We start from the raw sequence: 55,030 nt of genomic DNA, 5'->3' as shown, positions 1-55,030 counted from the left end.
CGACCTCGCCGCCGTCGTCGTGGATGCGGACCGACTCCGACTCGTCGTCAGCGTCAACGGTCACATCCACGGGGTCGCTCATAGCAACCTGTCGGCGATTGACACACATATCGATGTCGAAGTCGTCCGCAGGGTGCCGATTGCAAAACGGAGTTATGTCAGCCCCTCAGAATATGAGTATGGACCGAGACGACGTTTCTGTCGAAGTGGAAGTCGAAGTAGAGATAGACACAGCGGAACTGGAAGCCGAAGTCGAAGACATGGCTGAGTTCGAGGCAGAACTAGAGGGCAAAGGCGTCGAAATCGAACTGGAAGCCGAAGTCGAGTTCGCTGAACACGACGAACACGAGGAGATGGATGAGACGGAGGAGGCCGAACACGAGGAGATGGACGAGGCAGACGCAGAAACTGAGACGGCGGAGTCCGAAGCCGGCGGCGAGACGGACGAGACAGCGGGCGACGACGAAGACCAGGCGTAGTCACAGACAACGATAGCCGGGGTTGGCAGGGTATTCCGCAGTGAACGCGGGTGAAAATCGCAATGTCACAACGGACCGTCTAGCGACGTAGCCACCTATCAGAATACGTACTGAAATCTATTTCTCAGAATACTTACTGATAGGCGGCAGCTACGAACAGGCACACAATGCCCGACACGCCACACGTTATCGGTGTCAGCGGCAGCCTTCGTGACGAGAGCGGAACCAGAATCGCCGTCCAGCACGCCCTCGATGCAGCAGCGGGGGCTGGCGCGACGGTTGCACACATCGACCTTCGAGAGTGGGACCTCCCGCTGTTCGACCCTGACGCGAGTGCGGCAGACTCCGGTGACGGCCCGGAACTCGCTGCCCGTGTCCGCGAGGCCGACGCGATGGTCCTCGGAACGCCCGTGTATCATGGCACAATCGCCTCACCGCTGAAGACGGCGCTCGACTACTGCAGTATCGAGGATGTCGAGGGGACGACCGTCGGCATCCTTGCAGTGGCCGGCGGCGGGTTCCCCACGCCGACGCTACAGCATCTTCGGGCCTCCGTCCTGGAGTTGAAGGGCTGGCCGCTCCCGCAAGATGTCGCCATCCCCGACTCGTGGGCCGCCTTCGAGGACGGCACCATCGCCGACGGAGACATCATAGAGCGTGTCGAAGAACTGGGCGCAAGCGTCGTCGCGTGCGCAGGGATTGCGGACCAACGCGAGGAAGCGGAACAGTCGGAACTAGCGACCGGAGACTGAGGTTACTCGAACCAATCGACGAAACTCCCCTCCAGCAGGTTCCCCTCCTGATGGCGGATGTAGGTGGCCTGCATCCCCCAGATGGCTTCGGCCAGCGGGACGTTCTCCTCGACGCGGCGGCGGACGTAGTCGTGTTTCCAGCGTGCGGGCGTGAGCCGGCGGTCGACGCGCTCGCGCAACGGCCGGATGTATCCATGGGCCTCCTCCGCCGAGAGGCCGCGCTGTTCGAGGCCCTCGCGTGCGTGCTCGAACAGTTCACCGTATATCTCTTCGGTGCTGGTCGTCGTTGCTCCATCAGCGGTGATCCACTCGATTTTCGCCCGGAGGCCGTTCCGAGCGGCGGTGTAGAAGTTCTGCTTTGCCGTCTCCCAGTCCAGTGACTGGATTGGGTGTTCGAGTCGCGGTAGGCTCTCCATCAGGCCGGCAAAGACGGCTGCAAAACCAATCGCGTCGTCGACGGTCGGCTGTGCGGCCAGCGGGCGGAACTCGATGCGGGCGTTAGCCGCCGACCGGGTGGCTCCCTCAAACACCGGCCTGACCCACCGCCAGTAGGAGCCATGCTTGTGCCGGAGGTGAACGAAGTCGTCGTCGAAGCGGGTGCCCGACGGCAGGTCGACCGGGACGATGGTGTCGTCCGCGACGATGTCGTCGATGGCATCCTCAACGGTGTCGAAATCCGGGGGGAAACAGACCTTCGGTGGCGTCGAATCGCCATCGGGCGGATTGAGGACTGACTCGAAGACGCCGATGCGGTTCTCCATGTTCGCCCCCGCAACGATCTCCGGGTCGGGCGCGTCGTCGTACAGGTCCGGCGGGAAAAACGGCGAATTGACGCCAAGCGCCAGCAGCGGCGCAGCAATTCGGAGCGCGTAGCTGAAATACTCCGGCAGGTCCGGGGCGTGGGGAATCTGGTAGTGGGGTTGAATCGAAGTGATAAGTGATTCCGGCATCACCGTCTCGGCCTGCAGGGAGACGTGGGGTGCGTCAATTTCGAACGCCGAGGGGTAGTCCGTATTGGCCATCGTGTGATAGCGGACGGAGTCCGACATGTTCGTCCCAATGCGGACACCGCTCTGTTCGACACAGTCACAGAGATACGTCTCGGCTGTCTCGCCGGCGGGCGGAACAGTCCACATACCGTCGGAGACGAGGCGGATGCCCTCGTTGCGTACCCGTTGCTGGGCCGGCATCAGCGACGCCTTCAGTTCGTTTCGCTGGGCCGCCAGTCCGTGGGTGTTCAGCGGCTGTGGGCTCGTCTGCATCTCGGCGTTGTGCAGGCCAAGCTCCTTCTCGAACCCGATGAGTTCAAGCAACTGGCGGGGAACCCGCTGGAGCGCGTCGGTTTGCTCATCAACAGCATACAGCTCCAGTTCCATACCAACGATCGCTTCCGTGTTGTCAAACGTCCCGTCACGAACAGCGGATTTGAGCGCCTGCGCCTCCTCGCGAGCGCGCTCATTGAACGCCTCGCTGTCCGTCGCAAGCACCTCTGCCACCCGGTCCGCCAGTTCCGAAGCCGACATATCTCCGGGTTTGCAGCCATGGGTGTTAAGCATGCCCCAGACAGGAGGCGAGAGCGAGAGAGCAGTTGCGACACCGTCACAGCATGTCGCCGACATCGCTCACTCCCGACCTCGCCGAGAAAGCTATTCACACACGCTCACAGCAGCTCGCCGACGTCGCTCATCGTCTCTCCTAACGGGTCCCGGTCCTCAGTTGTAAGCGCTCCCTCGACGGCGTCACGGGCCGCGGGCAGCGGGTCGTGCGTCTCGATGTACACAGCCAGGGCAAACTCCTGTTCAGTCACGTCAGCGAGTGCGATGGCGTCGCTGCGGGAGAGGTCTCCGGCAAGCCAATCGGCGATTATCTCACGGCCCTGTGGGCCGACCGGTGAGACTTGCTCACCGACGAGATGGAGCGTCTTTGCGGCCAGCACGGGCGCAACACCGGCGGCGCGGCCTGCATCGCCCACACTCCGACCGGCTGCGTAGGCCTCAACGACAGTTGCCGCTGCCGCCGCCGAACACGGGAGGTCGTCGGCAAACGGGGCCAGCCGCTCCGGGAGGGGCGCGTCCGTCTCGTCGACAGCAGCGACGCCGCGGTCACGCTGGCGGGTCGTGACCTCGACACCAGCGGCGATATCCGACAATGCCATTAAAAATTTCCTTCTCTACATTGGAATTTAATGCTGTCGGTATCTCGATAGGCGCTGGTGTCAATCCCAGTGCCTACCTACCGGTTACCGGTAGGCAGTTTCGCCGAAAAGCGCCCGGAAACCCGCCGTTGCATCGGTTTTTTAACCCTCCATCCAGCCGTAGGTGGAAACATGAGTACGACGGTAACGCAATGTCCGGAGTGTAACGGGTCAGTCAAACAACAGGGCGTCGAATCGGTCTGTGGCAGCTGTGGGCTGGTCGTCGGCGAGGACGCCATCGACCCCGGCCCGGAGTGGCGGTCATTCGAGGATGACGACACCGACCGGGCACGCACGGGCGCGCCGCTGACGCGGTCGCGTCACGACCGCGGGCTCTCGACGAAGATCGGCCGGTCGACACGGCTGAAAGGGCGCAAGCGGCGGCAGTTCGCCCGCCTCCGGCGCGAGCACAACCGCGCCCAGATCAGCTCGAAACGCGAGCGAAACAAGGTGTACGCCTTCACCGAGATCCGACGTATCATCAGCTCAATGGCGCTTTCAGACGCGATTCGGGACCGGGCCTGTGTGCTGTTCGAATCCGCACAGAACGAGGATCTGCTGCAGGGACGGACGCTGGAAGGGTTTGCGGCCGCGGCCATCTACGCCACCTGCCGGACCGAAGGTGTTGCCCGGACCGTCGACGAACTCTGTACCGTCGCCAAGGCGACACAGGCGGAACTCCGCGCGGCCTACGACGCTCTGAACAGGGAGCTCGGGCTGCCGACCGGTCCGATTGACCCACGCGAGTACGTCCCTCGGTTCGCGACGACGCTGGACCTGCCGACGGCGGTCCGCCAGCGCGCGGAACAGCTCGTCGACGAGGCACAGGACCGCGGGCTGGTCAGCGGGCGCAATCCGGCCGGCGTCGCAGCGGCGTGTCTCTATACTGCGGCTCAGGAGCAGGACGTGGCACTTACGCAGGCCAAAGCGGCAGAGACAGCGGACGTAACGCCGGTCACGCTACGTGGGACCTACACCGAGCTACAGGAATAGACGGCGTCAGCGAGCGATTCAATCGAGCGCCGAGCCGACGTGTCCGGCGCTGTTTCTCGGAGCGGCTGTCCATGTGCCTGTGCCGTCGCTAGCGGCTCACTTTTCGGGATAGCGACAGCTGGCGCACCGAACCGGTCCGCGACAGCCCCGATCGCGGGGTTCGGACCGGCACGGTTGAGGACGACCCGACAGAGTCCGGCGTCGAGTTCGCGGGCCAGCGCCCGGACCCGAAGCGCATCAGCGAGCGCCGCGTCCTCCGGCGTCGTGACGAGTACCGCAGCGTCGGCAGCAGCAAGGGGTAACCCCACGTCGGCGTGCATCCCCGCCGGCGAGTCCACAATGACCCAGCGATAGGTCCGCTCCAGCGCGGCGAATACATCTGTGAGCCCCCGCAAGTCGGCACTCCGAGCACCGGCCAGCGTTCGTCCGCATGGGACGAGAGTCACTGGACCGTCCTCCCGGACAGCTTCGTGCGGGTCGGCGCGGTCGGCAAGAACGTCGTGCAGGTCGGGACCACGACTGGACGGGAGGTCCGCCATCCCGAGGTCGCCGTCAACGACGACGCTCCCGGCGTTCGCGGTCGAGTGCGAATCCCTGCTGTCGGTCCGTTCGAGCGCGTCGAGTTCTGCCGCGAGATTGTACGCGACAGTCGACTTGCCGACACCGCCTTTCCCGCCGGTGACTGCCAGAATCATGCCAGGCGGGACAGGGTCTCAGTCGGCACCGTGGCAGCCGCTCGTCGGTCGGCGAGCCGCTCGGCCCGTCGGGCCAGCGCCCGGAGCATTTGCTCGTCGGTCTCGCCCCGTGCCGCGACCGTCCGGACGCCAGACAGGCCGTCTGCCGTGCGAACCGCAGCCGTCGCTGCTGACAGCGAATCCGCCTCGGCTAGCCGCTCAGCACGGTCGACCCGCCCAGCAACGGTTTCGAGCCACTGCGAAACTGCATCGGGGAGTTGCTGGTCCGGCTGGTGCCCGGCCGCAGTCCTCGGTTCGGCTGACGGTTGGCGTCCCGCTGGCTGCGGTTCGATGTCTTGTTCCGGCGTTGGACCGGGCGGCCCAGCGCTCGCGGCTTCGGCTACGTGCATTGACTCAGCTGTTGGGACGGCAGCAGCAGGCGGCGACGGGTCACCCAGTTCTCTGAGAACGGCGTCCGCGGAGTCGAGTCGGTCGTCCGCTATCGTCGTATCAGGTGCCGGCTCGGTACTCACCAGCTCCGCCGGCTGTGCAGACGGTGGGGCTGGCGTCGCGTACCCGAGCGCCTGCGTTTCCGGTCTGAGGACCCCTTCGAACCCGTCCTCGGACCAACCGGCTGCAGGAACGCCCTGCGTTCTCGGCGGCCAGAGAGGGCCATCGAGACGGTTCTGGACAGTAATTCGAGTCGGTTCGGCGATGTTGCCGACAGTCGCTGTGACGAGCGTCACGCCGTCGACTCGCTCGGCGCGACAGTCGAAGGTAACCATAGGAACGGTGGCCCGGCCTTCCGATTTAAAACTCAGCAACGGACGACGGGGGCGTCAAGACAGTCCGACGCAGCCGCTGGGGTCCTGAACCGGTCCGTTTCGAGGACGACCGGTGCAGGCGTTTTGGCGACCCGGAGTACGGCCAGGGCAGCCGTTACTGGGTCGGCATCGAACGGGTCGTCCGGAACTGGCCCGGGAACGGCTTCGATGGCCCGAGCGAACGTATCAGCGCACCGGTCAACGAGGGTCGCTCGGGCGCTCCGCCGGAGGTTGGCCAGTTCGTCGGTAAGCCGACGCTGTTCCTCCAGCGTGTCCCGATAGGCGCGTGCCCGCTCCCGACGGAGTTCGCGTGTCTCTCTGGCGGCAGCCTGTCGAGTTTCCCGTTCGCTCAGTTCCGTCGCCGCGTCCCGGAGAGCGGCCTGTACCGCCCCGTCGTCCGCACCGACCGCCTGCCGAGCGGTAAGGCGACCGCGGTGGGTAGCGACCGCTTCCTGCAGGCCGTCGATGGTCGACTCCGGGACTGGGTCGATGGGGTCCGGCAGCTCCGGCGGCGAGCACTCAAGTTCGGCCAGCTGGGCGTGGCACTCTGTGACGGCGTCGTCCTGTGGCGTCTCGTATCCCCGTGACCGAGCGGCAGCCGCGAGCGCAGTCCGCGTTCGCAGTCCCATCGATGGATGGACGTGCCCTGCGTAGGCGTACACGGACGGTGGTTCCGGACAGGAAACGACCGGAACGGACTGCTGCCCGCGGATGCTTGCGGCGATGGTCCGACCGTCGACGTTTCGGGTGCGAAGGTCGACGACGGCGCCCGTGTACGTGGTTCCAGCGACGTGGAGCTTCACAGGTCAACGCCTCGGAGTTGGTCCGGGTCCGGGAGGTCACGCCCCGACGCGAACCGCTCGTATGGCGTCGCCGGTTCCTCGCGTGCCTCATACCGTTTGGCCGCCTCACGGATATGCTCCGGAGCATCTGTCGGCTCGAACGGTTCGACGTGCTCGATCTGCACGTCAAGGTCGTGTTTCTCGTGGAGCCGAAGCGCCTGAAAGGCCCCGAACTCTGTTCCGGCGAACAACGCTGCTCTCCCGAACTGCCGAACGACACAGTCTTCATGGGCACGACAGGCGTTTCGCAGGTCTCTGCGTGCCGCCCGGGAGTACGTGACGACGAGTAGCACTGGGTAGACATTGCTATTATTACTATAAAATTTTACTGAATTGAATGAGCCGTAGACTGAATATATATGCTAGTCGCCAAGAAAGATAGGGGCAGGCGGACTCGGGAGTCAGTACTGTAGGGGAGGTGTGGAGTGTGCCGACAGTACTTACGCTGCTCGAAAAGGTCTACTCGACGACTGTGACGGTGAATTCGCCGGCATCTGAGACGAGGTCCTGAACCCGCTCGCGGGCCGCTGTCTCAGACGGTGCGAGGACGACGAGACCATCCACGGTGGCTCCACCGTTTGCCCGATAGGCCTGCAGGTCGCCCTCGAACTCAGTCGCATAGGTCCGGAGCGTCCCACGAACGTCCCGTTCGAGGTCACTGAGCGACCGTGACCCTGCCTCGAACTCGGCCAGCGCCTCCTCGATGTTGCGGAGTGCGGAGATACGGTCCATATCAGGTTGTCCGAAGGTGATCCGTCCGAGGTTCGTACACCTCGCCTTTCTGTTTCAGCTTGTCAATCTCGTGTTCGGCCTTCGACTCGTCGATGCCGACCTCCTCAGCGCGTTCGATGACTACGTCGGCGGGTGCGCCCTCATCGTACTCGTCCTCGATGTCGGAAATGATGCCTTTGATGTTCTGGATGCGGTCGCGCTGAGTCTTCGACTGGCCGGTTTCGACCACGTCGGCGTCGAACTCGCCGGTTTCGGGGTCGACGCCGATCTCCTTCAGGCAGTAGTGGGCGATGTCGACCGCCCGGTCGGCGTCAGCTTCGTCGACGGTATCAGACAGCCGAATTCGAGCGGACGCCTCGGCAAGCCGGACCAGCGCCTCCAGTTTCCGGGCGGTGACCGGCACCGGTGCGTCCTCGTCCTGCCCCTTGAGCCGCAGGTCGACGTAGAAGTCCTCGATGCGCGATTTCGCCTCCTCGGTCATCGTCGGGAAGCAGTTGCGCTTCGCGTAGGCGACGTACTTCCGGAGAAGGTCCGGCTCGATAGTCGGCGCAACCTCTTCGGTGACGGTCCCAACCTCCTCCTCACTGAAATTCGACGTGGGATTTTCCGTCCGATGCGTGTGGAGTTCACCGGCGTAGTTGGTCTGGATAATGTGCTCGGCGAGGTTCCGGTCTTTTTCCTCGTCAGGCTTGTCCGTCACGGTGAAAATGAGGTCGAACCGGGAGATGAGTGCCGGTTCGAGGTCGATCTGCTCGCCGATAGGCTCGTACTGGTCGAAACGACCGTACTTCGGGTTAGCCGCGCCCAGCAGCGAACAGCGGGATTTGAGTGTCGCGTTGATTCCAGCCTTCGAGACGCTGATACGCTGCTGTTCCAGCGCTTCGTGCATTGCCGAACGGTCTTCCGGAGACATCTTATCGAGTTCGTCGATGGCGGCGATGCCCTGATCTGCGAGCACGAGCGCGCCGGCCTCTAGCGTCCACTGCTGGCCGTCGCCGAAGTCGTCGCGGACGGCGGCCGCGGTGAGCCCCGCGCTCGACGACCCTTTGCCGGAGGTGTAGACTGAGCGCGGCGCGATGTTCTCGATATATGACAGCATCTGTGAGTTATGCGAGACAACTCCGTTAGTGAGATAGTTGTGTGTCCCCTCGATTTCGAGGTCGTAGACCCACTTTTCATCGTGTTCGATGGGTTCTATCGATTCGATCCGGTCCCACGCGATGTCACCTTCGACGAGTGCAGCGAGTCCGTTCAGGTCTTGACGGAGTGACCCCGTTCCGCCGCCGTCGCTACGCGCAGTGTCGCTGATAGGTGTGTCATTGTTCATCTCAGCCAACCGCGTCTCGAAGGCATCGAGAACCGATTCGAGACTGTCACGGCTTGGGTTTCGGCGTCCCCGCTCGTAGTGTTGATACGTCGAACGCGGAAGGCCGCACTCGGATTGGGTCAGTCCAAGTGCTTCCCGGATGCGACGGAGTTCCGGACCCAGATTGGGGACAATATCAAGATTCGTATTTCCGTGGGTTCCCTCGAATTGCCGGCACGCTTCGGTCTTTCGCGCTGTGATGAATCCGATTTGTTCGGCGTAGTCGTGGAAAGACTGCCCGGAGATTCGAAGCCGGTAGCTGCCGTTGTTCCGGGGTTGGAGTTGTGCCGTGATTCCCTGTGTGACGAGCAAGGTTCGAACGTCTTCCAGCAGCGGTTTACTCATCGAAGCAACAGTAATCTCTCTCTGTGATGTCGAAACGTGTCCCTCTCCCTCGATATAGCCTCGAATAAATCCGGTGACAACGTTGTCGCTGGCTCGCATGATATCTTGCGGAACGCGTCTCTCCGCCGAGGACTGGAGCAACGTTTCGTCCAGAGATGCGAGGAAGCTCACGAACTCGCCGGCAGAACACAACAGTTCGCGGGCGGTCTTCCCCTCGTGTGAACTCCGTTCCGTAACGTTGAGGTTCAGTGTCTCCAGAACAGATTTCGCGTCATCGAGAACTTCGCGGTCGTTATTGGTTATCGAAACATACCCCGTGTTATCCGGACGTTGCTCGACGTACCCCTCGGCAACAATATAACCGATCAGACGGGCCAGTTCGGGTGTCCACTGCGGTGGAAGGTCAAGATCGATTCTGTTGTGGGCCTGTGATTGTCGGAACGTGACATCCAGTTCGTTACAGGCATTTGTGGAAACCTTCCGTGGAACGGCAACGTGTGTCCCGCTCTCTAATTCCTCGGCTTTCCTGGCCTGGAACCGGCCGTCAGATTGGACGAACAGTGGATGGGACGGGGTTACATCGAGTTCACGACCAGTCGCGGTTCGTATCCGATACAGTGTTTCCGGTGCCTTGCGCTTCCAAACCTTGGTCGCGTTTTGCGTGGCTACTGTTCCATCGGATTGGAGTGAGGGGACATCGAAATCAACAGTGTCCCACACGCCGTCGTCGACTGGTTTGGGATCATCTAAGTTCGATTCAACGACCTCTCGTATCGGCCGTTCGTGGCCGTCTGCGAGAGTTACCCGCGTGTCACCGTGGACGCATTTCCCCGTCCCCGGATCGCCTATCAGCAACATATGGAGGTCCCCACGTATTCGAGATCCGTCAGGTAGCTCCTTCGTTACGCCGGAGAAGAGCTGGAGCATCATCGCGAGCTTCTCTTTTTCGTAGCCGTAGATAGAGGGGGCGATGGCCCCGACCATCTTGTCGTAGATGTCGGGTTCGCTGGAGAGTTCGACGATTTCCGTCTTGTCAGCGTCGGTGATCTCCATGTCCTCGAACTGCTCGTCCTCGATTTCAACGCTGACGCCTTCCATGTAGATATCGAACATCGGGGACTTTTCGTTGTCGTTGCCCCGCTGGTCGAGTTTGAGGATGCCGGTCACGCGGACGTGGTCACCGGCGGTGACGTGGCCCGTGATGTCGTCCTCGATGTTGATGTCGATTGACTGGGGCGTCTCCCCACCACGCAGTCCCTCGGGAGATTCCTGCACACGGAGCTTCTGGGCGTCGATGAACTGGGACTGGTCGGTGTTGAGCCGGAACGGCCCCTGTCGTTCACAGCCCTGGCAGTCGTGCGGTTCCTGAAAGTCACCGGCGGTCTGGGGGATACGCGTGAGCGTGCCACAGCGCTGGCACTCGAAGGCCGCCTCGATAACCTTCGGGCGCACGTCGGTCGCCTTCCGGATGATACCTCTGACGGCAACGAGGTTCCCGTGGTGTTCGTGGCGCAGGTCGCGGATGTCCTCGGATTCGGGGAGGTTCCGGACGCGGACGTGGGCCTGCCCGAGCGAGACATCAACCGGGAGGTCGTACAGTCGAAGGGCCTCCTCGGCGTACTCCTGTATCTGCTCGGGCTTTGTCCGGTAGTCGTCGGCTAGATCCGGGTCGAAACGATAGAGGTCGTCCCAGTCGATATACAGCGATTTCTGGTCGTTCGGATATTTCTGGGCGAGCTCACCGATCTCGTTGCGGTAGTAGTTGCGGTAGAACTCCTCGAAGCGGTCGATGAGTTCGGTGTTCTCGGCGGTCGCCATTTGAGTGGACAGTGGTTATGCCCACTGGCCTAAGAAGGTTCGCAAACCGGGGTGGAACTGAAATAAGGCGGCACGAGGGCGGTATCAGTATCACTGTCGAGAATTGGGCCCCGTGGTTTTTGCTGGTATAGTTGATTCACTCAGAGTAGAATAATCGTGCGCAATCACAATATTACAAGACGTCAGCTCCTCGCCAGCGGCGGCGCGGCCGCGACCGCAGCACTCGCCGGCTGTGCGGGCGGCTTCGGAGGGAGCGGACAGGGAGACGAGGGGGCCAGCGACAGCCAAGAAGCAACTGCCAGTGGCATCGACGAGAGCGATGCGGCGGCGACTGTCGGAATGGTGTACGCGCTGGGTGGGCTCGATGACCGCTCGTTCAATGATGCTGCGAACCGCGGCATTCAGCGCGCACGCCTCGATGACGGGGTCGAGTACACGAACCACGAGCCAACCAGTGTCGCCGGGTTCGGCGAAATACAGGCCGAGCTGGCGAGTTCGACGAGTCCGTCATACGACCTTATCTGTTGTATCGGATTTCTGCAGGCTGAAGGGCTATCTGAGGCTGCATCGGAGTACACGGACCAGCAGTTCATGATCGTCGACTCTGTCGTGGAGGCAGACAACGTGGCGAGTTACGTGTTCCGCGAACACGAGGGGTCGTTTCAGGCCGGGAACCTCGCTGGGCTGCTCACAACCAGAGATGTCGACCTCGGGGCAGGCTCGACGAACCCGGACGAGACGACCGTCGGATTCGTCGGCGGCCTCGACCAGCCGCTCATCCACAAGTTCGAGGCCGGCTTCAGAGCCGGCGTCGAGTACGCTAACACAGACGTTGATGTCCTCACCGAGTACCTCGGGAACTTCGACGACGTGCAGGGCGCTCGGGACATCGCAGCCAAGATGTACGACGATGGGGCGGACATCGTCTACCACGCGGCGGGTGGCGCAGGTGTTGGTATCTTCCAGGCCGCACAGGCTCATGGCCGGTACGCAATCGGGGTGGACTCAGACCAGTCCCGGAGTAACCCTCGGTACGCGGATGTCGTACTCGCGAGCATGGTCAAGCGAGTGAACGTTGCGGTCTACGACGCGGCGACGGCGACGGTCGCGGACAACCTCCCCGCTGGTGAGGTTGTCTCGCTCGGGCTTGATAGTGACGGCGTCGGCGTCGTCTATGGCACCTCCCTCGAGCCGGCAATTCCCGACGATATCAGGGAGGCGCTGTCGACATCGCGGGAGCAAATCGCCGCCGGCGACATCGTCGTGCCCACTGAGCGCTCCAACACGGGTGGTGCCTGATGGCGGGCGGTCCGCTCGACGGACTGGCGAGTGCGCTTGATCGAGTCGCTCCCGAATTCATACGGCAACGGTTCGCTGCGAAGTTTGCTGTTGCGTTCCTCGCCGTGTTGCTCGTCATCGCGGGCGCCGGCGCGTTCACGTTTCAGGCGACATCCACAGCAGTCGAGCAACAGACAACCGAACAGCTCGCCGAGACCAGCCAGCTGGAGGGGGACTCTATCGGCTCGTGGGTCGAACAGCAACGCACGCACACCCGGTCCATTTCGCAGGGTGAACCACTCCGGAGCGACCGGCGCGCTGCGGCGTACATCCTGCTGCAGGACCAGTTACTGCCTGACGACGTTGTCAGTATGCACCTCGTAAACGAATCCCGTGGCGAGGTAGTCGCCAGCACGGAACTCCCGCTAGAGGGACGGTCGCTGTCCGAACTTGACGCGCCGTGGACGGCCGCCGAAGTGCCGGAGGGGCCCGGCAACAACACACAGGTCTGGTCGAGTAGTCGGTCGTACCGCTCGCCGGTCCTCAACGACGAGCCCGTGATGGCGTTCGCGAGCTCGGTCCCGAAGCGTGACGGCTCGCACCTCGTCGTCGTCACGCGTATCCAGAGTCAGGTCGACCGGCTCAGCGATACGAATTCGACGAAGGAAACCACGATTCTGAACACCAACGACGAGACGGTACTGAACATCGACCGCGAGTTCGATGCTGCCACCCACAGTGAGAGCCTCGCGGCAATCCGCGACGCGAACGGCACTGCAGCCCCGGTGACAGCGGTGTCCGATGGTCGCGTGTACGCGTTCGCGCCCGTCCCGACCACGAACTGGGTCACAGTGACCAGTCTAGACACGGCACAGGCGTTCAGTGTCCGGGATACGGTCGGGCAGACGGTCGGACTGCTTGTCCTGCTGGCACTCGTTTCGTTGTCGGCTGTCGGCCTCGTACTCGGAAAACGCACGGTTGACCCCCTGAAGCAGCTACGAGACCGTGCTGAACGCATCGAGGCCGGCAACTTCGATGTCGACCTCTCGACGAACCGTGCCGATGAAATCGGCCGGCTCTACGGGACGTTTGACGATATGCGGATCTCTCTGCAGAACCGCATTCAGGAAGCGGAGGATGCAGTTGAGGAAGCGAAGACGGCGCGGTCGGAGGCCGAGGAGCTCCGCACGGAAGCGGAGGACGCACGGGCTGAGGCGGAGGAAGCCAGCCAGCGGCTTCAGGAGCGCGCTACCGAGTACAGCGCGGTGATGCAGGAGATCGCTGACGGTGATCTCACGAAGCGACTCGACGAAGACGCGGAGGAGACGGCAATGCGAGAAGTCGCAGTGGAGTTCAACGCAATGCTCGACGGGCTCGAAGCCACCGTCAGTGAGGTCGCGGCGTTCGCCGACGAGGTCGCGGATGCCACAATCGAGGTCGCAACTGGGGCCGAAGAAATCGAGACGACGAGCCAGACCGTCAGTGACCGCATACAGGAGATCGCCGACGGCGCTATCAGACAGCACGACGACCTTGAGGAGGCTGCCGCCGAAATGGACGAGCTATCGGCGAGCATCGAGGAAGTCGCAGCGTCATCGACGACGGTCGCAGAGACGGCCAGGGAAGCCGTCGACCGTGGCGAAACGGGCCGGGAAGCCGCCGAGTCAGCCATTGACGACATGGCGGAAATCGAGTCCCGCTCGGCAGATGCGGTCGACCAGATTCTCGCGCTACAGAAGCGGATGGACGACATCGGCGAGATTGTCGACTTCATTTCGGATATCGCCGAGCAGACGAATATGCTCGCCCTGAACGCCAACATCGAGGCCGCCCGTGCCGACAAGGACGGCGAGGGCTTCGCCGTTGTCGCCGACGAGGTCAAGAACCTCGCGGAGGAGACAAAGCAGGCGGCAGCAGAGATAGAAGCCGAAATCGCGGCCGTGCAAACGGAGACGGACGAGACTGTCACGGACATCCGCGCGACCAGCGACCACATCGACACCGGTGTGAAGACTGTCCGCGAGGCTGCCGACGCGATAGCGGACACTGTCGACGCAATCGAGAACGCCAACGATGGGATTCAGGAGATTGCGGACGCCACCGAGGACCAGGCCGACGCAACGCAGAGCGTCGTCCACCGCGTCGACGGGGTGTCCGAGATCAGCCAGAACGTGACGGAAGACGCCGAGCAGGTATCGGCGGCCGCCGAAGAGCAGTCCGCGTCCGTCGCTGAAATCGCCCAGAGCGCGGACGAACTCCGCGACCGTGCCGACTCGCTGGCCGCGACCGTCGACGAGTTCGACACCAGTAGCAGGGAGGACGACCACAGCGATGTCGGAGGCCAGCGATAACACGCCACGCGTTCCGCCCCTGACGGGACTGGCGACTAGCGCGGTGTAACATCGCGACGGCTTCTTTTTGCAGTGTCGCCCGGGGAGTCGCTACGGGCATAGTGGTGAGGACGGGCCGCGGCTACGAGTGGGAGTGGCAATGACAGCAAGGGGCTGGCAAGACAGGGTGCTAGGGAAGTAGCGGTAGACGCGGCAGAAAGGCTGCGTTCGTTATCGCAGGTATGGGATCGCCCAGATTTGAACTAGGGGCGCGGGCACCCAAGGCCCGAAGGTTACCAAGCTACCCCACGATCCCGTACTACTCTCTCGATTCGACAGCCTGTAAAGCGTTTCGTTGCGAGGCGGCCATGTCACGCGGGAGCGAGGCCCCAGAAATACGCGATGCCAAGCGTCGTTGCGACGGCGAATACGGCCTGTAGCGGCGCACCAACCTTCAGATAATCGGTGAATCGGTACCCACCGGGCCCATAGACAAGGAGGTTGGTCTGATAGCCAACCGGCGTCATGAACGCCGTCGAGGCAGCGAAGGTGACGGCGAGGACGAAGGCGAAGGCGTTGGCGTTCAGTTGCTGGGCGGTTTCGATGGCGACCGGGATCATCAGGACGACGGAGGCGTTGTTCGAGATGATGTTCGTCAGCAGCGCCGTAACGAGGTACATCAGCCCGAGAACGACGGCGAGGCCGCCCCCGGCGGCGAGGATGCTGCCAGCGCCCATGACGAACAGTTCCGCGAGCAAGTCAGCGCCGCCGGTCTCCTGTAGTGCGGTACCAAGCGGGATGACGCCGGCGAGCAGGAAGATGACATCCCACTGGACGGCGTCGTACAGCTCCGGGGGGCGGAGACAGCCGGTGAGCACCATCGCCAGCGCGCCGCCGAGCGCCGAGATGACGATGTGAACCGGCGTCAGCGCCGCGACGCCGACGACAGCAGCGACGATGCCGATAGCGACGGGAATCTTCGACCGCCGGAAATCCGGGCGTGCGACCTCCTGGGCGACGATGAAGTCGTTGTTACGGTTGAGACGGTCGATGCTTTCAGGAGTGGCCTGCACCAGAAGCGTATCGCCGATGCGGAGTGTAACGTGGTCCATTCGTTGGCGGTACAGCTCCTGCCCGTGGCGAAGCGCCAGCACTGTCGCGTCGTAGCGCTGGCGGAAGTTCGTGGAGACGAGTGTCTCGCCAATAAGCGAGGAGCCGGGGGCGACGACAACCTCAACGAGGTTTTTCCGCTCGTTTGCGGTTTCCAGTTCCGCGTCGTCGACCTCGACATCCGGAATGATGTCCAGCCCTTCGACATCGAGGAGGTCGACGAGCGTGTCTCGGTCCGTCCGAACGGCGAAGACATCACCGGCCCGAATGGATTTCTGGCCGAGCGGTTCGAGGAACGTGCGTTTCTCACGGACCAACTGGACGATGTCCACGTCAAACGCCGAAACTCTGAGCGCCTCGTCGACAGTCTGCCCGATGAGCGGGGAGTCTTGGCGAACGACGACCTCGGTGAGATACTCACCCATCTCGAACTCCTCGGTGAGGTCCTCTTCGACCGGAATCCGCGACGGGACCAGATAGCGCCCGACGGTAAGAAGATAAACCGTTCCGATGACGGTCACGATGATGCCGAGCTGGGTGAACTCGAACATACTGAACGGCTGGTCGATCAGTTCCGCCGAGAGCTGCGAGGCGAGGATGTTCGTCGACGTCCCAATGAGCGTCAGCATTCCGCCGAACATCGAAGCATAGGACAGCGGCAACAGTAGTTTCGACGGCGAGAGCTTGCCCTTGTGTGCGATGTCAGTGACCATCGGCAGGAGGATGGCAACGGCGGCAGTGTTGTTGATGAACCCGGAGATAGGCGCGACCAGCCCGACGGTCGCACTGAGCTGTTTCGTTTCGCTGTCTCCGGTCAGCGAGGCGATTTTCGCGCCGAGAATCTGGACGATCCCGGTCCGCTGGACGCCGTCCGAGAGAATGAACATCGCAAGCACCGTTATCGTCGCCGTCGAGGCAAAGCCGGAAAGCCCACGATCCAGCGGCGAAATCCCGTCACCGGCCTGGTGTAACACGTACACCGGCTCGGCAAGCAACCCGAGGTCGGTCGCGAGCACCGTCACCGGTTCGGCCAGCATCAGCGCGACCATAACGGCAATAGCGGTCACATCGACGGGCAGCGCCTCCGTCGCAAACAGCACCAGCGCAGCGACAATGACCGCAAACACGAACAACATCCCCGGCGTGAGAGGTGGCAGCGACACGTCTGGCCCCTGCGCCGCCAGTGACAAAAGGATGGGTCGTTTGCGAGTGGCGACATCCTCACACGACCCGGAACCGCAGCCGACGTTTATGCCTGTCCGGGCCGAACGTATCATAATGAGCCTTTTCAACGATATCGGTCGGAAAGTCGAGGCGCTGAAGCAGGAAGTCGAAAAGGCGTCTGACGACGAGGCCACCCACCAGTGCAGCGAGTGTGAAACGCGCCTCTACACGGATCACGACGAGTGTCCCGACTGTGGGAGCACGGCTGTCCTCCCCCTGTCTGACTAGCAACAGCGGGGAAACGACGGACCGGGACTCACATCGCTCACCGTGCCGGCCCCTCACGACCAAGATCGTCGAGCAGGGCGTCGTAGCTCCGGCCAAACACCGCCTGTTTTCTGAGCGACGTTATCGCGACCTTGAAGACAGGGACTGCGAACTGCCCGGCCGGCCCACCGACGACGACGGCCGCTTCGTGGTCCGTCTCGTCGGTCCAGTCGCCATCGAGGTGCCGGACGAGGACTTCGCCGAAGTAGCCGCCGAGTTCTCGCACGACGCTGGAGAACGCGCGGTCGTCGAACGACGCGTCGCTCCCGAAGGTCGTCTCGGCGAAGCGCTCGTCGTCCCACTCGGCGTCGACTAGGTCGTCGAGCCGCGAAAGCGAGGCCGGCGAGAAATCGAGGTCGTGCTCGCCCCAGAAGTCAGCGAACTCGACAGCGGTGTCGGCGTGGTCCGCCCGGACCGTGCCGGATTCCCACGAGCGGGCCATCGAGCTAGCGGTCGAATCGCTGTCACTGGGTGCAGATAGGTCACTCTCGTCGGTGTCTGCTGTCGCAGCCGTCTCGTCAGCGGTTACGTCCTGTGACGCTGCGTGCTCGCTGGTATCGGTCGCCTTGACATCTGCGACAGGAGCCGATGTGTTGGGACTGTCATCAAACAGCTCCGTGGTGTCAGAGTCCGAAACGGCTGCCAGGGTATCATCGGCCCTCGTGTCGGCGATGTCTGCAGGTGACTCATCAGCCGTCGTTTCGGCAGCCGCCTCTGCGTCTGGAACGGCATCTGACAACGCATCCGGCGAGCTATCGCGGATCGGTTCGTCGTCCATCGATGTGTCGGACGATGTGTCGTCGGCTGTGTCCGTCGCTGCTTCGTCAGCGGCTGTGTCAGTTGCTGCTTCGTCGTCGGCTGTGTCAGTTGCCGCCCGCGCGGGCGTGGTGTCATCAGTTCCATCCTCATCGCGGGAGTCGACAGCCGAGTCTTCGGACGGTGTCTCGGCCGCTGTCGTTTCATCAGAGGAGTCCGCTGTGGCACTATCGAACGACGACTCCGCTTCATCGATATACGCAACCGGCTCGTCGGCTGCGGCCGCATCGGTCGTTGTTTCGACAGCATTAGTCGTATCAGCGGCCGGTTCATCCGCAGAATCATCGACGGCTGACTCCTCGGCCAGCGTTTCAACTGTTGGCTGCTCATCAGCAGTGTCATCAGCCAACCACTCTGTGGCGGTGTCATCTGCCGACCGCTCTAGGGCGGTATCATCCGCCGACCGCTCTGGGGCGGTGTCGTCAGCCGCCGGCCTGTCACTCGGATCGGCAATCGATTCTTCTTCGGTGGCTGCAGTGGCTGGCGGCTCGCTACCAGCAGCATCTGACACTGAATCAGTTGTATCGGAATCTGCGCTCTCGTTGCTGTCGGGGTCGTCACTGCCCCGCGGTGGCTCGTTCTCCGGTTCGTCATCAACCGCACTGGCGACGGGCGTGGGGTCGGTGTCGTCCGACCGGTCATCAGCTTCCGACTCGGATTCGACCCGTTTGACGATGCGGGTCGGCTCCGTTTCGACAGCTTGAGACGGCTCAGAATCAGTGGTATCGCCGGCAGGTGCTTCACCTCGCTCGTCCGCCTGTGCATCACCAACACGGCTAACGATCCGCGTCGGCTCGGAGACGACGCTGTCGGCGTCGGTTTCATCTGCCTCCAAATCTGCCCGTCCATCACCGTCGGGAGTCTGTATGCTATCCAGTGCCAGTTCGGATTCCAGACGTGTCACGACAGCCGCGAACACCGGCTCGTCGCCGAACGAGCGGGCAGCCACGTCGAACACCGCGACGGTCACCTCGTCGTCCGGGCCGGAAACGGTAACGCCCCATCGGCCGTCGGACTGGACCCACTCGCCGTCGTACGCCCGCACGAGGAGTTCACCGAGATAGCTCCCGAACCGAACCGTGTTTTCGGTGTAGGTCGTCGTCCCCGCGGCGTCGCCGACGGTCTCGCCGCCGTAGCTCTCCTCGATGGCCGTATCGAGGCGGGCAAGCGCATCGGGGTCGAATGTCAGCGGGTCCGCGCCATCGACGACGTTCTCGGCGTACTCCCGGAACGTCGTCGGGTCGAGCGCCGCCGTGTCTAGGCGGTCCGGCCCATCGTCGGACGGCCCGTTATCCTTTGCCGTCCGCTCGTCCCCGTCGGTCGACGAGTCATCGCCACCGACGGCCCGACGGATCCTATCGAACAGGCCCATGGACACCGGAAGTACGTGCCGCTACAAGAATGTACGCCGAAAGGATATTCAGCCGACAGGTTGGACGGGCGCGGACCGCTCAGTGCTCGTCGCGTAATTCCATGTCGGCGACGATTTCGTAGGGATGCTGTCCCTTGCGGATACCGTCGAGCAACTGGAAAGACTCGTCGGGCGCGAGGAAATGCCGGGTCACAGCCCGGCCAAGCGGCGTCGGCGAGAGGCCGTCGATAAACTCGTATTCGAGCAGTTTCCCCAGCGCGTGTTTCGTCGGCACCTCGCCGACCATCCGGTCGTTGAGCCGCTTGGCCTGCTTGCCGGCGACGGTGACGTTAGCCAGCGTCTCTTCGACGGCTGCGCCCTCGTCGTAGCGGGTGATGACCGGCTCCATCTCGCCTTTCAGCAGCTTGAACGCCACTTCGTCTTCGGTCATCTCCATGCTGTTGTGGTACGAACAATCAGGCTCGACCAGCATGTAGACGGTCCCCTTGTCGTGGTAGTCCGGGCGGCCGGCCCGGCCGAGCATCTGGCTGAACTCCTGGACTGTGAGCCATTCGATACCCATCGCCAGTGAGTCGAAGATGACCTGCGAGGCGGGGAAGTCGACTCCGGCAGCCAGCGCCGCCGTCGTCACGACCGCTGCGAGGTCCTGATCGGCGAACTGCCGCTCGACCCGCTGGCGCTTCCGGTTGTCCAGTCCGGCGTGGTACGGCGCAGAACTGTACTCCAGTTTGCGTGAAATCTGGTGACAGCGCCGCCGGGAGTTCGTGAAGATGATAGTCTGGCCGCGATAGCCTTTGCTGGATTTGTTGTCGAACGCCCGCTTGACGAGCTTCTTTTCGGTCTCGATCTTCTCGCGGCCGTCGGCGAACGTGACGTGGCGCTCGATTGGAACCGGTCGCTCCTCGAATTCAATGAGCGTCGCCCGGAGCTGGTCGGCCAGCTGTCCGGGGTTGCCGACCGTCGCCGAGAGATAGATCCATTGCGTGTCGCCGCTATCCGGTGCGCCACCGGACTCGCAGTAGTATTTGAGTCTGGAAATCAGGCCGTCAAGCCGGTGGCCCCGCTCGTCCTCCCCGAGCGTGTGGACCTCGTCGATGACGACGGTCCCAACAGTACCGAGGTCCTTGCCGGTCCGGAGCGCGTGGTCGATGCCCTCGTAGGTCCCGACGATAACGTCGGCTTCGGGGTCGAAGCGCCCGCCTTCGTCAGCAATGCGGCTCGCGCCAACACGCAGCGACACGTCGACCATGTCGCCGTAGCGGTCCTGAAACTGCTCGTATTTCTGGTTCGCAAGGGCGACCAGCGGGACGAGAAACAGCATCGTACCCTTGTTGTTCAGGACGCGGTCGATGCCGGCCATTTCGCCGATGAGCGTTTTCCCCGTCGCCGTTGCGCTCACGACGAGCTGGTCGCGGCCCTCCGTGGCCCCGTGCTCGACGGCGAGACTCTGGACCGGGAGCAGTGTATCGAACCGGGATTCGAGATGCTCCTGCATCCCGGGATGGAGGTCCAGCGAATCGACGCGAACGGGGTCGACCTCATCGACGGTCGCCGAGATTTCGTCGAACTTCGTCAGGTCCGGGTCTAGTTGGCCCGACAGAAGGTTCGTCACCCGGTCGAGGTCCTGCACCTCCAGTAGCAGCTCTTCGAGCCGGTCGCGGGCGTCGCCGCTGATGCTCCCTTTGAACGCGAGTTCGCGGTCGAGTTGCTGGCGAGCACACTCCGGACAGATGGTTTCGTCATCGGTCTCGATAGCAGTTTCGCTGGTAATCGGCGAGTAACGCCCGTCGGAGGCACACAGCCGACAGGTCCGGACGACCTTGGCCTCGACCTGATACGCGTCGAGCATCTCGCGGACGCGGTCGCGGGCGAGCGGCGCGGTCTGTTCTGAAATACGAATGCGGGCCGCACGGCGAGCGAGGTCGACGAACTGGTCGGGCGAGCGAAGCTCCTCGCTGGTCCCGTCCTTGACACGGAGCCGACGCGGGCGGGGGCCGGCGTCGGTCTCTTTCAGTTCGAGGATTCCGTGGAAGAGCCGCTCGCCGTCCCGGTGGGCGGCGACGCGGAACTCCTCGCCGTGTTCGTGGAGGAACAGGGTCTCTACCTGTGCGGCCTGCTGTGACACAATTATCTAGTGGCGACTGCGCTACTTGAGCGGTTCGGACTAGCTGTGAGCGGGACGAATCACGCGGCTACGGTTTCGAACAGCCAGAAAGCCCCGAGCCGCTGGACTACTGCGACTCGCTGCGCTCCTCGGTCGTTGCACTCCCTGCGGTGCTTACGTCGTCTCGAACGCCCAGCGGCTCGCCCCTTTCGGTCCCACCCGGCCTGGATTGGGTAGTCGGCTCTGTGTTGGGCGCTCTGGTGCTCAGTTGTTGCTACGCCTGTGGTAGATGCACATGCTAGCAGTCACTCTTGCAGTTTGATTTCGTCATCGCCGGCGGGAACCGCACAGAGAAACGCGCCCGGTTCGTCGCCGTCGTTACGATACCAGTGGACAGCGCCAGCGGGGATATGGAGGCTGTCGCCCGCCCCGACGGCGTACTCCTCGCCCTCGATGCCGACGGTGTACCGGCCAGCAAGGACGTATTGCTCGTGTTCGATGTCGTTGGTGTGTTTCGGCACGCTGCCGCCGGGGGCGAGCGTGAAGCGACGGATTGCGAGGTTGCCGCCGCCGCTCTCCTCGCCGATGAGGACGCCCTTTTCCAGCCCGTCAGCTGCGTCGACGGCCTCGTACGCAATGTCGTCCGCGCGGCGAATCAGTGGGTCGCTCATATGCGGTCCATCGCGGGCTCGGCGCAAAGGCGTACCGGCGGCGGTGACCATGGCAGTCCCGCCAAGGGGGCTTAAGACCGTCCCGCGTCAACCTCCCGATATGCGCCGGTTTCGCATCGGAAGCGCGTTTGGAATCCCCATCCAATTGGACCTGACGTTTCTCCTCGTGCTACCGCTGTTCGCCTGGATTATCGGGACACAGATCGAACAGACGACCGAGCTGTTGAACGGGACGTTGAACGCTGGCCTGGACGTGGCCGTCCTCACCGACGGCGCGCTCGTCTGGGTACTCGGCATCGGTGCGGCCCTCGGCCTGTTCACCGGCGTCGTCCTCCACGAACTCGGCCACTCCCTCGTCGCTATCCGCTATGGCTTCCCGATCGATTCCATCACGCTCTGGCTGTTCGGCGGCATCGCCCAACTCAGCGAGATGCCCGAAGACTGGAAACAGGAGCTGGTCATCGCCATCGCCGGCCCCATCGTCAGCATCGCCATCGGCGCTGTCTGTTTCGTCGCGTTCCAGATTCTCCCGAGCGGCGCGGGGACCATCGTCGAATCGACGCGGTTCATCCTCGGCTATCTCGCGCTGATGAATATCGCGCTGGCGGCGTTCAACATGTTGCCGGGGTTCCCGATGGACGGCGGCCGTGTCCTGCGTGCGCTGCTCGCCCGCCGGCGGTCCTACGCCCGAGCGACGACAATCGCCGCCGAAGTCGGGAAGATATTCGCCGTCTTTCTCGGCCTGTTTGGCATCTTCGTCCTCGGGAATATCTTCCTCGCCGGGCTGGCGTTCTTCATCTACATCGGGGCGGCGGGCGAGTCCCGCCAGACCTCGATGCGGGCCGCGTTCGAGGGCGTCACCGTCGCGGACGTGATGACCCCAGCGGACCACGTCACGACAGTCGCCGACGATATGTCTGTCCGGGAACTCATTCAGACGATGTTCAGGGAGCGCCACACCGGCTATCCGGTCAAGCGCAGCGGCGAGGTCGTCGGCCTCGTCACGCTCGAAGACGCCCGCGCCGTTCAGGAAGTCGAGCGCGAGGCCTACACCGTCGGCGACGTGATGACGACGGAAATCATCACAATCAGTCCGGAGACCGACGTGATGGACGCGCTGACCTCGCTGCAGCAGAACTCCGTTGGTCGCCTGCTCGTCACTGACGAGGATGGCTCCTTCGAGGGACTACTCACCCGGTCTGACATCATGACAGCACTTTCGATTATCAAATCAAGCAGCGACTACACCGCCATCGGCGAGTCAGAAACCGAGACCGTCCGGCCGGAATCAAGAATCGAGCGGTAGCGGTCACTCCTCGGCGAGATACGACATCGCCGCCTCGTCGGAGACCTGCTCGAACTGCTCGTAGTACTGGCCGACAGCGCGAAACGCCGACGGCCTTTCCAGACAGACCACTTCGTCGACCAGCGCTTCGAGGTCCGACATCGCCCGCGGCGAGGCGACCGGGACCGCGAGCACGAGTCGTTCGGGGTCCGCCTGTCGAATCTGCTCGATACAGGCCCGCGCCGTTGCCCCCGTCGCCACACCATCGTCGACGAGGCAGACTCGCTTCCCGGTAAGTGTCGGCGACGACTCCGAACTGCGGTAGCGCTGGGCCTTCTGTCGGGCGGCTTCCGCCATCTCCGCTCGTGTGCTCGCAACGTAGTCCCGGGGTATCTCGCGTTGCTCGATGACATCGGTGTTGAGCCAGACCGCTCCGTCCGCGGCGACGGCGCCGATAGCGTACTCGGGGTTGTTCGGTGCGCCGATCTTCTTTGCGACCGCGATGTCTAGCGGCGCGTCCAGCGCGTCGGCGACGGGCCGCCCGACCGGGAGTCCACCGCGCGGAATTGCGAGGACGATGTCGACTGTGATGTCCCGCTCACGCAACGCCTCTCCCAGCCGCTGTCCAGCAGCCTGCCTGTTCTTGAACGTCGGGGAGCGGTTGCGTCCCATACTAGTTAGTTCGCTGTCGAGATGCAAATATTTCCGCATTCTGACAGCGGCGAGATAGTCGAACGAGCCGATCCCGGCAAAGCCCCGCGTTAGTCGTCGGACAGCGCTGTGGCAACCGCTTCGAGTTCGCCCTTCCGGAAGGGCTGCTCCGCGTCCGCCGGGTCGTCGTCCTCCTGCGCTCCGATTTTCCAGAGAATACCCGCTCGCATCTGTGGCTTCGATGGGAGCCGGTCCGTGTCAATGTCGTACCCCACAGCCTCGCAGATCGCTGCCAGGGCTTCCTTGGTGAAAGCAGTCGAGACCGGCCGTTCGTACCGCCCAACAGCTTCACGAATCTCGTTTCGGAGTTCGTCGACAGTCGGTGACATACGCGTACTGGCGGCGGGCCGGATTGTGTAGATTCCGGTCCGATTACACCGTCGCGCCGCCAACAGCAGACGGGTCCCATCGCGGGATGCCGGCCCGCCAGCGCAGTTCCGCCCGCGAGACACGGCCGAACTCCGTCCGACGGTGACAGCTCGGACACAGCGAGACGACATTGTCAAGCGTGTGTGCGTCCCGAACGGCGAGCGCCCGCAGTGCGGCGAACAGACGGACTGGGACGATGTGGTGCACATCCGGGTTCCGCCCCAATTCGTCGGCATTAGTCCCACACAATACGCAAGCGTGGTCGTCCCGTGCTAAAGCCTGCTCGCGTACTGCCCGCCATCCCGGCCCGTAGTCGCCGACGCCACCGCCGCGCCAGTTCGGATGGCCGTCACCAGTGAACGCCTCGGAGAGCCACGCGGCGTGGCAGTCGCGGCTGCAAAGGACGACTTCGCTCTGAATCTGGCTCGGATATCGCTCAACGGGGCTGTCACAAACATCACAAGAGACAGACAGTTTGCCACCTGACCAGGAGTGATGCGCAGTTCCGGTACGCTGTGGCGGTTCGCGCCACGCCGCAGTCTCGACGCAGTCGGGGCAGTACATGCCGTCTTTTTCCGAGGGGTAGTACTCGAACCCCGCGTCACAGATATCACAGTTCGTCTGTTCTTTCGCATCCGAAAAGTTTGGATTCGCCTCTCCTTCGTACGATACGGCAGCGTCGTGGCATACGTCCGAACAATAGGCACGGGTAGATTCGGCGTAGAATTCGGCTCCACAGCGGTTGCACTCTCTGTTTGGTAGCCGTTCGTCGTGGGCGCGACTGTGATGTACCCCGAGACCGCGGCGGCTGTCGAACACCCGCCCACAGGTCGGGCAGTCATGTTCTGCCATATTATAGACAGGAATGGGGGAGATAATAAATCCGGGCCGAGTGGGGTGGCAGTGAAACTAGCAGGCTGAGCTTCGCCGAATGATATGTAAGAAAATTTATACAGTCCGGGTGCGGGAATTGAACCCACGTCTCAGCCACCACAAGGCTGAAGGATACCACTACCCCAACCCGGACACGCTTGCTGAAGCATTCATAGATATCCCGCTGGAACAGAAATACGTTACGAATCTGGAAACCAGTGAGTCGTGAGAGCGCGTGACAGCGGTGGCACGGCGGTTCGGGGTTGGCTTCGAAACCCATCAGGTGCTTCGAGACGCTTTTACACAGGCGACACGTATGGAAGGGCACGCGTGGCCATCACGGACAAGATTTACGTCAAGAACCACCAGCAACTCGCCTCCCAGCTAGAGACGAGTTTCCCGAAAGGGGCGTTCAAGGGGGCGACGCTGGACATCCTCTTTCAGGGCGAGGGGCTGGCAAAACTCGACGAAGCCTCCAGAGAGCGAGTTCTGGATTTCGCGGAGGATTTCCTGGACTGTGACTGTGAGGCCAACCCCCACTGTGGCTGTGCTGAGCGGAAGTTCATTTCGTACCTGCTGGAACTGCGCGAGCAGGGGATGGGGCCGGACGCAATCGTCGACGTGATGAGCGATGACTACATGCTGTATGCCTATCCGGGCGACGTACTGTCTTTCCTCGATAACTCCGTCAGAACGTTAGAAGCCGTGGAAACTCTGGCCGACGTCGATGGGCGCGACGACGTGGCCGAAGACGTACAACAGAAGCGTCAGCGGTTACTCTAGGTCGTCGAAGCTGCCGATGCGATAGGAGGCGTCCTCCTCTTCGCCCTGGTCGAGGTCTTCGAGGTGAATGACCTCGTCTTGATCCATCTCGTCGAGTTGCTGGCGGAGTTTGGTGACGTAACGCTTGTGTTCTTCCAGTTGTTCGCGGAGATGTTCGGCTTCGAGTTCGAGTCGCTCGTGCTCGCGGACGAAGCTCTTCGGAACTTCGACTTTCGGCGGGAAGCTCTCGGTACTGGTCTCGGTTGCGTCGTCCTCGAACTCGTGTTCCGGCGCGACCTTCACCTGACCGTCGTGGGAAACAAGCGTGTCGACGTAGTCACGAAAAACTGCGGACAGCGAGATATCGCGCTCCTCGGCGATTTCGCGGAGGGTTTCGAATTTGTCCTCGCTGACGCGAAAGGAGATAGTCTTGTTTTTGTTGCCCATAATTATGTACTGTTTTAGCAGCAACGTATTTAATCGTTTGTCAGACGCTACCGGACCGGTCCCTTGGTGGCCGTCTCTGACGACAGTCGAACCGCTGTGATTTAACCGCCGGCCGACCTCGGTATCGGCAAAGATGGCGACAGACATCGACGCAACTGGCCACCACTTCGGTATCATCGTCAGCAATCTGGACCGCGCGGTCGAGTTCTACCGGGACGTGCTGGGGCTTGACGTAGTGACTCGCTTTTCCGTCGGTGACGAGGCGTTTGGAGCCGCTGTCGACATTGAGGGAGCCAGCGCCGAACTGGTCCACCTCGACGCCGGCAACGTGCGTCTGGAACTGGCGACCTACGAACCCGAGGGCGAGGAAATGCCCGACCCCGACCTCAATCGCCCGGGGGCGACCCATCCCGGTCTGGAAGTCGACGACCTCGACGCCGTCGCCGACCGCTTGCCCGACGACGTTGAGACGCTCAGCGGCCCGCAAACGACCGAAAGCGGGACGACTATCATGTTCGTCGTCGACCCAGAGGGGAACCGAATCGAGCTACTGGAGCCGTAGTAGCGGACCACTCACCAGCAGCAAAAAATAGACGACTGCGCCGCGGTCAGTCCGCGCTGGCTTCGGCCTGCTCGTCCTGCAGACTCTCCAGCGCGCCGACGACCGACTGCCGATAGTTCTCGATTGACAGTTGGTCGTATTCCTCGTCAGCCATCGAGATATACTCGTCAGTGGCCGGGTCCTCCATGTCGGCTTCCTTGTACCGCTTGACCCGGTCAAGCGTTCGCTCGGCCGTTTCGACGACCCAGCGGTCCCGCGTCGCTTCGTCGACCTTCGAAATGGACTCGGGGCGAATCGAGACGTTCACTTCGCCCTCGTCGGTCTCGTAGGTGCGTGGCTTGCCGACGACAGCGACGTAGGCCGGCGGCTCCAGTTCGCGCAGCATCGACGCCGCGTCGGGCTGGTACTGCCCGGCGTACATGAAGAACGTGTCGCCGTTGGGGTCGACGACTCGTCCCTGCCAGTACTCGCTGTCCTCGCCGACATCCTCGGTCTCGGTGAGGGTGCCGACCAGGAACACGCGGTTGGCGCGCTGGCCGGTCGGCAAGAGGACGTACACCGGCGCGCGGTCGTCGTCGGATTCCTTGAACGTGTAGCTTGCGTCGTTGAACTCGCGTGCGAAGACGCGCCGTGCGACCTCGCGGGTGGGTGTACTCGCCATTTAGATCGACCTCGCTTTGATGAGAATCTCGTCTGCATCCACGGCCCCGGTCAGTCGCTCCTGCTCGTCGGCGAGCAAGTAGCGGCCAAACGTCGGACCGCGGACGCGGTAATACCGGCCGAGGATTTTCTGTCGCATCTCGTCGGCGACGACGGTGGTGTCGAGCGCGTCCATCGCCATCTCCTTCGCCTCTTCGAGGGCGATGCCGGTCAACTCCTCGGTCGCGTCCTCGTCGAAGATGACCTCGGTGACCTCCTCGCCGTCGTCGAGGACGCCCTTGATTCGGAGGTCGAACTCGCCTTCAACCTCGCCGTGTTCGCTACAGCGGCCGTTCTGGAGGACGCGCGTGCAGTCGTCCTCCGGACAGCGCTTGATGAGCCCGGAGCCCGACTGGATGTCAACCAGTGCGCCGTCGGCCTCGACGCTGTCGTCGCCGACCTCAATTGCCTCGTCAAGTTCCTCGATAGTGGTCGTCCGGTTGAGCTTCACCGAAAAGCGACCCTGGTACTCGTCGGTAACGACGTTGCGCAGGGCGTAGGACTTGCCTTCTTCGAGCGACGGAAGGTCGGACTTCGACCACTTCGTGAACTTGATCGTGCCCGTTTCATCGCCCAGCAGGCCGACCTGCGCAACGGCGTCGGCGCGTGGCTCCCAGAGTTCGACGACCGTCGCGCGGACATCGACCCACTCCTCGGGGGCGTCGACATCAGCGACGTTCACCTGCTCGTTGCCGCCGCCATCGCCGCCACCTAGCTGGTCGCGGTCCATGCCAGCCTCGTCAAGGTACGTGTTGACGACACTCCGGCGGGCCTCACTGATGGGGACCTGATAATCGTTCACCAGCGTATCGAGACGTTCGATAACGTCGTCGACGTCGATCTCTAGCTGGTCGGAAAACTGCTCGTGTATCTCTGTCGCGTGGGTACGCAGATCTGACTCAGTCATTGGCTTTCACTGTCTCCGCCTGGTTTTCGTTGGGAGACAATCGACGGTTGGTCGCCTTTGGTTATAAATACTCGCCCAGCGGAGTGAAAGTGAATGTGGATATCGGACCCCCGGAGTCACGTCGTGCGAGCCACGCGAGAAGATTGATTTGTGGCCGGACACAACGGTCAGTATGGCCGACGACGACCGACTCGCACGGTTCATCCGAGATACCTTGCGGTCGGCCGAGCAGCAACTCTCCGATGCGAAGAAGGCCTACAAGAACGGCAAGCGGTCGGCAGAAGCCGGCCTGCCCAGAGATGAGGAAGGACGGGCCCGAATCGTCTGTCGCCGCCACGCCGAGTACCGCGCGGTGTCGATGGACGAGCAACGGCGGCCAGTGTGCTACGACGCAGAGAGTCCGGACTGTCAGGGCTGTGTCGAAGACATCAGGGACGGGACGATAGAAACGTGGTAACTCGCTGACGGCAGTGGGTTCGGCTGGTCTCCGCCTCGGTCGCCAGTACAACATTTTAGCACTGGCTGGGCAAAGCCCGAGTATGGAGCGACCAATCGTCGCGCTCGTTCTGGCCGGCGGCACCGGCACGCGCCTGTATCCGGCGAGTCGGAGCGACCGCCCCAAACAGTTTCTCTCCTTCGGGGAAGACGAATCACTACTCGCCGAGACTGTCAGTCGGGTCGGGTTCGCCGACGAGACCTACGTGCTGACTCGGGACTCGTTCGCCGACGGGGTCCGGGAGCACGTCCCGAATGTAGCAGTGTTGACAGAACCGGAACCGAAAGACACCGGGCCGGCACTGGCGTATGCGGCCCACCGCATCCGCGAGCAGGTCGGCGACTGTGTTCTGCTGTGTCTGCCAAGCGACCACCGGATTTCGGGGCCGTTCGAGACGGTCGCACGGACGGCCACGCGGGTCGCAGTGGAAACCGAGGGGCTCGTCACCGTCGGTATCGAACCGGACCGGCCGGCGACCGGCTACGGCTACATCAAGCCCGGACCGTCCGAGAACGGCTTCGCGCCGGTCGAAACGTTCCACGAGAAACCCGACCGGGAGACCGCGACGGAGTACGTCCGGGAGGGATTCTACTGGAACGCTGGCCTGTTCGCGTGGGCGCCGACGGCTCTCCTGTCCGCCGCAGCGTCCTCGCCGCTTGCACCCATGGTCGAGCGACTCGACGACGGGGACCACGACGACGCCTTTGCCGCTGTTGACCCAGTGAGCATCGATTACGCTGTGCTCGAAGACGCGGAAAACGCCTTTGTCGTTCCGGCGGCGCTTGACTGGGACGACCTGGGGTCGTGGGATGCCTTCGAGCGCGTCCTCGACGGCCAAGACGGAAACGCGGTGCTGGGTGAGGCAGTTAGTATAGACGCCGACGGGAACGTGCTGGCGAGCGACGGCCACATCAGCGCCGTCGGCGTCGAAGACCTCGTCGTGGCGTCATTCGACGACCGGACGCTCGTGGTCCCGAAAGAGGAGGCCCAGCGGGTCCGAGAGGTGGTCGGGGAACTGCGCGACGACGGGCGGTTCTGAGCGGCCCGGCGGCCGGAACTGTTAGCTCTGCATCGCCCCGCCGTCGACGGGCAGGGCCGTTCCAGTGACGTATGAGGACCGGGGCGAGGAGAGGAAGGCGACGACATCCCCAAGCTCTTCCGGTCGGCCGACACGCTGCAGCGGGGCATCGGCCCAAGATTTGATGCCCTCTTCGTAGGAGTCGTACTCGCCACGCTCGACGGCTGCTTCGACGAGTTCCTCGATACGTGGTGTCTCGTGTGCGCCGGGGAGGACGGCGTTGACGCGGACTTCCGGCGCAAACTCGTTAGCCTGTGTCTTCATCAGGCCGATAACAGCGCGGCGGACAGCGTTCGAGAGCACCAGGTCGTCAATGGCTTCCCGGACAGAACGGGAGGTGATATTGACGATGGTGCCGGCATCGGAGTCCCTGAGGTGTGGGTAGGCGGCCCGGGTGGTCCAGACGACACTCATCACGAGCAGGTCGTAGGCGCTGTACCACTCTCGCTCGGTCGTCTCCATGAACGGTCCGGGGGCCGGACCGCCAGCGCTGGTGACGACGTGGTCGAGGCCGCCGAAGCTGTCGACAGTTTCCTCGACGAGTGCCTCGATCTGGTCGGGGTCAGTAATATCGGCCTCGACGGCCAGTACGTCGCCGTCGCCGACCGCTTCGAGCCGGTTCCGTGCCTCGTCGACGTGTTCCGGCGTCCGGCCACAGACCGCTACGTTGGCACCGTCCGCAGCGAGGGCTTCGGCGCTCGCAAGTCCGAGTCCGCTCGTTGCGGCGGTACACAGCGCTGCGTTGCCATCGAGTTCGAGGTCCATATCCACAGGAAGGACCGACTGGCTCAAAGAAGTCCCGCTCGCAAACTGTCCAACCGGTGTGTCCTAGCTGCCCCAGAAGTTGTCCCGACTCCCGAGACGCCGGCCGTCATCATCAGCATTGTCGTCCGTCTCGTCAGCGTCGGCGTCGTTTTCTTCGGTTTCAGACTCGGAGGGGTCCTCGTCCATCTCCAGTCGCTCGACTTCCTCAGCCCGGGCGTGGTTCGAGTGAACGTTCGTCACCTTGACCAGCGAGCGAGCCGGGGGCAGGACGCCGTCAACCATGATGATGAAGCCGTCCTCGGTCCGACCGACACCGGCACCGCTCTCATGGATGTCCTCAACGTCGACAGTGACTTCCTCGCCCATCTTGACCGGCTGGCTCTTGAGCTCCGAGATCGGCTGGTTGTAGTGATTGCACCACTCGGCGCCGCCACGGTCGCCGTAGTGGGTACAGCCCATCCCCTGAATTCGTTCGGTGAATTCGGGACAGTCGTCTGCGAGCGGACAATCGGCCATATCAGGGGATAACGTGGCCGCTGGCAAAACGCTTGCGACCCCGTGTCCGAGGCGCACAGCCTGTTATTACGTTTGAGATTTTCACCGGCACACACTTTACCGCCACTCGCTGGTTGTCGCGTAGCACTCGGCAACACCCAGAGCTATGAGAACGCAGCTGTTTGCAGGACTGGTCTGTCTCCTTCTGGTTTGCACGTCTCCGGTCGCCCTCGGTATCGAATCCGGGCCACCAGCGCAGGGCAGTGCCGACCACGACAGGTCGATTGCTGTTCAGTACACACTCGACAGAGAGCCGAACAAGACCGGCCGGGTGCGGGTAACCGCGACGATTGAGCGACCACGGCACGTCACCGGACTGTCGGTACGGACGCCGGGGGAGGCGACAGTCCTCCAAGCCGACGGACTCCAGTCCGATGGCGACCGCTGGCGTGTCAGCGGTGATACTGAGAGAGCACGACTGACCTACACCGTGCCGGTCGGACTCTCGACAACGTTCGGCCAGCGGACCGCTGACACCCACAACTGGACGCTGCTTGCCAGACAGGAGGTGTCACTGCGTGCCCGCTGGCGTTGGCACGTCGGGCCGCGGCCCACGTGGAACGAGTCGCTCGCACTCGCACCCGGGCAAAGCGGTGTCGCCGGGCGTACGGCCGCCTACATCGGCCCCCACGAGACAGAAACCAGAACGGTCGATGGCGACCGAATCACGCTCGTTGTCCCGGCGGATGCGGACTTGCGACCCAACCGTACCGCCGCGCTTGACTCAATCAGCCATGCGAAGCGTGCCTCGACCGCCGGAACGGACCACGACCACATCCGCGTGTTTGTCGCGCCGAACGAACTCGCATCGGGCGGGTACACCCCGTCGAACGGCGAGTCGGACGTCATCGTCAACGCCGGCGAACCCGTCCGCTCCCCGGTCAACGTCTGGGTCCACGAGTACCGCCACACCCGACAGACGTTCGAGACGGCACCGGCGATGGACTGGCTCAGTGAGGGCAGCGCGGACTACCACACCGCGGCCCTCACCTACAGCACGGGCGGCATCGATGCAGACCAGTTCCATGAGCGGGTGACGACCGAGCGCCACGAAACCGCCGATCTGACACAGCCCGACACATGGGCGGGACCGGGCGCACAGTACCACAAGGGAACACGTGTCGTCGCGGCCATTGACGCCCATCTCCGGCAAGCGACCGATGGCACCCGGACGTTCGAAGCGGTCCTCGACAGGCTGACCCGACACGACGACCGCATCACTCTCGCGCTGTTCGCCGAGACGGTGTCGGCTGTCGCCGGAGATGGACTCAATGCGTTTGTTCGACAGGCTGTCACTGGCACCGCGCCGTCGGTCCCGGTCGAGGTGCTCACTGACCGCGACCTGCGGCGAAGCGGCGCAGCAGATACGACCGGCCGGCGGACGAATTTCGCGCCGTCGGGCGATAGCAGTGCGACCACAGCGACCACCGCCGGCGACGGTCCCAGACGCGTCGTCGATACCACGCGGCCCGTCACGGACCGCCACGGGGAGTGGACCGTGCTTGGGACGCTCGGCCTGCTGTCTCTGTTGCTGGTTCGTCGTCAACGACTGTAGCGCGTCCATAATCGCCCGCTTTGAGAGTGTCGCCGCAGGCATCACGTCCGAGCAGCAGCGCGACGGTCGATGCCAAATCTGTTTTTCCACAACAATCATGCCGACTGCGTACCTGTCACTCGACAATGGCATCACAGTCTATTTTCGAGCGGATCGGCGGTCGCGACGCGGTCGACGCGGTGGTCTCGGATTTCTACGACCGCGTACGCGACGACCCGCTGCTCGAACCGTACTTCGAGGAAACCGACATGGACCAGCTCCGCAGCCACCAGACTCAGTTCATCAGCACCGTTGCCGGCGGCCCGGTCGACTACGACGGCGACGATATGCAAACCGCCCACGAGGGCATGGGGATCACCGAAGACGCGTTTGCCAGCGTTGCGACCCACCTCGAAGCCGCGCTCCGGGCGAACGGCGTCCCCGACGACGACGTCGAAGCGATTCTCACCGAGGTCGCCGCAATGAAAGACGATATCGTTGAGGCGTAGCCGGCCGCCGTGGGTCAGACACGGGCCGACATAGTGTTGGAGTCGGAGGCTGAAGCTGATTATGCAGCGAAACACAGTGTTGCTGTCGTCCTGTCCCAGCAAATGGGGACCATGACAGTGCAGGGATTTTACCCAGATGTTCAAAACAGTAGCTGGGTGTGAAAATGTCACTGTTACATACGTGTTGCCGGGGAATCCGTGCGTGTGGAGGGGACGAAACCAGTGCCATCCCCCCAAGTCGGGTTGCCATGCCTCTGACAAGTCATGCAAACTGACGCGGTACTGGTAGTCGTGTTCCCTTCACTGTAATACTGCAAAGGGCGGGTCACAGAGTTCGTCTCAGCGGGAATTGGCTCCGCTAGAACGGACAGCAAGTGGTGTCGGCACTTCTTATTTTCAGTTACAGATAACGGGCACGGTGGGATTCGAACCCACGACCGTCGGATGTCTTCCCCCGATGGCAGCGCCAGCGGAGATAGAAGTCCGACGCTCTATCCGGACTGAGCTACGTGCCCTCGATATCGTGTATTTCCGGCGGTGACAAAAGAAATGCGGAACACGGTCGCCGGTCAGTGATCGGGATCGAGGTCTTCTTCGACGTCGTCGGCCGTCGTGATAGCGTTCACGTTGCCAGTCTGAACCGCAGTCAGGCCATCCAAGTCACAGAGGGCGTCGATTTCGTCCTGTGTCGTTGAGACCAGCAGGTCGTCGAACTGGAGGTGGCGCTCGACGGTCGCGCCGGCGGCCTCCGCAGCGGCGGCGACGCGCTCAGGGTCAGCATCGTCAGCCGTTTCGAGAACCAGATCGACGGGCTCGCCGTCGAGTGGGTCCGCGCGCAGACTCTCGACAGCACGGGAGACGTACATTACTCGGATGAGGGACCGCCGGGGCCTTGATTGTGCTGTTCGGCGCGGTCGAAGCGGGCCTCCGCGACAGCGAAGCCTAAGGTACTGACCAGCCCGAGCAGCGTCCCACCAGTGAGCATTATCGCGAGGTATTCCAAGTCCTGCACCCCGAGGAAAAAGGCGCTGACAGCGTGTAACACGAGGGCGATCGAGAGGACGTAGAAGGGAGCGTTGAGATACCGCCAGCGGAAGCTCCCGTCGAGGTACTCGTCGGTCACGCGGCCGAGGCTGGAAGTGATGCCGGCGGCGGCGAACCACTGAATCGCGCCGGAGACCAGCGACGCGATGACTTCGAGGGCGTCGGGGTCCGTCTGGCGTTCGAGTTCCTGAACGCCGCTGACGCCGCCGATAGCGAGCAGTGCAGCCGCGACGACATAGGTGATGATCGTGACGCGACCGGCGTACAGTCCGGCGGTCGTTCGCTCAACGGCTTCATCCAGTATCTTCTCAGCGCCGAGGCCCCGTGCGAGGATGTAGAGCCCAAGCAAGCCGGACATAACACCCAGCGCGGAGCCGGGGTACCCCAGCGCTTCGACGGCGATTGTCAGCGGGTAAATCAGCAGGAGGATGCCCAGCGGAACCAGTATCGTCCCGCGGGTCTCCGGGTCGTCGAGCACCTGCTTGATGGTGTAGTACATCGATTCGAGGTTCTGGGCCTGTCGGACGACGACGCGACGAACGCCGTCGATTTGGACCCGCGAGCGGATAACGGGGACCACCGACTCGTCCTGTGCGCCGTCGGTGACCAGCAGCGCCCGCACGTCCTCGCTGGCCGCCAGTGACGCGAGAACGGTATCGACCTCCTCGCCGACTGCCCGGTTAGCGGCGACATCGCTTCCGTCGACGCCGGTGACGGCTGCGACTTCGACCGGCTCGTCGGTGATGTCGTCATAGATGTGGACGCCCTCGAACAGGACGTTCACATCGGAGTCTTCCGGGTCGTTCGAGGCCAGCGCCACGGCTGCGTCTACGACGGCATCGCGCCCGATGACTGGCGTGTCGATGCCGGTCTTGCGGCCGAGGTCGTCGTCGAGGTCGATACACAGCACCAGCAGCATCTATCGGCGCTACGCCGCCTGTGTTTAACTTCTTTCGGGACCGCTCACCCTGATTCCGGGAGCCTGTCTCGGGTCCGACGCTCGACGAGCAGCAGCGCCGCGAGCCCGAGGATGATGAGCGTGTAGGCTGCGGCGGCGGTGAGCGCGGCCTGTTCGGAGCTGTACTCACCGGTGCGGAAAATGATAGCTTTCCGGACCATCGCGATGACGCCCGTGTAGATAACCAGACGGACGATGCGGCGCGTTTCGCTTTCCTGCGTGTACGCGACGACGGTCTGGTACACCTCGACGATAATGAACAGGAGGAGCGCCGTGTCGATGAAACCGACGACGACTAGCGGGTCGGTGATATCGCCACGAAGCGCGCTCTGGAATATCTGGAGTGTCAGGTCGAAGACGCCGATAGCAAAGAGGAGAACCAGCACTAGCGCCGCGATGACCTCGACGTACCGGATGAGCGACTCGCTGACCCCCAGCACTCTATCGTCGAACGACTCCGCTTCCGGCAGTGGCCCGCCCACGGGGTCAGCATCCTCGTCATCCATACACACAGAACGGGCCCCAGCCAGTTCAAAGCGGTCCCTATCTGGCGTGGCCCACCCATGTTGTCCCATCTCACTCACGAGCCGATGCGCACGCTTTTTCCCGCTGGGAGCGGTGTTTACAGGTAATGATTTCCGAGGGCTGCGAACAGTGCGCCAAAGGCGGCAAAATGGTGCTGTTCGTCTACGGCTACTGCGACCAGCGAGACTGCTTCTACTGTCCCCTCGGGGAAAACCGCAAGAACGTCACCCAGATGTACGCCAACGAGCGCCCCATCGAGGACGATGCGGACGTTATCGAGGAAGCCAAGCGCATGAGCGCGCTGGGCACCTCAATCACGGGTGGCGAACCCCAGGAAGTGCTTGACCGGACCTGTCACTATCTGGAACTGCTGAAAGACGAGTTCGGCGAGGATCACCACACGCACCTCTACACCGGTATCCCCGGCGGCCGCGAGAATATGCGCCGCCTCTCGGAAGCTGGTCTCGACGAGATTCGCTTCCACCCGCCACTGGAGCAGTGGGGCGACCTCCACGGCACCGAGTGGGAGGATATCCTCTACATCGCCCGCGAAGAAGGACTGACGCCGGCCTTCGAAATCCCCGGCATTCGCGCCGAGGAGGAGTTCCTCGAATTCCTCGACGAGGGCGCGGCCGACTTCTGTAACATCAACGAGTTCGAGATGTCCGACGGGAACTACCGCCGGATGCAGGAGGAGGGCTTCGAACTGAAAGAGGACCACATGAGCGCCGTCGAGGGGTCCCACGATATTCTGGAAAAGATGGGCGACCACGAGAAGGTGTACTTCTGTACGAGCGTGTTCAAGGACGCCGCCCAGCACCGCTCGCGGCTCAAGCGAATGGCCCGCAACATCCGCCGTCCGTTCGACGACGTGACCGACGACGGGACGCTCGTCTACGGGAAGGCGTGGACCTCCGAAGCCCGTCTGGAAACCCTCGGCGTCCCCGAGGAGTACTACACCGTCAAATCCGAGCACGTCGAACTCGCCTGGTGGCTGCTGGAGGAGATGGTCGAGGAAGGCGACGTCGAGAAGGGCGAAATCGTCGAGCAGTACCCGACCTACGACGGCACAGTCGTCGAGCGGACACCGCTGTCGAACGGTGCTGACGCCGGACGAGCGACAGCCGACGACTAGCGACCCGGTTCTGTTTGGCTTCTCGATTACCGCAAGTCCCAGGCCTGCACTGTCCAGCCGTGGATTTATTTGTCAGCTAAGAGAAACGCCGGTGACCCTCCATGCGCTTTGCTATCGACAGCGGCAAGCTCCTGTATGCACTTGGCGTCCTGTTCGCCGCGGCAGCGCTCCTGTATTTCGTCCGCGATGTCGTGTTCAATCTCTCGATAACGGTGAAAGCGGCGCTGCTGTTGCTGGGGTTTATTGCGCTGTTCGTTGCGGGTGTGGCCCTCGAGCGGGACGTGCTAGATGTCGTCGCCTTCGCTCTCAGTGGCGTGACCTACGTCGTGTTCGTCGGCTACGTCGTCGTTCGGTATTCGCCGGGCGAGACAGGGACGTTCCTGTTGCTCGCCGCGTCCGCGGGGCTGTTCGTCGGGCTCGGCTACGCGCTCCGGGCAGGGATTCCGACACCGTCGCGGCGAACGGCGGCAGCCGCCCTCGGCGGCCTCCTCATCGTGAGCGCCGTCATCGTGGGAGCCGACGCGCTCAGCGGCGGGGTGACCTACGATGTGCAGACAAACGAGTCTGTCACCGTGTCGGTCCCGGAAACAAGGCAGGGAGGTGGCGGGTACCCACCCGTCAGCAGGCAGATCGGAACGGTTACGGCTTCGAACCCGTCACCGTTCCTGCGGGCACTCAACCCCCCGAGCGTCTCAAGCTGTCTCGTCGGACTTGCCGAGAACCCCCGGGAGGACGTGTGGGTGGATGTGGATAGAGACTGGGATGAAGATACGCTCGCCGGGTCGACCACGAAGTCCTACGCAATTACGGGCGAGTTCAGACTGGACACGAACCGCACTGGACAGGTAACGTTCGCCATCGAGCGAGGCAGCGACTGCAGCGTCGTGCGGTCCGAGCCGACGATAGCGATTCAGATCGACGGAGACGATTCGTTAGACTGACTCATCTAGTTCTGTGAGACACGACTGACAGTAGCTGGCGTCTTGTACGTTCGGCGTGCCACAGGTGCTACAGGTCACGACCGACATCTTTGTTTCAGACAGCGGTGACGACTCATCAGCAAGGAGCGTATCGGTCGACCAGTCAGGACCAGCGGACGGCTGGTCCCGCATCTCGGCGCGCTGGTGGGCCTGCTGAATGAGTTCGTCGTCACGCATCGCTTCGAGGCCGCGCCACAGCCCCAGAAACAACAGCGTCGGTGCGACAATGACGAACAGGCCAGCGATGACGCGCAGTGCCAGTTCCACCTGGCCAGGTGGCATACGATAACAATGGGCTGGAACGTAGAGTATCCTTCGCCGCATCCGTCGGCTCACGGGCCCTCAGGCAGCGTCGACGCCTTCTTGCCTCGGCTGGCTGAAGACGGGATATGAGTGGTCCTATCGTGGCAATCAGTGGCGGGCTTGCGGTGGTCTTGCTTCTCGGATTGAGTGCGTTCTTTTCCAGTTCGGAGATAGCAGTGTTCTCGCTACAGAAAGACTGGATAGCACAACAGGCGGCAACGGGGGAGCGACGGGCGCAGGTGCTACAGGAGCTGTACGACAATCCACATCGCCTGCTAGTGACGTTGCTGGTCGGCAACAACATCGTCAACATCGCAATTTCGAGCATCATCACCGTCCTCGTGGCGAGCTATCTCTCACCGGGGCCGGCGGTCGTCGCAACCACAGTCGTCACCAGCTTTCTCATCCTGATTTTCGGCGAGATCGTGCCAAAGGCGTTCGGCCTCGGCAACGCACAGGAGTGGGCCCTGACCGTCGCACCGCCGGTCCGGGTCGTCGAGCGCGTGCTCTCCCCACTTATCACCCTGTTTGACGGCATCACCACGCGCATAAACGCTCTCATCACCGTCGAAACAGACATCGAGAAGCCGTATCTGGACTGACGGTCAGTACTGGTACAGCGAAACGACGAACGGGAGCCTGTTGTACATCCAGATCGCCAGCGGCAGGCCGACGATTGTCAGCGAGAGCGCGTACGCGACACCAGTCCAGACCCCACTGGCCCACCAGCCGACGAAAACGAACCAGACTGCGCGGATGAGCAGAGAGTGCTGTGAGCCGCCGTCACTCTCCGTGACGAGTCGGTCGCGTCGCTTGAGCGTCAGCACCAGCGGCACCTTGTTTATCATCTTGATGCCGAACGGGAGGCCGATGATTGTGACGTTCAGGAACCAGGCGACCGAGAGCCAGATGCCAGTCACCCACCAGCCGACGAGCAGGAACCACACCGCCCGAACGAGCAGGGACCGCTGTTCGCTCATATCGACACTACCGTACCTGCCGGCATAAGTCTCCGGTTGGAAGCGAGACGGCCGCGCCAGCAACGGATGGCAGGGATAGTATCACACCAGAGTGTTGAATTTGATAATGGGTGGGTGGCTATCGATGTCGAATTGTCGGACCGGTGATTCTGGAGGTAACTCTTAGACGTTTCATTGCCTGAATTCATCCATACTGTTCGTATATACCTTTGTCAGTACTTCTATATATCTCGTAGTTTTTTGTACGATAACTGGAAATCGCCGAACGAATGGTGAGCCGAGATTTCCGTCCCCGAGTCGCCCACCTCGTCCCGGCCGCTGTGCGAGGGAGCTTCGTCCGGAAGTTCGTGGCCGCGGTGCTGGTGGCGGTCCTGGTTGCCGGAGGAATCGGAGCGGTGTTCTACACTGACACGACGCGAACGCTCGACCAGCGCGTAGAGGCACAGGTCGTCTCGACCGCCGAGTTACAGGCTGACGGCCTCGATAACTGGGTTGACGGCTTCCGGCGGCAGGCCCGCACGCTCTCGTCGGTCAAGGAGTTCCAGAACGGGCAACCGGGCGTCATCAGGGACTACCTCTTGCTCGAATCGGACGACCTCACGTCCGAGTTCGTGGCCGTCCACTACGTCCAAGCTTCCGACGGCACGGTAGAAGCGAGCACCGCAAGCGGCGTCAGCGGGGAGACGCTGGCATCCCTCGGCGTTCCGTGGGGGTCGGAAATGACAGCCATCGACGACGAGACCGACACGCCGGGGAGTGTTGTCGTTCCGGCGGAGCCCTACCGGTCGCCGGTGACAAACGACAGCGTCCTGGCATTCGTCAGCTCCGCACCACAGAACACAGAACACGTCGTCGTCGTCGAGGCGAACCTCTCCGCCCGCACCGAATCGTTCCGCGGGTCGCCGGCCGACAGCGAGACGACGATTCTCGGGTCGGAGGGCGCGGCCGTCGTCGGTAAAAGCGTGCCAGAGGAGACCGCCACTACGGTCACGAACGGGGGTGCCAATGGCTTTACCCAGTCATCGGAGACGGTATACGGGTACGCGAGCCTCGATAGTGTTCGGTGGACAGTCGTAACGCAGGTGCCGGCGTCGAGCGCCTATGCCCTCCGGAACCAGATCGCCACCAGCCTTGTCCTGACGCTCGTGTCCGCAGTGGTGGTCCTCGGCGGCGTGACCATCGCGATGAGCAGGCGCTCGGCGACAGCCCTCTCGGAGCTCGCCGAGACAGCCGACGAGATGCGAGCCGGTGGCCTCGACGTGACGCTCGAAACATCCCGGTCCGACGAGATCGGCCGGCTGTTCGACGCCTTCGACGAGATGAGGCAGTCGCTCCGCGAGCAAATCGCTGACGCGGAGGCGGCCAGAGAAAATGCCGAATCCGCCAGAAACGAGGCTGAATCGGCGAAAAGAGAGGCCGAAGCGGCTCGTGAGGCCGCAGAGGAACTCAGCGAGAGCCTCCAGAACCGCGCCAAGGACTACGCCGAGGTCATGGCCGCCTGTGCCGATGGGGACCTGACGGCGCGGATGTCGTCCGACACGGACGCCGAGTCGATGGCCCGGATCGCAACAGCCTACAACGACCTGCTCGACGAGTGGGAAGACACCATCCGCGAGGTCCGGTCGTTCAGCGAGGCCGTCGACACCGCGAGCGAGACGGTCTCGGAGAACGTCGACGCGGTTCAGGACCGCAGCACCAGCGTGAAATCCTCGGCCGCAGAGATGGCCGACGGGGCAGAGACACAGTCGGAGAAACTCGAAACCGTCTGGAAGGAGCTGGAGGACCTCTCGGCGACCGTCGAAGAGGTGTCTACCGCCGCCGACACAGTCAGGAATCGGGCTGATGAAGCCCTCAGTCGGTCACAGAGCGGGCGAACGGCCGCCAAGCGGGCGGCGACGGCTCTCGACGATATCGAGCGGTCGACCGACGAGACCGTCGCACAAGTCGAAGAACTGGACGCGCTGATGGGAGAGATCGAGTCCGTCACCAACCTCATCACCGATATCGCAGACCAGACGACGATGCTCGCGCTGAACGCCAACATCGAGGCCGCCCGTGCCGGGAACGGAGGCGATGGCGACGGCTTTGCAGTCGTCGCCGATGAGGTGAAGGCGCTCGCCGACGAGACGGTGGCAGCGACTGCTGACATCGAAACCGCTATCGACGAGATGCGTCAGCAGGTCGAGCGCACCGTCGACGAGATGCACGCCACCCAGTCGAAAGTCGACACTGGAACCGAGACCGTCGGCGACGCCCTCGATGCGTTCGACGACATCGTCGGCGATATCGAGGACGCGACCAGCGGGATGCGAGAGATCGACCGTGCGACCGATGAGCAGGCCGAGTCGACACAGGAGGTCGTCTCGATGGTCGAGACAGTTGGCGACATTAGCGACGACACGGCTGTCGAAGCGGCCGCCGTCGCCGACGCGGCGACCGAGCAGGTTGTGGCCGTCGACGACGTCGAATCCTCCGTCGCGCAACTCTCCGGCCGTGCCACCGACCTCGGGCAGTTGCTGGAAACGTTCACCGTCGACGAACCCGGGACTATCGACAGCGGGACTGAGGTGTTCGAGATGGCGGTCGAGGACCGCACAGGAGCAGAGTCAACAGGGGACGACTGAGCGATCAACGTCCAGCAGACGACGTTCGCGGTCGGTACTCAGTCCTCAAACCCGTCCTCGAAGATGAACGTCCCGTTTCGCTGGACGACCTGCACCGACCTTTGTCGGCGTCGGGTCGCCGCTGGCGACCGCTCCTTGAAAAACGTCGATGAAAAGGCCGACCGCTCACTTTGTTCGCGGTCGGTACTTAGTCCTCAAACCCGTCTTCGAAGATGAACGTCCCGTTTCGCTGGACGACTTCGCCGTCAACTTCGATGAACGAGTCCTCGCTCATGTCGACAATCATGTCCACGTGGACGGCCGACTCGTTCTGTTCGTTGTCCTCGCCAACTGTCTCGTCGTAGGATCGCCCTACTGCCATATGAACGGTATCGCCCATCTTTTCATCGAACAGCATATTGTAGGAGAACTGGTCGATATCCCGGTTCATTCCGATACCCAGTTCGCCGAGTCGGCTCGCACCGTCGTCAGTTGACAGCACCTCTGTCAGAAGGTCCTCGTTCTTGCCGGCGCTGTGCTCGACGACTTCACCGTCCTCGAACCGGAGGAAGACATCAGTCACTTCCCGGCCCTGATGGTACAGCGGCTTGTCGAACAACACCTCGCCCTCGACGCTGTCAGGGACTGGCGCAGTGAACACCTCGCCACCGGGAAGATTCTTCTCGCCGTAGTCATTGAGCGTCTCGTTACCGGTGACAGACATCGTCACGTCCGTTGTCTCCCCGGAAACGATGCGGACCTCATCGGCAGGATCGAGTATCTCGACCATCTGTGCCTGATGCTCGCGGACAGCGTCCCAGTCTTTGAGGACGGCGTCCCAGACGAAGTTCTCGTACCCCTCCGTGGAGGTCTGTGCGAGCTGGGCGTTGGCGGGCGCGGGGTACTGTGTGAGACACCAGGTCTTCGAGAGGCGTTCGTTCAGGAGCGGCTGCTGGGACTGCTGATAGGCGGCTGTTGTTTCGGGGTCGACGTCGCTGGTCTCGGTGACGTTGTCGCTACCCTTGATCGCGATATACGCGTCCATCTCCTCGTACAGCGCCTCGATGTGGCTCGGCGTCTCGAACTCGTCCCGGTTTCGGAGGTACGCGCGGCGGAACCGCTCGCCGAGGCGGTCCTGTACGACGAGCGGGTTCGCGCCGCGGTCGGCGGCAAACTCGTGGAGCGCAGTAACAAGATCCGCAGCCTGCGGGTGGGCGTCGATAACGAGGTTGTCGCCTTCGCTCAGATCGATAGAGTGGTCGACGATGACTTCCGCATGTTCGCGAATACGTGGGTCCATACAGATAGGCACCACCGACGGCCCCTAACCGTTACCCTCCCGGCTACTTCTTCTTGCTCTGCTGGAACCCTTCTTTGAATCCCTGAAAGGTCCGGCGGAGCATCAGATACATGAAGAAAAAAAACAGGAGCACAGCAGCGAGGAGTGCGTAAGTGAGCAGGTCAGCCATACCGGCGGTTGTCGAGCCGACATCAAAGTCCTTTCGGGAGTCCCGCCTTCGGGCGTCTACCCGTCGATATTGGAGGGTAAAATACGGGTTTGACCGATAGCTACAACGACCACTGTGCTTTGGCAAAGACTCATAATCCCATAGAACATACAGATGATCATGTCGTTGCTGCCCTCTCGGGACCCGGCGACCCCGGACGCCGAACCCCGAGTTATCGGTGTCGACAGTGATGATGCGGACGACGTGCTGTCGGCACTCTCGGCAGAGACCGCGCGCAACTTACTGTCAGAGCTAAACAAGGAGCCAGCACCGCCGTCGGAGCTGGCTGACCGGGTCGATACGTCGCTGCAAAACGCACAGTACCATCTGAAGAAGCTCAAAAACGCCGGTGCGGTCGAGGTTGTCGATACGGCGTACTCCGAGAAGGGGCGCGAAATGGACGTGTTCGCGCCGGCCAACCAGCCACTCGTCATCTGTGCCGGTGATGAGCAGGAGACATCGGGGCTTCGGGCGGCGCTGGCGAACATTATCGGCGGCCTCGCAATCATCGGCTTCGCCAGCCTGCTGGTCCAGCAGGTGTTCGGGAGTGGGGTTGGATCGCTGCTCGGCGGCCCGACGGTGTCGTCCGGCAGTGCGGACACTGGGACCCGAGACCCGAGTTTTTACCCCGGGAACACGACCGTGACCGACGGGGGCTTCGAGGCCACCGCGGGCGCACTCGATACCGCCGCACAGGGCGGTGCCGAGGCCGCCGCCGCTGCGATTCCGCCGGGGGTGGCGTTCTTCGCCGGCGGCGCGTTCGTCATTGCCGGCATGGCGGCGCTGTGGTACATGCGACAATAGCCGCTTGCGACCGTTTTGCTCCGTTATATGAAGTCGACCCCGACCAGAAGCGTCCCTGCAATACGCTTACCGCTCGACGATGGTCGTCGAAATCGGCGTCCCGTCCGGGGAGCGAAGGCGGACGCGTACGTCACCGGCCATCACATCCAGTTCCGCGTGGGCCGGCTGGTATCGCCGCGGGTCGGCGTAGCTGCCCGGATTGACGAGCGTCCAGCCGCCGAAGTCGGTCAGGACAGGCTTGTGTGAGTGACCGACGACGACGATATCGGCGTTTTCCTGCCGAGCCAACATTCCGAGGGCGGTTTCGGTGTGTTCGTGCCCGTGCACAACAACGATCGTCAGTTCTTCCCAAGAGACGGTCGCAACGTCGGAAAGGCGGGCCCTGACTGCCGGTCTGTCGTTGTTTCCGACAACGCCGGTGAGTTCGTCGGATTCGGCGTCGATGGCATCAAGCACCTGCTCGGTCATGAAATCGCCCGCGTGGAGAACGTGGTCGGCTTCGCGGACGGCGTCAAGCGTCCGACCTGTCAGCCGATGGTTGTCTGTTCCGTGCGTGTCTGAGATAGCAGTGAGCATACTGCCGGTAGTGGAGCCAGGTATAAATCCAGAAGCATTTTGCGTCATGAATGTGACGGAAAAATAATGGCAGGGAGCAAGTCAGTCGTCATCGCTGCACTGATAGCCAACGGCGCGATTGCGATTCTGAAGTTCTTCGGCTTTCTTTTGACGGGGAGTGCCGCGATGTTGTCAGAAACGTACCACAGCATCTCGGACACCGGGAATCAGGTGTTCCTGCTTATCGGGATTCGGTTCAGCGAGCGGGAGCGCGACCGTCGCCATCCCTTTGGCTACGGCAAGGCACAGTTCTTCTACAGCTTTCTCGTCTCCGTGTTCCTGTTCGGCATCGCTGGGTGGGAGAGCGCGAAACACGGCTATAACCAACTGACTGCCGGCGGCCATGGTGGCGGCGGACACGCCGGCGAGGCGGTCGAGTTCCTGTTTTTTTCCTTCCAGCCCCCGGCGTGGCTGGACCCGCTGTGGGTCAACTATACTGTCCTCATCGGTGCGTTCGTGTTCGAAACGTACGCGCTGATTAAGGCCCGCGCCGAGATGAAACGACAGATCGACCGGAACAACTGGTCGGGGTACCGCGAGGCCTTCCGCAAGACCAGCGACGTGACAACGCTGACCGCGCTGACTGAGGACACCATCGCGCTCGCGGGGATCGTCATCGCACTGGTCGGGTTGGTCCTCGAACAGATGACCGGTAACCCCTTTTTCGACCGGGTCTCCGCACTACTCATCGGGATTATGCTGATGGGCTTCGCCCTGGCGCTGGCCTGGGAGAACAAGCGCCTCCTGCTGGGAGAAAGCCTCCCGACGGACGAGGAACAGCGCCTCCGTGACATCGTCATGCAGAACGAACACGTGGACGAAGTCATCGGCTTCCGGACAGTCTATTTCGGGCCGAACGAGGTCATCGTCTTCGCAGACCTGCAGTTCGACCCGGCGCTGGACACGGAAGCAATCGATGACGAGATAACGACTCTTGAATCCGCGATGCAGGACACTAACGGCGATATCAGGAAAGTCTACATCGAGCCGGAGCTGTAAGGGTCGCTCTCTGCAAGCCACCACGGAATCGGGACGCGCTCAATATCGGTCGTGACCGTCATCGTCGTGTCGATATCCGGGCGGTCCGGTCGTCGTTCGGTGTGTTCGACGTACCTGATTACCCCCTGCCGGTCGACGTACAGCCGCGACCGTCCGATTTCGGACCCGTTCTCGGTGGTCGGTGTCTCAGCTGTGTTCGTCATGGCAAGAACAGCGACAGGGCGTCCGTTCCACCGGACGGAGTCCACCTGCCGATACGCAGTATCCGACAGAAGCTGTCGGAGCAGGTCAGTCCCGGCCGGCGAGGCGAGCAGGGACGTGTTCGGTGTCGCGTCTCTGGTGGCGTACGGCGTATCGGGGTCGTCGCGGACATTGGTGTACACCGTCCGGTTGGCGAGAACCACGTCATTGGATATCGGTCCGAGCCGCCGCCGGACGCGCCGAATCTCCCGCTCCCGGTCTATCCAGACGTCGAGCGTGTTCTGTGGCCCCGCCTGTTCGACATGGCGGTGAAAGCTCCGGGACGCCAACGCCTGTTCATGACGGTCCAGTAGGCGGGCCACGTCGACCGTCCCGTCGCTGGTCGGGACCGCCACCGTCGCCTCCGGCGAATCAGTGGGGACAGGCGCTGGCGTCACCGGGTCGCTGTCGTCCGCCGTCGGGCTGGTCGGAAAGAAGCTGGAACAGCCCGCGATCAGCGCGATACCGACGGCGAGCGTGACGCGCCACATACCTCTCTGGAGGGGCGCTCGCGGCAAGTAGCTGTGGGGGCGAACCCTTTTGCCGGTGAACGGCCAAGCGGGGCACGTGGCAACGACGGACGACGGCTACATGCGGTTTTTCCCCTTCGAGGAGCCGTACGACCATCAGCAGGAGGCGATGGGAACGATATACGACGCGCTCGAAGAGGGCCGCGACGTGCTGTTCGAAGGGGCCTGCGGGACCGGGAAGACGCTCGCGTCGCTGGTCCCCGCGCTAGAACACGCCCGCGAGACGGGCAAGACCGTCGTCATCACGACGAACGTTCACCAGCAGATGCGCCAGTTCGTCGAGGACGCCAGAGCAATTACCGACCAGGAGCGCCTGCGAGCGGTCGTCTTCCGGGGCAAAGGGTCGATGTGTCACATCGACGTAGACTACGAGGAGTGCCAGGCGCTGCGGGACACGACCCGTGACCTGGTCGAGGTCGAGAGCGATATCGCCGAACTCGAACAGCGCGAGGGAGAACTCCTTTCTGACGGGCAGGCTGGCAGTAGCGAGGCGATGGAGGCCCGCAACGCCGTTGTCGAGGAACTCCGGGACCTGCAGGACGAGCGCGAGGAAATCGAAACCGAGCGCTCGACCTGTGACCACTACTATCGGAACCTCACTGTCGACACCAGCGAGTTCTATTCTTGGCTGTTCGACGACGTTCGGACGCCCGACGACGTGTACGAGTACGCCCACCAGCAAGGGCTGTGTGGCTACGAACTACTGAAAGAAGGAATGGACGGCGTCGACCTCGTCGTCTGTAACTACCATCACCTGCTGGACCCGACCATCCGCGAACAGTTCTTCCACTGGATCGGGCGCGACCCCGAAGACATCATCGCCGTCTTCGACGAGGCCCACAACGTCGAGTCGGCCGCCCGCGACCACGCCCGGCGGACGCTTACCGAGAACACGCTCGACCAGGCGCTGGATGAACTCGACAACGAGGAGGACGCCCGGACCGACGCTGCAGCGAACGTCATCGAGACGTTCCGGGACGCACTCGTCGAGGCCTACGAAGATTCCTTCGGGTTCGGCGGCCGCGAGGCCGTCGACGAACACTGGGACGATATCACCATCGCCAACGACGACCGGAAAGACGACCTGACACTCGCCTTCCTGCAGGGGTACACCGGCCCCGGCTTCCACGAGGAACTGGACCGCGCACTGGAACTCGGCCGCGACCTCGACGCGCGCTACCAGAAGGCATTCAAAGAAGGTGAGCTGGACACCAGAAAGGAGTGTCAGACCCTGCAGGCCGCCGGCTTCATTTCTGACTGGCTCGATGAGACGGACGAAACTGGCCAGTACCCCGTCGTCAGCGTTCGCCGCGACGACGCGACCGACGACGTGTACGGCCGCGCGGAGCTGTACACCTGCATCCCCGAGCAGGTCACTCGCGACCTGTTTTCCGACCTCCATGCCGCCGTGTTGATGAGCGCCACGCTTCGGCCCTTCGACGTGACCGAGAACGTCGTTGGCGTCGAGGACCCGGTGACGATGGCCTACGGGGCACAGTTCCCCGAGGAGCGCCGCCGGACCTACGCCGTTGACGGCCCGGCGCTGTTTTCCAGCGAACGGGACGACCCACAGACACAGCAACGCATTGCGCGCACGCTCGAAGACATCGTTCGCTTCACGCCCGGGAACACGCTCGTGTTCTGTCCCTCCTACAGCGAGGCCGAACGCTACCACGACATGACCGCTGTGAGCGCGACCCGGTATCTGGACGAACCGGGCACGCAGGCCCGTGACCTCCGGGAGGCCTTTACCGACGGCGACGACGGCGTCCTCTACACCTCGCTGTGGGGGACACTGGGCGAGGGCGTGAGCTACGACGGCGACGATGCCCGAACCGTCGTGGTTGTCGGCGTCCCGTACCCGCACCTCGACGACCGGATGGACGCCGTACAGGACGCCTACGACGTTGCCTTCGGCGACGACGAGGATGACGCGGGCTGGCGCTACGCCGTCGAGATTCCGACAATTCGCAAGACAAGGCAGGCCCTCGGGCGCGTGGTCCGCTCGCCGGACGACTTCGGGGCGCGCATTCTGCTCGACAAGCGATACACCGAAGCCGCCGAGATGGAGATGCACGATTACGCCGTCCGCGGGACCTTTCCACCGGGGGAACGCCGAGAGATGGTCGATATCGGGCCCGAGAAGCTCAAGTTCGCGATGCTGAATTTCTATCAGGACATGGACGCCTACGACGGACCGCCGCCGAATCCCTGAGACGGGTGGAAATAACTGTTACAGTTGGTTCTAACGCTCGATTACGACTACGAACCGCTAGAGGTCCGGTTCAACTTCGGTGCCACAGTCAGGGCAGACAAGCAGGAAACCCTCGTCAGCTGGTTCCAGCGCGAGGACATCGCTGTCACAGTCAGGGCAGGGCTGTGCAACGCGGCCTTCTGTCGAGTTCATGGGCGCACCGAGTGCCAACGCGACCACCCGGTCGTCGCTTTCGTTCCGGCCCTGCTGATACTCTCCGGGCGCGAACCGGACGACTTCGTCGGGACCAACGGTGACCATCTCACTTTCACCGGCGGGGTCAGTCCGGTGTTCGAAGGTGGCGGTGCCCTCAACGACGTAGAACACTTCTTCTTGATCGAGGTGTGCGTGTAATCCGCCCGAGAAGGCCTCGCCGGGGTCCAGAACATACCGGTTGATTGCGACGTCCGTCGTTCCCAGCGGGTCCGCAAGCCCACGCCGGTCAACGTCGCCACCCATCGCCTGTGGTTCGATTTCGTCGACGGAGACGTGCTCCATACGGGGACAGTAGCAGGGAATACACAAAAATAAACCCCAGTTGGTCGGCTGGAAACCGGATAGTTTGAAACCCTCCACGCGAAACGGACGGGTAATGCTAGTCGCCTTCGACTTCGACGGGACACTCTCCGATTCGGAGATGACAGTCCTGCTCGGGAGCCAGAACGGGACGGCCGAGGACATGGCCGACATCACCGAGCGCGCGATGAACAACGAAATCGAGTACGCCGAAAGCCTCCGTCAGCGGTGTGCGTTGTTGGAGGACCTCCCGGACGAGCAGGCCCAAGCGGCCTTCGACGAGGTCGCCCTGCGCCCCGGCGCGGCGGAAGTCATCGAAGCCTTGCGGAACGCCGGCGTCTACGTCGCTATCCTTACCGGCGGGTTCGAGCGCGGCGTGGAAGCTGCACTCGAAACGGAGGGGGTCGAGGTCGACGCCATCGTCGCCAACCGACTGCCAGTGGAAGACGGAAAGCTGACCGGCGAAGTTCGCGGACCGCTCATCTCCGGCACCAAAGACGACGCAATGGAGGTCGTGACCGCCGTTACTGGAGAAGACCGGGACACGACTGTCGCCGTCGGCGACGGGGCCAATGACCTGCCGATGCTCGAAGTCGCGAATCTGGCTATCGGCTTCGACCCGAAACCGGCCGTCGCACCGTCGTGTGACACGTCGGTCGAGACAATGGACGAACTGTACGACCTGCTGGAAGCCGAAGAAATCCTGTAGCGACGCCTTCGTGTTCGCACACAGAAGTCGCTACTAAGTATTCTCATCGTTATACGACGGTTGAAAGGTTGAACGAGGGAGTGGCACGCTCCCCACGGATGCGAGCAGTCGTTGTCGGACCAATGACAGAGTATGGTTGAGCGTGAACCGACGCGTGCTCGCTATCGGCGACGGTTCATTGAATACATTAGCCTCTCCCGTAATAAGCCTAATGAACAGGTGAATTATTGCAGAACAGTGGTACGCTCGTCCAGAAAAGCTCCGCAAAATACAGTATCGTTGGTTAGTTGGTCGCCTGGCCGATAGCCTGATCGAGGTCAGCTTTGATGTCCTCGACAGACTCGGTACCGACGGAGAGACGGACCATGTCGTCGGTGACGCCGGCGGCGGCCTTTTCCTCGTCAGTGAGTTGCTGGTGGGTGGTCGAGGCCGGGTGGATGATGAGCGTCTTCGCGTCGCCGACGTTTGCCAGCAGAGAGGCGATTTCCGTCGATTCGACGGTCGTTCGGGCGGCGTCGTAGCCCGCGTCGAGGCCGAACGTTATCATGCCGCCGTAGCCGCCGTCAAGGTACTTGCTGGCGGTGTCGTGCGTTTCGTGGTCTTCGAGGCCAGGGTAGGTGACCCACGAGACTTCGGGGTGGTCCGCGAGGAACTCGGCGACGCCCATCGCATTGTCGCAGTGGCGGTCCATCCGCGCGGGCAGCGTCTCCAGACCCTGCATCGTCTGCCACGCGTCGAAGGGAGACTGCTGGCAGCCCAGATCACGGAGGCCGCGGGCGATGGCGGCGTAGGTGAAGGCCGCGTCCTCGAAGCGCTCCCGGAAGTTAACGCCGTGGTAGGCTGGGTTGTCGCCAGCGATTTCGGGGTACTTGTCGGCGTGTTCCTCCCACGGGAAGGAGCCACCGTCGACGAGAACGCCGCCGACGGTGGTGCCGTGACCGTGAATCCACTTCGTCGTGGAGTTCCAGACGAGGTCGGCCCCGTGTTCGATTGGGTTGCAGAGATACGGTGTTGCGAAGGTGTTGTCGACGAAGAAGGGGACGCCGTGGTCGTGGGCGATTTCGGCGAGGCGCTCGAAGTCCGGTGTGACCAGCGACGGGTTGCCGATGGTCTCACAGTGGACGTAGGCCGTGTTCTCGTCGATAGCCTCGGCGTAGGCATCGTAGTCGAGCGTGTCGACGAACCGCGTCTCGACACCGTTGCGCGGCGCGGTGTGGGTGTAGTAGGTGTAGGTGCCGCCGTACAGCGACGACGCCGTGACGACGTTGTCGCCGACGTCCGCGAGCAGGAAGGTTGCGAGGTTCAGCGACGCCATCCCGGAGGCGGTGGCGACCGCGCCGACGCCGCCCTCCAGCGCCGCCAGCCGCTCCTGTAGCATGCCGACGGTGGGGTTCATCAGCCGCGAGTAGATGTGGCCCGGCTTTTCCAGTGCGAACTGCTTTGCCGCGTCTTCGGCGTCTTCGAAGACGTATGAGGTGGTCTGATACAGTGGCGGCGCGCGAGAACGGGCCTCGGCGTCTGGCTCTTCCTGTCCGACGTGCAGCGCATCGGTTTCGAATCCGTGGTCTTGGTCGTCACTCATACTCTCTCCTTTTACCGGATGGGTCTTAATTGCGCCTCAATCGGTGAGGCCCGCCACTGCTACGAGATACCGGTGATTCTTCGCGCCGTTTCCGGACGCATTCATGCGCGGAAGGCCGTGTGGAGTCAGTATCGTGCTTCTGGAAGAACACGAAGAGAAGTACTCGGGCCGGGAGCGAGTGGTGCGACGACTGTCGCACCCGAAGCGACCCGGGGAAGGGCAGGCATGCCTCAGTTACAGATAGACATGGTTGACAAGTATACCGCGCGCCGCCGGCGCGCGGTTTCCCCGGTCGCGAACGCAGTGAGCGACCGGCCTTTTTCGCCCACGTTTTTGCAAGGGGGGTGCCCGCAGGCCGCTCCGCGGCCGAGGACACCCTCGCAGCAAAAAGGTGGGTTAGGAGAACTTCCGGACCGTCATCTCAAGCGTATCCAGGTCGAGAATCGGCGCGAAGCCGGCGTCCGGGTCGATGTTGACACTTTTCTGGAATTCAGTCTGGGCCTGCCAGCAGCCGGAGTTCAGCGCAACGACATTGTGGTACTCGCCCCAGCCGAGCTTGTGGACGTGGCCGGTGTGGAACACGTCGGGCACCTCCTCCATCACCAGATAATCGCGGTCCTCGGGGGCGAGTCGGGTGTGGCCGCCGTACTGCGGCGCGACGTGGCGCTTCTTCAGGAGCTGGTACATCGCCCTGTGTGGTTCCTCGTAGCTGGCTTCCTCGTCCGGGAGTTCGGCGATGACCTCGTCGAGCGAGACGCCGTGGTACATCAGCACTGTGACGCCCTCGACAGTGACCAGCGAGGGGTTAGAGTGGACCTGCGCGTCGTGGGCACTCATGATGTCCCGGAGTTCCTCGTCGAAGCCGGGCTGGGGCTCGGCCAGCCGAACGGCGTCGTGGTTGCCCGGAATCATCCGGATTTCCATGTCCGCCGGGACTTCCTTGAGGTACTCCGAGAACGCGCGGTACTGGTCGTAGATGTCGATGATGTCCAGTTCCTTGTCCTGCTCGGGATAGATGCCGACGCCTTCGACCATGTCGCCGGCGATGAGCAGGTATTCGACGTGCTCGGCCTCCGGCGTGTGGAGCCAGTCCGTGAAGCGGTGCCAGGCGTCCTCCATGAACTCCTGACTGCCGACGTGGACATCGGAGATGAGCGCCGCCTGAACGTGGCGGTCGGCGGTCGAGGGGTTGTGCGTTCGGGGCACATCCGGGAAATACAGCGAGTCCACGAACAGGATGCCAGCATCGTCGGCCAGCGTCCCCTCAACGGCGATAACCTCGTCCATGAGCAACTGCTGGACAAGGTCGGCGATAGGGCGGTCTTTCATGACCAGGCAGGGGAATGTCCCGTTCGTGTCTTCCAGTTCGACCAGCCAGTGACCGCTGGCTGTCGAGCGGATGTCAGAGACCATGCCGATCAGCGCCGCGTCGCTGCCACCGCCCATGTTCTCGATGGCGTCGGTCGGCCGGTGGTTCACTCTGCCGCGCAGTTTGCCCGCCAGTTTCTCGTAGCGGTCCCGGAACACCGCGACGAAGTCCGAGTACTCCCCGGTCCCAGTGGACTGGCCGGTCATATCGTTTGCGACGTCGATAGCTCGGAGGGATGTGTCCACATCCCGTGACCCCCCCGTTTCAGGTGGAGCGGACGCACCCGGTTCGGTCGACGAGGCTGCATCAGTTCCAGTTGAAACGGAGGGGTGTGATTGAGTCGGAGCGCCGGTTGTTTCGTTTCCGCGGTCTGGTTCAGTATTTGACGTTCCCTCACCGTTTTCTATCGCTTCAACCACAGATTCGACGTGGTCGGTTGTCAGCTTCAGCGCTTCATCAGGGAGGGTTTCGAGTGCGCGTTCCAGCGTCGTCGACGGGTCCCGCGTGTCGGCGATCCGAGTCACTGCCTCACGTTCCGCGTTGTAGCCGCGGCTCGCGAGTTCGCTGACGATGCGTGCCGGCGTCTCCAGAGGCACGTTCCACACTCCGTGTCTGTGGGCAAAAGGATAGCGGACCGACAGCCGTCACAAGATTGATACCCCGCTGTCGGCAATCCGAGGTAGGATGGGCCGGGACGAATCGACCAACAGCACGCCTTCAGGCGGGACAGACGAGTCTGTGGACGCCAGCCCTTCGTTTCGTTTTGGCCTGTACGTCCGTGACATCGGGACGAGTGTCGGGGCAGTCCTGCTTGTCGGCGGGTTCCTGTTTGCCGTCAGTGGGGTGTGGCCGCCGCTCGTCGCCATCGAAAGCGGAAGCATGGAGCCACACATCGACACCGGCGATATGGTCTTTGTCATGGACGCAGAACGCTTCTCGGGGCAGGAGGACCGTCACGGCGTTGTAACGGCAGCGGCCGGAGCCGAAACCGGGTATCAGACCTTTCAACAGCCCGGTGACGTCATCGTCTTCGAACCCAACGGTAACGAGCAGCGAACGCCGATCATCCACCGGTCGATGCTGTGGGTTGATGCCGGTGAGAACTGGTACGACCGCGCGAACCGAGAGTACGTCGGGAACGCGGACAGTTGCGACGAGCTTCGGAACTGTCCGGCGCCGCATGCTGGCTTTATCACGAAAGGTGACAACAAAGTGACCAACAGTAAATACGATCAGGTCACCGGAGCGAGTACCGTTGTCCGGCCGGAGTGGGTCATTGGAACCGGGATCTTCCGGATCCCACGTCTCGGGTACGTTCGGGTCCAACCGTCCCAGCTATGGCACACATCAGTGTCGATGCCGGTCGGAGATGTTTCAGCGCCGGCGGCGAGCTGACCAAATCGGGCGGTAGTGTTCGGTCCAACAACAGAAAGTTGATTGGCCGCCTCCGAGTATTCGTGGTACGAATGGCCGGGTCAGACCATCGGTCGTCGGACGGAGACGAAACCGAGAGGCCGGGAGGGATGATGTACGTGACCGATATCGTCAGTAGCGCCGGCTCAGTCCTGCTTGTCGGGGTGTTACTGTTCGCCGTTAGTGGTGTGTGGCCCCCACTCGTCGCTATCGAAAGCCC

General features: G+C 62.7%; 56 protein-coding genes and 3 tRNA genes (2 of these 59 running past the window's edge). 23 read left to right on the top strand and 36 right to left on the bottom strand.

Translation table 11 applies throughout. The annotated features are described in order from the left end of the window. On the bottom strand, positions 1–82 hold the 5' end (the start) of the coding sequence (locus RR_RS16365; RefSeq protein ID WP_007187830.1) for a Rieske (2Fe-2S) protein. It extends 461 nt beyond the left edge of the window; the window shows 82 of its 543 coding nt (coding positions 1–82); the start codon lies at positions 80–82; its stop codon lies beyond the left edge, outside the window. Between the two features lie 97 nt (positions 83–179). Here RR_RS16365 and RR_RS16360 point away from each other — a divergent pair, with 97 nt between their 5' ends. Continuing rightward, positions 180–479 (top strand): hypothetical protein, encoded by a 300-nt coding sequence (locus tag RR_RS16360; RefSeq protein ID WP_049939049.1) that lies wholly within the window; start codon positions 180–182, stop codon positions 477–479. A 167-nt stretch (positions 480–646) separates the two neighbouring features. Further along, the gene (locus RR_RS16355; RefSeq protein ID WP_011224419.1) at positions 647–1,231 is read left to right on the top strand and encodes an NADPH-dependent FMN reductase; all 585 of its coding nucleotides are present in this window, start codon (positions 647–649) and stop codon (positions 1,229–1,231) included. 2 nt (positions 1,232–1,233) lie between these two features. Here the strand turns inward: RR_RS16355 and RR_RS16350 are convergent, their stop codons facing one another. After that, positions 1,234–2,754 (bottom strand): hypothetical protein, encoded by a 1,521-nt coding sequence (locus RR_RS16350; protein WP_004960105.1) that lies wholly within the window; start codon positions 2,752–2,754, stop codon positions 1,234–1,236. Between the two features lie 137 nt (positions 2,755–2,891). After that, positions 2,892–3,386, bottom strand: coding sequence for a hypothetical protein (locus tag RR_RS16345; RefSeq protein WP_004960103.1), 495 nt, complete (start codon positions 3,384–3,386; stop codon positions 2,892–2,894). A gap of 171 nt (positions 3,387–3,557) precedes the next feature. On the opposite strand from RR_RS16345, the gene RR_RS16340 reads away from it, so the two are divergent. Then, positions 3,558–4,418: a transcription initiation factor IIB gene (locus tag RR_RS16340; protein ID WP_007187827.1), complete on the top strand. Its 861-nt coding sequence runs from the start codon at positions 3,558–3,560 to the stop codon at positions 4,416–4,418. Here the strand turns inward: RR_RS16340 and RR_RS16335 are convergent. The 6 genes from RR_RS16335 to RR_RS16310 form a co-directional block, all read right to left on the bottom strand. Continuing rightward, complete coding sequence (locus tag RR_RS16335; protein WP_011224417.1) at positions 4,397–5,113, bottom strand: MinD/ParA family ATP-binding protein; 717 nt, start codon at positions 5,111–5,113, stop codon at positions 4,397–4,399. The genes RR_RS16340 and RR_RS16335 overlap by 22 nt on opposite strands. Continuing rightward, a complete protein-coding gene (locus RR_RS16330) occupies positions 5,110–5,877 on the bottom strand; it encodes a hypothetical protein (protein ID WP_011224416.1) in 768 nt (255 codons plus the stop codon). The genes RR_RS16335 and RR_RS16330 overlap by 4 nt, the downstream gene beginning before the upstream one ends. A gap of 32 nt (positions 5,878–5,909) precedes the next feature. Beyond that, entirely contained in the window at positions 5,910–6,719 is an 810-nt protein-coding gene (locus RR_RS16325; RefSeq protein WP_049939048.1) for a hypothetical protein, read from the bottom strand. Continuing rightward, positions 6,716–7,051, bottom strand: coding sequence for a hypothetical protein (locus tag RR_RS16320; RefSeq protein WP_049939047.1), 336 nt, complete (start codon positions 7,049–7,051; stop codon positions 6,716–6,718). The genes RR_RS16325 and RR_RS16320 overlap by 4 nt, the downstream gene beginning before the upstream one ends. A gap of 166 nt (positions 7,052–7,217) precedes the next feature. Continuing rightward, positions 7,218–7,490, bottom strand: a complete 273-nt coding sequence (locus tag RR_RS16315) for a hypothetical protein (RefSeq protein ID WP_004960088.1) — start codon at positions 7,488–7,490, stop codon at positions 7,218–7,220. 1 nt (position 7,491) lies between these two features. Then, positions 7,492–11,019, bottom strand: coding sequence for an LAGLIDADG family homing endonuclease (locus tag RR_RS16310; RefSeq protein WP_011224414.1), 3,528 nt, complete (start codon positions 11,017–11,019; stop codon positions 7,492–7,494). A 156-nt stretch (positions 11,020–11,175) separates the two neighbouring features. Here RR_RS16310 and RR_RS16305 point away from each other — a divergent pair, with 156 nt between their 5' ends. Beyond that, entirely contained in the window at positions 11,176–12,318 is a 1,143-nt protein-coding gene (locus tag RR_RS16305) for a BMP family lipoprotein (RefSeq protein WP_049939046.1), read from the top strand. After that, a complete protein-coding gene (locus tag RR_RS16300) occupies positions 12,318–14,648 on the top strand; it encodes a methyl-accepting chemotaxis protein (protein WP_011224412.1) in 2,331 nt (776 codons plus the stop codon). Before RR_RS16305 ends, RR_RS16300 begins: the two co-directional genes overlap by 1 nt. Before the next feature lie 222 nt (positions 14,649–14,870). On the opposite strand, the gene RR_RS16295 is transcribed toward RR_RS16300, so the two are convergent. Together RR_RS16295 and RR_RS16290 are read right to left on the bottom strand one after the other, a co-directional pair. Then, a tRNA-Pro gene (locus tag RR_RS16295) sits at positions 14,871–14,943 on the bottom strand. Positions 14,944–14,998: 55 nt separating this feature from the next. Continuing rightward, positions 14,999–16,873, bottom strand: coding sequence for an SLC13 family permease (locus RR_RS16290; RefSeq protein ID WP_011224411.1), 1,875 nt, complete (start codon positions 16,871–16,873; stop codon positions 14,999–15,001). Between the two features lie 142 nt (positions 16,874–17,015). On the opposite strand from RR_RS16290, the gene RR_RS22520 reads away from it, so the two are divergent. Further along, positions 17,016–17,189 carry a hypothetical protein gene (locus tag RR_RS22520; RefSeq protein ID WP_170221569.1) on the top strand — a complete coding sequence of 58 codons (174 nt, stop codon included), beginning with the start codon at positions 17,016–17,018 and terminating at the stop codon, positions 17,187–17,189. Positions 17,190–17,226: 37 nt separating this feature from the next. On the opposite strand, the gene RR_RS16285 is transcribed toward RR_RS22520, so the two are convergent. The 3 genes from RR_RS16285 to RR_RS16275 all read right to left on the bottom strand — a co-directional run bounded on the left by RR_RS16285 (position 17,227) and on the right by RR_RS16275 (position 22,191). Beyond that, positions 17,227–19,416 carry a hypothetical protein gene (locus RR_RS16285; protein ID WP_011224409.1) on the bottom strand — a complete coding sequence of 730 codons (2,190 nt, stop codon included), beginning with the start codon at positions 19,414–19,416 and terminating at the stop codon, positions 17,227–17,229. A 79-nt stretch (positions 19,417–19,495) separates the two neighbouring features. Continuing rightward, entirely contained in the window at positions 19,496–21,541 is a 2,046-nt protein-coding gene (locus tag RR_RS16280; protein ID WP_049939045.1) for a DEAD/DEAH box helicase, read from the bottom strand. Between the two features lie 284 nt (positions 21,542–21,825). Further along, positions 21,826–22,191, bottom strand: coding sequence for a cupin domain-containing protein (locus tag RR_RS16275; protein ID WP_004960061.1), 366 nt, complete (start codon positions 22,189–22,191; stop codon positions 21,826–21,828). Between the two features lie 100 nt (positions 22,192–22,291). Here RR_RS16275 and RR_RS16270 point away from each other — a divergent pair, with 100 nt between their 5' ends. Next, positions 22,292–23,497 carry a CBS domain-containing protein gene (locus tag RR_RS16270; RefSeq protein WP_049939044.1) on the top strand — a complete coding sequence of 402 codons (1,206 nt, stop codon included), beginning with the start codon at positions 22,292–22,294 and terminating at the stop codon, positions 23,495–23,497. A gap of 3 nt (positions 23,498–23,500) precedes the next feature. Here RR_RS16270 and RR_RS16265 read toward each other — a convergent pair whose 3' ends face one another. The 4 genes from RR_RS16265 to RR_RS16250 form a co-directional block, all read right to left on the bottom strand. Continuing rightward, a complete protein-coding gene (locus tag RR_RS16265; protein ID WP_049939043.1) occupies positions 23,501–24,148 on the bottom strand; it encodes a phosphoribosyltransferase in 648 nt (215 codons plus the stop codon). An 89-nt stretch (positions 24,149–24,237) separates the two neighbouring features. Beyond that, positions 24,238–24,516: a hypothetical protein gene (locus RR_RS16260; RefSeq protein WP_004960054.1), complete on the bottom strand. Its 279-nt coding sequence runs from the start codon at positions 24,514–24,516 to the stop codon at positions 24,238–24,240. Between the two features lie 43 nt (positions 24,517–24,559). Then, positions 24,560–25,408 (bottom strand): HNH endonuclease, encoded by an 849-nt coding sequence (locus RR_RS16255; protein ID WP_011224404.1) that lies wholly within the window; start codon positions 25,406–25,408, stop codon positions 24,560–24,562. A 103-nt stretch (positions 25,409–25,511) separates the two neighbouring features. After that, a tRNA-His gene (locus tag RR_RS16250) sits at positions 25,512–25,582 on the bottom strand. Between the two features lie 177 nt (positions 25,583–25,759). On the opposite strand from RR_RS16250, the gene RR_RS16245 reads away from it, so the two are divergent. Further along, entirely contained in the window at positions 25,760–26,212 is a 453-nt protein-coding gene (locus RR_RS16245) for a DUF5814 domain-containing protein (RefSeq protein ID WP_004590290.1), read from the top strand. On the opposite strand, the gene RR_RS16240 is transcribed toward RR_RS16245, so the two are convergent. Further along, the gene (locus RR_RS16240) at positions 26,204–26,638 is read right to left on the bottom strand and encodes a CopG family transcriptional regulator (RefSeq protein ID WP_004515935.1); all 435 of its coding nucleotides are present in this window, start codon (positions 26,636–26,638) and stop codon (positions 26,204–26,206) included. The two genes, RR_RS16245 and RR_RS16240, sit on opposite strands and share 9 nt — an antisense overlap. A gap of 133 nt (positions 26,639–26,771) precedes the next feature. On the opposite strand from RR_RS16240, the gene RR_RS16235 reads away from it, so the two are divergent. Further along, positions 26,772–27,200: a VOC family protein gene (locus RR_RS16235; protein ID WP_007189593.1), complete on the top strand. Its 429-nt coding sequence runs from the start codon at positions 26,772–26,774 to the stop codon at positions 27,198–27,200. Between the two features lie 46 nt (positions 27,201–27,246). Here RR_RS16235 and RR_RS16230 read toward each other — a convergent pair whose 3' ends face one another. Continuing rightward, a complete protein-coding gene (locus RR_RS16230; RefSeq protein WP_004960047.1) occupies positions 27,247–27,861 on the bottom strand; it encodes an RPA family protein in 615 nt (204 codons plus the stop codon). Next, entirely contained in the window at positions 27,862–28,806 is a 945-nt protein-coding gene (locus tag RR_RS16225) for a replication protein A (protein WP_011224400.1), read from the bottom strand. It abuts the gene before it with no gap. A gap of 172 nt (positions 28,807–28,978) precedes the next feature. Between RR_RS16225 and RR_RS16220 the strand changes: the two genes are divergently transcribed. Both RR_RS16220 and RR_RS16215 read left to right on the top strand, forming a co-directional pair. Beyond that, the gene (locus RR_RS16220; protein WP_004960042.1) at positions 28,979–29,263 is read left to right on the top strand and encodes a DUF7091 family protein; all 285 of its coding nucleotides are present in this window, start codon (positions 28,979–28,981) and stop codon (positions 29,261–29,263) included. Between the two features lie 82 nt (positions 29,264–29,345). Next, on the top strand, positions 29,346–30,341 hold the full coding sequence (locus tag RR_RS16215) for a mannose-1-phosphate guanylyltransferase (protein ID WP_011224399.1): 996 nt from the start codon (positions 29,346–29,348) through the stop codon (positions 30,339–30,341). 21 nt (positions 30,342–30,362) lie between these two features. On the opposite strand, the gene RR_RS16210 is transcribed toward RR_RS16215, so the two are convergent. Together RR_RS16210 and RR_RS16205 are read right to left on the bottom strand one after the other, a co-directional pair. Further along, positions 30,363–31,145, bottom strand: a complete 783-nt coding sequence (locus RR_RS16210) for an SDR family oxidoreductase (RefSeq protein WP_011224398.1) — start codon at positions 31,143–31,145, stop codon at positions 30,363–30,365. Between the two features lie 63 nt (positions 31,146–31,208). After that, on the bottom strand, positions 31,209–31,661 hold the full coding sequence (locus RR_RS16205) for a TRAM domain-containing protein (protein ID WP_007189589.1): 453 nt from the start codon (positions 31,659–31,661) through the stop codon (positions 31,209–31,211). Between the two features lie 145 nt (positions 31,662–31,806). Here RR_RS16205 and RR_RS16200 point away from each other — a divergent pair, with 145 nt between their 5' ends. Together RR_RS16200 and RR_RS16195 are read left to right on the top strand one after the other, a co-directional pair. Then, entirely contained in the window at positions 31,807–33,255 is a 1,449-nt protein-coding gene (locus tag RR_RS16200) for a hypothetical protein (RefSeq protein WP_011224397.1), read from the top strand. A 125-nt stretch (positions 33,256–33,380) separates the two neighbouring features. Continuing rightward, positions 33,381–33,743, top strand: coding sequence for a group I truncated hemoglobin (locus RR_RS16195; protein ID WP_011224396.1), 363 nt, complete (start codon positions 33,381–33,383; stop codon positions 33,741–33,743). A gap of 410 nt (positions 33,744–34,153) precedes the next feature. On the opposite strand, the gene RR_RS16190 is transcribed toward RR_RS16195, so the two are convergent. From RR_RS16190 to RR_RS16175, 4 genes are all read right to left on the bottom strand, one after another. Next, positions 34,154–34,258 (bottom strand) — tRNA-Arg (locus RR_RS16190). Between the two features lie 54 nt (positions 34,259–34,312). Further along, positions 34,313–34,609, bottom strand: a complete 297-nt coding sequence (locus RR_RS16185; protein WP_011224395.1) for a hypothetical protein — start codon at positions 34,607–34,609, stop codon at positions 34,313–34,315. After that, positions 34,609–35,706 carry a DUF373 family protein gene (locus RR_RS16180; RefSeq protein WP_004960022.1) on the bottom strand — a complete coding sequence of 366 codons (1,098 nt, stop codon included), beginning with the start codon at positions 35,704–35,706 and terminating at the stop codon, positions 34,609–34,611. Before RR_RS16180 ends, RR_RS16185 begins: the two co-directional genes overlap by 1 nt. 44 nt (positions 35,707–35,750) lie before the next feature. Then, on the bottom strand, positions 35,751–36,251 hold the full coding sequence (locus tag RR_RS16175) for a phosphate-starvation-inducible PsiE family protein (protein ID WP_004960019.1): 501 nt from the start codon (positions 36,249–36,251) through the stop codon (positions 35,751–35,753). A gap of 125 nt (positions 36,252–36,376) precedes the next feature. Between RR_RS16175 and RR_RS16170 the strand changes: the two genes are divergently transcribed. Beyond that, positions 36,377–37,405: a radical SAM protein gene (locus tag RR_RS16170; protein ID WP_007189583.1), complete on the top strand. Its 1,029-nt coding sequence runs from the start codon at positions 36,377–36,379 to the stop codon at positions 37,403–37,405. 101 nt (positions 37,406–37,506) lie between these two features. Then, positions 37,507–38,346, top strand: a complete 840-nt coding sequence (locus RR_RS16165) for a hypothetical protein (protein WP_011224393.1) — start codon at positions 37,507–37,509, stop codon at positions 38,344–38,346. Here the strand turns inward: RR_RS16165 and RR_RS16160 are convergent. Further along, positions 38,338–38,667 carry a zinc ribbon domain-containing protein gene (locus tag RR_RS16160; RefSeq protein WP_049939042.1) on the bottom strand — a complete coding sequence of 110 codons (330 nt, stop codon included), beginning with the start codon at positions 38,665–38,667 and terminating at the stop codon, positions 38,338–38,340. The two genes, RR_RS16165 and RR_RS16160, sit on opposite strands and share 9 nt — an antisense overlap. Before the next feature lie 107 nt (positions 38,668–38,774). On the opposite strand from RR_RS16160, the gene RR_RS16155 reads away from it, so the two are divergent. After that, entirely contained in the window at positions 38,775–39,290 is a 516-nt protein-coding gene (locus tag RR_RS16155) for a CNNM domain-containing protein (RefSeq protein ID WP_004960003.1), read from the top strand. Positions 39,291–39,293: 3 nt separating this feature from the next. Here RR_RS16155 and RR_RS16150 read toward each other — a convergent pair whose 3' ends face one another. After that, on the bottom strand, positions 39,294–39,668 hold the full coding sequence (locus RR_RS16150) for a YccF domain-containing protein (protein ID WP_004960000.1): 375 nt from the start codon (positions 39,666–39,668) through the stop codon (positions 39,294–39,296). A 269-nt stretch (positions 39,669–39,937) separates the two neighbouring features. On the opposite strand from RR_RS16150, the gene RR_RS16145 reads away from it, so the two are divergent. Next, positions 39,938–42,292, top strand: a complete 2,355-nt coding sequence (locus RR_RS16145) for a methyl-accepting chemotaxis protein (protein WP_011224391.1) — start codon at positions 39,938–39,940, stop codon at positions 42,290–42,292. Positions 42,293–42,479: 187 nt separating this feature from the next. Here the strand turns inward: RR_RS16145 and RR_RS16140 are convergent, their stop codons facing one another. Both RR_RS16140 and RR_RS23025 read right to left on the bottom strand, forming a co-directional pair. Next, positions 42,480–43,571, bottom strand: coding sequence for an aminopeptidase (locus RR_RS16140; protein ID WP_011224390.1), 1,092 nt, complete (start codon positions 43,569–43,571; stop codon positions 42,480–42,482). Between the two features lie 43 nt (positions 43,572–43,614). Continuing rightward, the gene (locus RR_RS23025; RefSeq protein WP_004959992.1) at positions 43,615–43,740 is read right to left on the bottom strand and encodes a hypothetical protein; all 126 of its coding nucleotides are present in this window, start codon (positions 43,738–43,740) and stop codon (positions 43,615–43,617) included. Between the two features lie 159 nt (positions 43,741–43,899). Here RR_RS23025 and RR_RS16135 point away from each other — a divergent pair, with 159 nt between their 5' ends. Continuing rightward, a complete protein-coding gene (locus tag RR_RS16135) occupies positions 43,900–44,583 on the top strand; it encodes an ArsR/SmtB family transcription factor (protein ID WP_049919140.1) in 684 nt (227 codons plus the stop codon). A 66-nt stretch (positions 44,584–44,649) separates the two neighbouring features. Here the strand turns inward: RR_RS16135 and RR_RS16130 are convergent, their stop codons facing one another. Then, the gene (locus RR_RS16130; RefSeq protein ID WP_049939041.1) at positions 44,650–45,159 is read right to left on the bottom strand and encodes a metallophosphoesterase; all 510 of its coding nucleotides are present in this window, start codon (positions 45,157–45,159) and stop codon (positions 44,650–44,652) included. A gap of 66 nt (positions 45,160–45,225) precedes the next feature. On the opposite strand from RR_RS16130, the gene RR_RS16125 reads away from it, so the two are divergent. Then, a complete protein-coding gene (locus RR_RS16125; protein WP_004959986.1) occupies positions 45,226–46,197 on the top strand; it encodes a cation diffusion facilitator family transporter in 972 nt (323 codons plus the stop codon). Here RR_RS16125 and RR_RS16120 read toward each other — a convergent pair. Further along, a complete protein-coding gene (locus tag RR_RS16120) occupies positions 46,176–46,928 on the bottom strand; it encodes a hypothetical protein (RefSeq protein ID WP_011224388.1) in 753 nt (250 codons plus the stop codon). The two genes, RR_RS16125 and RR_RS16120, sit on opposite strands and share 22 nt — an antisense overlap. A gap of 76 nt (positions 46,929–47,004) precedes the next feature. Here RR_RS16120 and RR_RS16115 point away from each other — a divergent pair, with 76 nt between their 5' ends. After that, positions 47,005–49,182 (top strand): ATP-dependent DNA helicase, encoded by a 2,178-nt coding sequence (locus RR_RS16115; protein WP_049939040.1) that lies wholly within the window; start codon positions 47,005–47,007, stop codon positions 49,180–49,182. Between the two features lie 57 nt (positions 49,183–49,239). Here RR_RS16115 and RR_RS16110 read toward each other — a convergent pair whose 3' ends face one another. Further along, complete coding sequence (locus RR_RS16110) at positions 49,240–49,719, bottom strand: cupin domain-containing protein (protein ID WP_004959977.1); 480 nt, start codon at positions 49,717–49,719, stop codon at positions 49,240–49,242. Positions 49,720–49,813: 94 nt separating this feature from the next. Between RR_RS16110 and serB the strand changes: the two genes are divergently transcribed. Continuing rightward, a complete protein-coding gene (gene serB / locus RR_RS16105) occupies positions 49,814–50,446 on the top strand; it encodes a phosphoserine phosphatase SerB (protein ID WP_004959975.1) in 633 nt (210 codons plus the stop codon). A gap of 283 nt (positions 50,447–50,729) precedes the next feature. Here serB and RR_RS16100 read toward each other — a convergent pair whose 3' ends face one another. Together RR_RS16100 and RR_RS16095 are read right to left on the bottom strand one after the other, a co-directional pair. After that, entirely contained in the window at positions 50,730–52,028 is a 1,299-nt protein-coding gene (locus RR_RS16100; protein ID WP_004959972.1) for an O-acetylhomoserine aminocarboxypropyltransferase/cysteine synthase family protein, read from the bottom strand. A gap of 396 nt (positions 52,029–52,424) precedes the next feature. Next, positions 52,425–53,993 carry a DNA-directed DNA polymerase II small subunit gene (locus RR_RS16095; protein WP_049939039.1) on the bottom strand — a complete coding sequence of 523 codons (1,569 nt, stop codon included), beginning with the start codon at positions 53,991–53,993 and terminating at the stop codon, positions 52,425–52,427. 88 nt (positions 53,994–54,081) lie between these two features. Between RR_RS16095 and RR_RS16090 the strand changes: the two genes are divergently transcribed. Next, entirely contained in the window at positions 54,082–54,792 is a 711-nt protein-coding gene (locus tag RR_RS16090) for a S26 family signal peptidase (protein WP_011224385.1), read from the top strand. Positions 54,793–54,920: 128 nt separating this feature from the next. After that, positions 54,921–55,030, top strand: the start of a protein-coding gene (locus RR_RS16085) for a S26 family signal peptidase (RefSeq protein ID WP_004959962.1). It continues 544 nt past the right edge of the window; only the first 110 of its 654 coding nucleotides appear in the window; the start codon lies at positions 54,921–54,923; its stop codon lies off the right edge, out of view.

This window comes from Haloarcula marismortui ATCC 43049 (assembly GCF_000011085.1).
Classification (GTDB): Archaea; Halobacteriota; Halobacteria; order Halobacteriales; family Haloarculaceae; genus Haloarcula; species Haloarcula marismortui.
The sequence above is the reverse complement of the archived record's forward strand: the minus strand, read 5'-3'. Positions and strand labels throughout refer to the sequence as shown.

Excerpts from the sequence above, each read along its gene's own strand:
- RR_RS16360 (WP_049939049.1), top strand. The coding sequence starts at position 180 with ATGGACCGAGACGACGTTTCTGTCGAAGTGGAAGTCGAAGTAGAGATA.
- RR_RS16355 (WP_011224419.1), top strand. The coding sequence starts at position 647 with ATGCCCGACACGCCACACGTTATCGGTGTCAGCGGCAGCCTTCGTGAC.
- RR_RS16350 (WP_004960105.1), bottom strand. The coding sequence starts at position 2,754 with ATGTCGGCTTCGGAACTGGCGGACCGGGTGGCAGAGGTGCTTGCGACG.
- RR_RS16345 (WP_004960103.1), bottom strand. The coding sequence starts at position 3,386 with ATGGCATTGTCGGATATCGCCGCTGGTGTCGAGGTCACGACCCGCCAG.
- RR_RS16340 (WP_007187827.1), top strand. The coding sequence starts at position 3,558 with ATGAGTACGACGGTAACGCAATGTCCGGAGTGTAACGGGTCAGTCAAA.
- RR_RS16335 (WP_011224417.1), bottom strand. The coding sequence starts at position 5,113 with ATGATTCTGGCAGTCACCGGCGGGAAAGGCGGTGTCGGCAAGTCGACT.
- RR_RS16330 (WP_011224416.1), bottom strand. The coding sequence starts at position 5,877 with ATGGTTACCTTCGACTGTCGCGCCGAGCGAGTCGACGGCGTGACGCTC.
- RR_RS16315 (WP_004960088.1), bottom strand. The coding sequence starts at position 7,490 with ATGGACCGTATCTCCGCACTCCGCAACATCGAGGAGGCGCTGGCCGAG.
- RR_RS16310 (WP_011224414.1), bottom strand. The coding sequence starts at position 11,019 with ATGGCGACCGCCGAGAACACCGAACTCATCGACCGCTTCGAGGAGTTC.
- RR_RS16300 (WP_011224412.1), top strand. The coding sequence starts at position 12,318 with ATGGCGGGCGGTCCGCTCGACGGACTGGCGAGTGCGCTTGATCGAGTC.
- RR_RS16290 (WP_011224411.1), bottom strand. The coding sequence starts at position 16,873 with ATGTTGTTCGTGTTTGCGGTCATTGTCGCTGCGCTGGTGCTGTTTGCG.
- RR_RS22520 (WP_170221569.1), top strand. The coding sequence starts at position 17,016 with ATGAGCCTTTTCAACGATATCGGTCGGAAAGTCGAGGCGCTGAAGCAG.
- RR_RS16285 (WP_011224409.1), bottom strand. The coding sequence starts at position 19,416 with ATGGGCCTGTTCGATAGGATCCGTCGGGCCGTCGGTGGCGATGACTCG.
- RR_RS16275 (WP_004960061.1), bottom strand. The coding sequence starts at position 22,191 with ATGAGCGACCCACTGATTCGCCGCGCGGACGACATTGCGTACGAGGCC.
- RR_RS16270 (WP_049939044.1), top strand. The coding sequence starts at position 22,292 with ATGCGCCGGTTTCGCATCGGAAGCGCGTTTGGAATCCCCATCCAATTG.
- RR_RS16265 (WP_049939043.1), bottom strand. The coding sequence starts at position 24,148 with ATGGGACGCAACCGCTCCCCGACGTTCAAGAACAGGCAGGCTGCTGGA.
- RR_RS16260 (WP_004960054.1), bottom strand. The coding sequence starts at position 24,516 with ATGTCACCGACTGTCGACGAACTCCGAAACGAGATTCGTGAAGCTGTT.
- RR_RS16255 (WP_011224404.1), bottom strand. The coding sequence starts at position 25,408 with ATGGCAGAACATGACTGCCCGACCTGTGGGCGGGTGTTCGACAGCCGC.
- RR_RS16240 (WP_004515935.1), bottom strand. The coding sequence starts at position 26,638 with ATGGGCAACAAAAACAAGACTATCTCCTTTCGCGTCAGCGAGGACAAA.
- RR_RS16235 (WP_007189593.1), top strand. The coding sequence starts at position 26,772 with ATGGCGACAGACATCGACGCAACTGGCCACCACTTCGGTATCATCGTC.
- RR_RS16230 (WP_004960047.1), bottom strand. The coding sequence starts at position 27,861 with ATGGCGAGTACACCCACCCGCGAGGTCGCACGGCGCGTCTTCGCACGC.
- RR_RS16225 (WP_011224400.1), bottom strand. The coding sequence starts at position 28,806 with ATGACTGAGTCAGATCTGCGTACCCACGCGACAGAGATACACGAGCAG.
- RR_RS16220 (WP_004960042.1), top strand. The coding sequence starts at position 28,979 with ATGGCCGACGACGACCGACTCGCACGGTTCATCCGAGATACCTTGCGG.
- RR_RS16215 (WP_011224399.1), top strand. The coding sequence starts at position 29,346 with ATGGAGCGACCAATCGTCGCGCTCGTTCTGGCCGGCGGCACCGGCACG.
- RR_RS16210 (WP_011224398.1), bottom strand. The coding sequence starts at position 31,145 with ATGGACCTCGAACTCGATGGCAACGCAGCGCTGTGTACCGCCGCAACG.
- RR_RS16205 (WP_007189589.1), bottom strand. The coding sequence starts at position 31,661 with ATGGCCGATTGTCCGCTCGCAGACGACTGTCCCGAATTCACCGAACGA.
- RR_RS16200 (WP_011224397.1), top strand. The coding sequence starts at position 31,807 with ATGAGAACGCAGCTGTTTGCAGGACTGGTCTGTCTCCTTCTGGTTTGC.
- RR_RS16195 (WP_011224396.1), top strand. The coding sequence starts at position 33,381 with ATGGCATCACAGTCTATTTTCGAGCGGATCGGCGGTCGCGACGCGGTC.
- RR_RS16185 (WP_011224395.1), bottom strand. The coding sequence starts at position 34,609 with ATGTACGTCTCCCGTGCTGTCGAGAGTCTGCGCGCGGACCCACTCGAC.
- RR_RS16180 (WP_004960022.1), bottom strand. The coding sequence starts at position 35,706 with ATGCTGCTGGTGCTGTGTATCGACCTCGACGACGACCTCGGCCGCAAG.
- RR_RS16175 (WP_004960019.1), bottom strand. The coding sequence starts at position 36,251 with ATGGATGACGAGGATGCTGACCCCGTGGGCGGGCCACTGCCGGAAGCG.
- RR_RS16170 (WP_007189583.1), top strand. The coding sequence starts at position 36,377 with ATGATTTCCGAGGGCTGCGAACAGTGCGCCAAAGGCGGCAAAATGGTG.
- RR_RS16165 (WP_011224393.1), top strand. The coding sequence starts at position 37,507 with ATGCGCTTTGCTATCGACAGCGGCAAGCTCCTGTATGCACTTGGCGTC.
- RR_RS16160 (WP_049939042.1), bottom strand. The coding sequence starts at position 38,667 with ATGCCACCTGGCCAGGTGGAACTGGCACTGCGCGTCATCGCTGGCCTG.
- RR_RS16155 (WP_004960003.1), top strand. The coding sequence starts at position 38,775 with ATGAGTGGTCCTATCGTGGCAATCAGTGGCGGGCTTGCGGTGGTCTTG.
- RR_RS16150 (WP_004960000.1), bottom strand. The coding sequence starts at position 39,668 with ATGAGCGAACAGCGGTCCCTGCTCGTTCGGGCGGTGTGGTTCCTGCTC.
- RR_RS16145 (WP_011224391.1), top strand. The coding sequence starts at position 39,938 with ATGGTGAGCCGAGATTTCCGTCCCCGAGTCGCCCACCTCGTCCCGGCC.
- RR_RS16140 (WP_011224390.1), bottom strand. The coding sequence starts at position 43,571 with ATGGACCCACGTATTCGCGAACATGCGGAAGTCATCGTCGACCACTCT.
- RR_RS23025 (WP_004959992.1), bottom strand. The coding sequence starts at position 43,740 with ATGGCTGACCTGCTCACTTACGCACTCCTCGCTGCTGTGCTCCTGTTT.
- RR_RS16135 (WP_049919140.1), top strand. The coding sequence starts at position 43,900 with ATGTCGTTGCTGCCCTCTCGGGACCCGGCGACCCCGGACGCCGAACCC.
- RR_RS16130 (WP_049939041.1), bottom strand. The coding sequence starts at position 45,159 with ATGCTCACTGCTATCTCAGACACGCACGGAACAGACAACCATCGGCTG.
- RR_RS16125 (WP_004959986.1), top strand. The coding sequence starts at position 45,226 with ATGGCAGGGAGCAAGTCAGTCGTCATCGCTGCACTGATAGCCAACGGC.
- RR_RS16120 (WP_011224388.1), bottom strand. The coding sequence starts at position 46,928 with ATGTGGCGCGTCACGCTCGCCGTCGGTATCGCGCTGATCGCGGGCTGT.
- RR_RS16110 (WP_004959977.1), bottom strand. The coding sequence starts at position 49,719 with ATGGAGCACGTCTCCGTCGACGAAATCGAACCACAGGCGATGGGTGGC.
- serB (WP_004959975.1), top strand. The coding sequence starts at position 49,814 with ATGCTAGTCGCCTTCGACTTCGACGGGACACTCTCCGATTCGGAGATG.
- RR_RS16100 (WP_004959972.1), bottom strand. The coding sequence starts at position 52,028 with ATGAGTGACGACCAAGACCACGGATTCGAAACCGATGCGCTGCACGTC.
- RR_RS16090 (WP_011224385.1), top strand. The coding sequence starts at position 54,082 with ATGGGCCGGGACGAATCGACCAACAGCACGCCTTCAGGCGGGACAGAC.